Source organism: Butyricicoccus faecihominis (genome assembly GCF_024462775.1).
Lineage (GTDB): Bacteria > Bacillota > Clostridia > Oscillospirales > Butyricicoccaceae > Agathobaculum > Agathobaculum faecihominis_A.
In genome coordinates, this window is the sequence record NZ_JANGCE010000017.1 from 1 (window position 1) to 57,671 (window position 57,671).

General features: G+C 58.6%; 53 protein-coding genes and 1 tRNA gene (1 of these 54 running past the window's edge). 24 read left to right on the forward strand and 30 right to left on the reverse strand.

Annotation, left to right across the window (positions count from 1 at the left end):
* Positions 1-374, forward strand: a 374-nt coding sequence (locus tag NE562_RS09880) for a transposase (RefSeq protein ID WP_280962251.1), incomplete at its 5' end; no start/stop codon positions are given.
* A 148-nt stretch (positions 375-522) separates the two neighbouring features.
* Here the strand turns inward: NE562_RS09880 and NE562_RS09885 are convergent.
* The gene (locus tag NE562_RS09885) at positions 523-2,340 is read right to left on the reverse strand and encodes an InlB B-repeat-containing protein (RefSeq protein ID WP_280962252.1); all 1,818 of its coding nucleotides are present in this window, start codon (positions 2,338-2,340) and stop codon (positions 523-525) included.
* Between the two features lie 130 nt (positions 2,341-2,470).
* Here NE562_RS09885 and NE562_RS09890 point away from each other — a divergent pair, with 130 nt between their 5' ends.
* Positions 2,471-2,725 carry a helix-turn-helix domain-containing protein gene (locus NE562_RS09890; RefSeq protein ID WP_280962253.1) on the forward strand — a complete coding sequence of 85 codons (255 nt, stop codon included), beginning with the start codon at positions 2,471-2,473 and terminating at the stop codon, positions 2,723-2,725.
* 39 nt (positions 2,726-2,764) lie between these two features.
* Here NE562_RS09890 and NE562_RS09895 read toward each other — a convergent pair whose 3' ends face one another.
* The 4 genes from NE562_RS09895 to NE562_RS09910 form a co-directional block, all read right to left on the reverse strand.
* Entirely contained in the window at positions 2,765-3,712 is a 948-nt protein-coding gene (locus NE562_RS09895) for a replication protein (protein ID WP_280962254.1), read from the reverse strand.
* A 123-nt stretch (positions 3,713-3,835) separates the two neighbouring features.
* Positions 3,836-4,588 (reverse strand): helicase HerA domain-containing protein, encoded by a 753-nt coding sequence (locus NE562_RS09900; RefSeq protein WP_280962255.1) that lies wholly within the window; start codon positions 4,586-4,588, stop codon positions 3,836-3,838.
* Positions 4,588-5,229 (reverse strand): hypothetical protein, encoded by a 642-nt coding sequence (locus tag NE562_RS09905; RefSeq protein WP_280962256.1) that lies wholly within the window; start codon positions 5,227-5,229, stop codon positions 4,588-4,590. The genes NE562_RS09900 and NE562_RS09905 overlap by 1 nt, the downstream gene beginning before the upstream one ends.
* Positions 5,226-5,597 (reverse strand): hypothetical protein, encoded by a 372-nt coding sequence (locus tag NE562_RS09910; protein ID WP_280962257.1) that lies wholly within the window; start codon positions 5,595-5,597, stop codon positions 5,226-5,228. The genes NE562_RS09905 and NE562_RS09910 overlap by 4 nt, the downstream gene beginning before the upstream one ends.
* Positions 5,598-6,007: 410 nt before the next feature.
* Here NE562_RS09910 and NE562_RS09915 point away from each other — a divergent pair, with 410 nt between their 5' ends.
* Positions 6,008-6,364, forward strand: coding sequence for a helix-turn-helix domain-containing protein (locus tag NE562_RS09915; RefSeq protein ID WP_280962258.1), 357 nt, complete (start codon positions 6,008-6,010; stop codon positions 6,362-6,364).
* A 24-nt stretch (positions 6,365-6,388) separates the two neighbouring features.
* Complete coding sequence (locus NE562_RS17820) at positions 6,389-7,846, forward strand: recombinase family protein (protein WP_280962259.1); 1,458 nt, start codon at positions 6,389-6,391, stop codon at positions 7,844-7,846.
* Here the strand turns inward: NE562_RS17820 and NE562_RS09925 are convergent.
* The 6 genes from NE562_RS09925 to NE562_RS09950 form a co-directional block, all read right to left on the reverse strand.
* Positions 7,825-7,901: transfer RNA gene (locus tag NE562_RS09925), tRNA-Met, on the reverse strand. The genes NE562_RS17820 and NE562_RS09925 overlap by 22 nt on opposite strands.
* Positions 7,902-7,989: 88 nt before the next feature.
* Entirely contained in the window at positions 7,990-9,540 is a 1,551-nt protein-coding gene (locus NE562_RS09930) for a sensor histidine kinase (protein ID WP_280962260.1), read from the reverse strand.
* 3 nt (positions 9,541-9,543) lie between these two features.
* On the reverse strand, positions 9,544-10,224 hold the full coding sequence (locus NE562_RS09935; RefSeq protein WP_280962261.1) for a response regulator transcription factor: 681 nt from the start codon (positions 10,222-10,224) through the stop codon (positions 9,544-9,546).
* A 74-nt stretch (positions 10,225-10,298) separates the two neighbouring features.
* Positions 10,299-11,165 (reverse strand): 16S rRNA (cytidine(1402)-2'-O)-methyltransferase, encoded by an 867-nt coding sequence (rsmI, locus tag NE562_RS09940; RefSeq protein ID WP_280962262.1) that lies wholly within the window; start codon positions 11,163-11,165, stop codon positions 10,299-10,301.
* Positions 11,166-11,185: 20 nt separating this feature from the next.
* On the reverse strand, positions 11,186-11,875 hold the full coding sequence (locus NE562_RS09945) for a tRNA1(Val) (adenine(37)-N6)-methyltransferase (RefSeq protein WP_280962263.1): 690 nt from the start codon (positions 11,873-11,875) through the stop codon (positions 11,186-11,188).
* A 53-nt stretch (positions 11,876-11,928) separates the two neighbouring features.
* The gene (locus NE562_RS09950; RefSeq protein ID WP_280962264.1) at positions 11,929-12,303 is read right to left on the reverse strand and encodes a metal-dependent transcriptional regulator; all 375 of its coding nucleotides are present in this window, start codon (positions 12,301-12,303) and stop codon (positions 11,929-11,931) included.
* Positions 12,304-12,436: 133 nt separating this feature from the next.
* Between NE562_RS09950 and NE562_RS09955 the strand changes: the two genes are divergently transcribed.
* Positions 12,437-13,171, forward strand: a complete 735-nt coding sequence (locus tag NE562_RS09955) for a YaaA family protein (RefSeq protein ID WP_280962265.1) — start codon at positions 12,437-12,439, stop codon at positions 13,169-13,171.
* A gap of 67 nt (positions 13,172-13,238) precedes the next feature.
* On the opposite strand, the gene NE562_RS09960 is transcribed toward NE562_RS09955, so the two are convergent.
* On the reverse strand, positions 13,239-13,718 hold the full coding sequence (locus tag NE562_RS09960) for a hypothetical protein (protein WP_280962266.1): 480 nt from the start codon (positions 13,716-13,718) through the stop codon (positions 13,239-13,241).
* Positions 13,719-13,844: 126 nt separating this feature from the next.
* On the opposite strand from NE562_RS09960, the gene aguA reads away from it, so the two are divergent.
* The 4 genes from aguA to NE562_RS09980 all read left to right on the forward strand — a co-directional run bounded on the left by aguA (position 13,845) and on the right by NE562_RS09980 (position 18,063).
* The gene (gene aguA / locus NE562_RS09965; protein ID WP_280962267.1) at positions 13,845-14,927 is read left to right on the forward strand and encodes an agmatine deiminase; all 1,083 of its coding nucleotides are present in this window, start codon (positions 13,845-13,847) and stop codon (positions 14,925-14,927) included.
* A 115-nt stretch (positions 14,928-15,042) separates the two neighbouring features.
* On the forward strand, positions 15,043-15,906 hold the full coding sequence (aguB, locus tag NE562_RS09970) for an N-carbamoylputrescine amidase (RefSeq protein WP_280962268.1): 864 nt from the start codon (positions 15,043-15,045) through the stop codon (positions 15,904-15,906).
* A gap of 429 nt (positions 15,907-16,335) precedes the next feature.
* Positions 16,336-17,709: a TrpB-like pyridoxal phosphate-dependent enzyme gene (locus tag NE562_RS09975; protein ID WP_280962269.1), complete on the forward strand. Its 1,374-nt coding sequence runs from the start codon at positions 16,336-16,338 to the stop codon at positions 17,707-17,709.
* A gap of 51 nt (positions 17,710-17,760) precedes the next feature.
* Complete coding sequence (locus NE562_RS09980; protein WP_419196003.1) at positions 17,761-18,063, forward strand: DUF1622 domain-containing protein; 303 nt, start codon at positions 17,761-17,763, stop codon at positions 18,061-18,063.
* 33 nt (positions 18,064-18,096) lie between these two features.
* On the opposite strand, the gene NE562_RS09985 is transcribed toward NE562_RS09980, so the two are convergent.
* The 5 genes from NE562_RS09985 to NE562_RS10005 form a co-directional block, all read right to left on the reverse strand.
* Positions 18,097-18,861 (reverse strand): MurR/RpiR family transcriptional regulator, encoded by a 765-nt coding sequence (locus NE562_RS09985; protein WP_280962271.1) that lies wholly within the window; start codon positions 18,859-18,861, stop codon positions 18,097-18,099.
* A complete protein-coding gene (locus tag NE562_RS09990) occupies positions 18,824-19,621 on the reverse strand; it encodes a MurR/RpiR family transcriptional regulator (protein WP_280962272.1) in 798 nt (265 codons plus the stop codon). The genes NE562_RS09985 and NE562_RS09990 overlap by 38 nt, the downstream gene beginning before the upstream one ends.
* A gap of 389 nt (positions 19,622-20,010) precedes the next feature.
* Positions 20,011-21,345 carry a 6-phospho-alpha-glucosidase gene (locus NE562_RS09995; protein WP_280962273.1) on the reverse strand — a complete coding sequence of 445 codons (1,335 nt, stop codon included), beginning with the start codon at positions 21,343-21,345 and terminating at the stop codon, positions 20,011-20,013.
* A gap of 50 nt (positions 21,346-21,395) precedes the next feature.
* On the reverse strand, positions 21,396-21,902 hold the full coding sequence (locus NE562_RS10000; RefSeq protein ID WP_280962274.1) for a hypothetical protein: 507 nt from the start codon (positions 21,900-21,902) through the stop codon (positions 21,396-21,398).
* Positions 21,903-21,926: 24 nt separating this feature from the next.
* Positions 21,927-23,525 (reverse strand): alpha-glucoside-specific PTS transporter subunit IIBC, encoded by a 1,599-nt coding sequence (locus NE562_RS10005; protein WP_280962275.1) that lies wholly within the window; start codon positions 23,523-23,525, stop codon positions 21,927-21,929.
* 298 nt (positions 23,526-23,823) lie between these two features.
* On the opposite strand from NE562_RS10005, the gene NE562_RS10010 reads away from it, so the two are divergent.
* Together NE562_RS10010 and NE562_RS10015 are read left to right on the forward strand one after the other, a co-directional pair.
* A complete protein-coding gene (locus tag NE562_RS10010; protein ID WP_280962276.1) occupies positions 23,824-24,447 on the forward strand; it encodes a VanZ family protein in 624 nt (207 codons plus the stop codon).
* Positions 24,448-24,527: 80 nt separating this feature from the next.
* Positions 24,528-26,363: an LTA synthase family protein gene (locus tag NE562_RS10015; protein ID WP_280962277.1), complete on the forward strand. Its 1,836-nt coding sequence runs from the start codon at positions 24,528-24,530 to the stop codon at positions 26,361-26,363.
* Between the two features lie 57 nt (positions 26,364-26,420).
* Here NE562_RS10015 and NE562_RS10020 read toward each other — a convergent pair whose 3' ends face one another.
* From NE562_RS10020 to NE562_RS10040, 5 genes are all read right to left on the reverse strand, one after another.
* Positions 26,421-27,371: a GTP-binding protein gene (locus NE562_RS10020; RefSeq protein WP_280962278.1), complete on the reverse strand. Its 951-nt coding sequence runs from the start codon at positions 27,369-27,371 to the stop codon at positions 26,421-26,423.
* 15 nt (positions 27,372-27,386) lie between these two features.
* A complete protein-coding gene (locus NE562_RS10025; RefSeq protein WP_280962279.1) occupies positions 27,387-28,475 on the reverse strand; it encodes a CobW family GTP-binding protein in 1,089 nt (362 codons plus the stop codon).
* Positions 28,476-28,619: 144 nt separating this feature from the next.
* Positions 28,620-29,597 (reverse strand): hypothetical protein, encoded by a 978-nt coding sequence (locus NE562_RS10030; protein ID WP_280962280.1) that lies wholly within the window; start codon positions 29,595-29,597, stop codon positions 28,620-28,622.
* Entirely contained in the window at positions 29,581-30,165 is a 585-nt protein-coding gene (locus NE562_RS10035; RefSeq protein ID WP_280962281.1) for an RNA polymerase sigma factor, read from the reverse strand. Before NE562_RS10035 ends, NE562_RS10030 begins: the two co-directional genes overlap by 17 nt.
* 574 nt (positions 30,166-30,739) lie before the next feature.
* Positions 30,740-32,053, reverse strand: coding sequence for a stalk domain-containing protein (locus tag NE562_RS10040; protein ID WP_280962282.1), 1,314 nt, complete (start codon positions 32,051-32,053; stop codon positions 30,740-30,742).
* Positions 32,054-32,265: 212 nt separating this feature from the next.
* Here NE562_RS10040 and NE562_RS10045 point away from each other — a divergent pair, with 212 nt between their 5' ends.
* Positions 32,266-32,505, forward strand: a complete 240-nt coding sequence (locus tag NE562_RS10045; RefSeq protein WP_280962317.1) for an AbrB/MazE/SpoVT family DNA-binding domain-containing protein — start codon at positions 32,266-32,268, stop codon at positions 32,503-32,505.
* 51 nt (positions 32,506-32,556) lie between these two features.
* Here NE562_RS10045 and iolG read toward each other — a convergent pair whose 3' ends face one another.
* Positions 32,557-33,576 (reverse strand): inositol 2-dehydrogenase, encoded by a 1,020-nt coding sequence (gene iolG / locus NE562_RS10050; protein WP_280962318.1) that lies wholly within the window; start codon positions 33,574-33,576, stop codon positions 32,557-32,559.
* Positions 33,577-34,033: 457 nt separating this feature from the next.
* Here iolG and NE562_RS10055 point away from each other — a divergent pair, with 457 nt between their 5' ends.
* The 5 genes from NE562_RS10055 to NE562_RS10075 all read left to right on the forward strand — a co-directional run bounded on the left by NE562_RS10055 (position 34,034) and on the right by NE562_RS10075 (position 41,772).
* Positions 34,034-35,323: a TolC family protein gene (locus tag NE562_RS10055; RefSeq protein WP_280962283.1), complete on the forward strand. Its 1,290-nt coding sequence runs from the start codon at positions 34,034-34,036 to the stop codon at positions 35,321-35,323.
* A gap of 38 nt (positions 35,324-35,361) precedes the next feature.
* A complete protein-coding gene (locus tag NE562_RS10060) occupies positions 35,362-36,606 on the forward strand; it encodes a TolC family protein (RefSeq protein ID WP_280962284.1) in 1,245 nt (414 codons plus the stop codon).
* A gap of 38 nt (positions 36,607-36,644) precedes the next feature.
* Complete coding sequence (locus tag NE562_RS10065) at positions 36,645-37,859, forward strand: efflux RND transporter periplasmic adaptor subunit (RefSeq protein ID WP_280962285.1); 1,215 nt, start codon at positions 36,645-36,647, stop codon at positions 37,857-37,859.
* A gap of 7 nt (positions 37,860-37,866) precedes the next feature.
* A complete protein-coding gene (locus tag NE562_RS10070; protein WP_280962286.1) occupies positions 37,867-40,980 on the forward strand; it encodes an efflux RND transporter permease subunit in 3,114 nt (1,037 codons plus the stop codon).
* 117 nt (positions 40,981-41,097) lie between these two features.
* Positions 41,098-41,772 carry a hypothetical protein gene (locus tag NE562_RS10075; protein WP_280962287.1) on the forward strand — a complete coding sequence of 225 codons (675 nt, stop codon included), beginning with the start codon at positions 41,098-41,100 and terminating at the stop codon, positions 41,770-41,772.
* An 864-nt stretch (positions 41,773-42,636) separates the two neighbouring features.
* Here NE562_RS10075 and NE562_RS10080 read toward each other — a convergent pair.
* The gene (locus NE562_RS10080; RefSeq protein ID WP_280962288.1) at positions 42,637-43,359 is read right to left on the reverse strand and encodes a M23 family metallopeptidase; all 723 of its coding nucleotides are present in this window, start codon (positions 43,357-43,359) and stop codon (positions 42,637-42,639) included.
* 113 nt (positions 43,360-43,472) lie between these two features.
* A complete protein-coding gene (gene spoIID, locus NE562_RS10085; protein ID WP_280962289.1) occupies positions 43,473-44,504 on the reverse strand; it encodes a stage II sporulation protein D in 1,032 nt (343 codons plus the stop codon).
* A 124-nt stretch (positions 44,505-44,628) separates the two neighbouring features.
* Here spoIID and NE562_RS10090 point away from each other — a divergent pair, with 124 nt between their 5' ends.
* Entirely contained in the window at positions 44,629-46,344 is a 1,716-nt protein-coding gene (locus NE562_RS10090; protein ID WP_280962290.1) for a hypothetical protein, read from the forward strand.
* A gap of 80 nt (positions 46,345-46,424) precedes the next feature.
* Here the strand turns inward: NE562_RS10090 and NE562_RS10095 are convergent, their stop codons facing one another.
* Entirely contained in the window at positions 46,425-47,702 is a 1,278-nt protein-coding gene (locus NE562_RS10095) for a S41 family peptidase (protein WP_280962291.1), read from the reverse strand.
* Positions 47,703-47,934: 232 nt separating this feature from the next.
* On the opposite strand from NE562_RS10095, the gene NE562_RS10100 reads away from it, so the two are divergent.
* On the forward strand, positions 47,935-49,131 hold the full coding sequence (locus tag NE562_RS10100) for a sensor domain-containing diguanylate cyclase (protein WP_280962292.1): 1,197 nt from the start codon (positions 47,935-47,937) through the stop codon (positions 49,129-49,131).
* A 1-nt stretch (position 49,132) separates the two neighbouring features.
* Positions 49,133-50,326 carry a sensor domain-containing diguanylate cyclase gene (locus NE562_RS10105; RefSeq protein WP_280962293.1) on the forward strand — a complete coding sequence of 398 codons (1,194 nt, stop codon included), beginning with the start codon at positions 49,133-49,135 and terminating at the stop codon, positions 50,324-50,326.
* Between the two features lie 3 nt (positions 50,327-50,329).
* On the opposite strand, the gene NE562_RS10110 is transcribed toward NE562_RS10105, so the two are convergent.
* Entirely contained in the window at positions 50,330-51,217 is an 888-nt protein-coding gene (locus NE562_RS10110; RefSeq protein ID WP_280962294.1) for an SPL family radical SAM protein, read from the reverse strand.
* 514 nt (positions 51,218-51,731) lie between these two features.
* Between NE562_RS10110 and rpsO the strand changes: the two genes are divergently transcribed.
* Positions 51,732-51,998 (forward strand): 30S ribosomal protein S15, encoded by a 267-nt coding sequence (rpsO, locus tag NE562_RS10115; RefSeq protein ID WP_280962295.1) that lies wholly within the window; start codon positions 51,732-51,734, stop codon positions 51,996-51,998.
* A gap of 201 nt (positions 51,999-52,199) precedes the next feature.
* The gene (locus tag NE562_RS10120) at positions 52,200-54,323 is read left to right on the forward strand and encodes a polyribonucleotide nucleotidyltransferase (protein ID WP_280962296.1); all 2,124 of its coding nucleotides are present in this window, start codon (positions 52,200-52,202) and stop codon (positions 54,321-54,323) included.
* Between the two features lie 67 nt (positions 54,324-54,390).
* Here the strand turns inward: NE562_RS10120 and ndk are convergent, their stop codons facing one another.
* From ndk to NE562_RS10135, 3 genes are all read right to left on the reverse strand, one after another.
* The gene (ndk, locus tag NE562_RS10125) at positions 54,391-54,795 is read right to left on the reverse strand and encodes a nucleoside-diphosphate kinase (RefSeq protein WP_280962297.1); all 405 of its coding nucleotides are present in this window, start codon (positions 54,793-54,795) and stop codon (positions 54,391-54,393) included.
* A gap of 77 nt (positions 54,796-54,872) precedes the next feature.
* Positions 54,873-56,189, reverse strand: a complete 1,317-nt coding sequence (locus NE562_RS10130; protein ID WP_280962298.1) for a DUF4179 domain-containing protein — start codon at positions 56,187-56,189, stop codon at positions 54,873-54,875.
* The gene (locus tag NE562_RS10135; RefSeq protein ID WP_280962299.1) at positions 56,186-56,689 is read right to left on the reverse strand and encodes an RNA polymerase sigma factor; all 504 of its coding nucleotides are present in this window, start codon (positions 56,687-56,689) and stop codon (positions 56,186-56,188) included. Before NE562_RS10135 ends, NE562_RS10130 begins: the two co-directional genes overlap by 4 nt.
* Positions 56,690-56,842: 153 nt before the next feature.
* Between NE562_RS10135 and NE562_RS10140 the strand changes: the two genes are divergently transcribed.
* Positions 56,843-57,541, forward strand: coding sequence for a response regulator transcription factor (locus NE562_RS10140; RefSeq protein WP_280962300.1), 699 nt, complete (start codon positions 56,843-56,845; stop codon positions 57,539-57,541).
* Positions 57,525-57,671 carry the 5' portion of a sensor histidine kinase gene (locus NE562_RS10145; RefSeq protein ID WP_280962301.1) on the forward strand. The gene runs 1,572 nt beyond the window's last position, so the window shows 147 of its 1,719 coding nt (coding positions 1-147); its start codon is at positions 57,525-57,527; its stop codon lies off the right edge, out of view. Before NE562_RS10140 ends, NE562_RS10145 begins: the two co-directional genes overlap by 17 nt.

The following is a 57,671-nucleotide window of genomic DNA, read 5'->3' on the forward strand; positions in this document are numbered from 1 at the left end:
CGAAAGTCTGTGTAAACTGCCCTAACAAATGCAGATGTGGAGCTAGCGAAAAGGGTCAGAAACTTATGACGCGGCATATCTGGCAGGAATATTTAGATTTGGTTGAGCAGCTGCGAAAGACAGAACGCGGCAAAGAGATCTATGGGAAGCGAAAAGAAACAATAGAGCGTGTGTTTGCCGACTCCAAGGAGAAGCACGCGATGCGTTATACACAACATAGAGGTCTGGCCCGAGTTACGAACTGGGTGAGGCTTAAGTATGCTACAATGAATCTCAAAAAGTTAGCAATATGGGCTTGGAATAGTCCTCGCTTTTTCAATATTATTCAAATTTTTCACGCTTTCATGCCAAAAACCACAGTTTTCGCCTTCTGAAAACTGTGGTTCTTTGACAGTCTGAAAGGCCGGTTTCGTAAGAAACCGGCCTTTCAATATGGTTGCGGGGGAGCGCGGCAGCTTTTCCCTGCGATACTATTTGGGTTTCAGTATCAAAAGGCGGGGTAAGCCCCACCTTTTGGTGTGTTTATCCGGCATACGGTTCGGTGGTGGTGATCACGATGGACTGCGCCGCGTTATCCCATGTGACATTGAAGCCCGCCACCTTGCCGATGTCGCGCAGCTTGAAGTAGTTGTGGCCGCCGCCGTTTTGATCAGTCAGCAGAAAGGCTTCGAGCGGCGCGGTCACGCCGCCGGTCAGCACCGGCGTTTCGCTGGTCTTGGCCGGGGCGGAAACAACGGAGGGTACAGTCATTTCCGCACCGTTTTTTGTAGTATAGGGCTGCTTGGCGTCGAGCCGGATGGCGTTATTGCGCCAATCGACGTTGAACTGCGCCGCCGTGCCGTCCAGCACATAGGCCACGTCGCGCAGCTTGACAAAGTTGACGGCGTTACCCGCTGCGTCGCGCAGAATGTAGGTGTTGAACGTCATTGCCTTACCGTCGATCACGGTCTTCTGGGTGGACGGCTCGGCGATTACGGTCGCGGTGGTCTTTTTCTCCCACTTGGCGTACAGGGTGATGCTGTCCGTCACCTTGTCCGCGTCAAAATTCCACGGCTTGGTGCAGGCGCTGTCCACGTACCAGCCTGCGAAGTAGTAACCTTCACGCGTGGGATTGTTCGGCGGGGTAAGGGGCGCGCCCTTATCGCATTTCACTGAGGTCGCACCTGTGCCGCCCGCTAGGTTTAGGGTGACGGTGCACGGACGGCTGACCTCAGGCAGGGTGAATTTCAATCCGTTGAGCTGAACCGGGACGTTTTGACAGTTGTATTTTTCGTTGCGGGTGCTGTTTCCCGCATTTTTGCCGAGCCCTAATTCCCCTAAATGATTATCACCCCAAACCCATACTGTGCCGTCGGTTTTAATAGCAACATTGTGCTCGATACCTGCGGCAACTATTGAAACATCTTCCATGATCTTGATCGGCGCAGTTGCATCCTTGAGGGTTCCGTTTCCTATTTGGCCATAGGAATTATCTCCCCACGTCCAAAGTGAACCGTCGGTTTTCATGACGGCGGCATGATAGTCGCCAAAGGAAATATCAGCTGCGTTATCCATAAGCTTGGTTGGTGCAACTATGGTACCGCCCCACATCCAAAGCGAACCGTCCGTTTTGATTGCAGCAGAAGTATTATGACTCAAAGAAACTTTTCCCACATTGTCCATGATTTTAACCGGCGTAAGTTGATTCGCGGTGGCACCGTTTCCTACCTGACCAGAGGCATTCCACCCCCACATCCAAAGCGAACCGTCCGTTTTGATGGCGGCAGAGTGACTACTACCCAGAGAAACAGCAGCCACATTATCCATGATTTTGACAGGCGTATCTTGCTTCACATTAGTTCCGTTCCCTATTTGACCACTGGAATTCTGCCCCCACATCCAAAGCGAACCATCCGTTTTGATCGCGCCGGTGTGATTCAGTCCAGCGGAAGCAGCAGCAACATCATCCATGACCTTGCGCGATGGGGCGCGCTCTTTAGGGCCATAAAAAGATTCGCTTTGTTCCCACATCCAAAGGGAACCGTCTGTTTTGATTACCGTAGCAACACCGTTGTTGACACCCACAGCAATAGACGACACATTATCCATAATCTGAAGCGGCGTATATATTGCCCATTCGTCTGTGTGCCACTCGTATTGGCTTAAATTCAAAATGTTCATCCCGCGATAGCCCCACATCCAAAGTGTGTTGTCGGCTGAAATAATACCGGTTGGCAGGCCGCAGCTAACCACGGTAGCCTTGCCAGCTACACCGGTACTATACGCTCCTGCGCTTGGTGCCATTCCCACCGTCAGCGCCGCCGCCAGCAGCCATGCCCCCGCACGTTTCAAAATTTTCAAATTTACCCACTCCTTATTTGTTGAAGTTACCTAAAGTATAGCAGGAGTTTCACGGTTCGACAATAATTTTATTAACATATAGTAAATAAAAATTAAATATAGACAATAACAATTGACTATTCGGTGCGGTATGCTGACAGTGGGTGATATAATGCGCAATGATTACGGCTACCGCAATCTCATATTGGATATGGGGCTGAAGATTAGCTATTACCGCAAAAAGCGCGGGTTGAGCCAAGAAGATTTGGCCGAGCGTGTGGGTGTATCCACATCGTATATCGGCATGATCGAAGCACCGAATATTTGCAAAAGTGCGTCGCTCAAAACTATTTACGCGATTGCGTCTGAACTTGATATACCTATCGCAAAGTTGTTTGAAGAGTAAAAGCGGCTGTCTTCGAAAAGACAGCCGCTTTGCTGTTGTTCAAAATGGACAGAGTGTGTCCGTGTCAGTCAATTCGATAAAATCGTGGTCGGCAGGCGCGGTGAGATATTCCACGCGGTGGATGCGCCGCGTGAACGCTTGCCATGTGGCGGGCTCGTCGTACTGGATGTTGCGGTACTGGCTTTCGAGTGCGACGTTGGAAATCAAGTAGACTTTGGTATAGCATGCCTGTTTGTTGGCATAACGGCATGGAAGCATCAAAGGGTAGCCATCTAAATAATTAAGCATATCTGAAATACGCAGTTGTGAGCGAAATTCATCGAATACCAGCACGTCTTCGCCCGCGTATCGCTCGAAAGGGTGGTCATAGTCGGTGACGCGGCAAACGCGGTCGTAACCGTACTTTTCCATGACGCTTCGCGTTTTGCCGGTGCCGGTAGGCCCCCACAGGTAAGTCACTTCGAGCGGGCGGAATTCGGTTGCATACCGCTCAGCCTTGAGGGTTTGCCGCACGCGCTCGATTTTGTCGAGATACAGCATAGCCTTGGGAAAGGCTTCGAGAAGCTCGATATCCGTTGCGCCGCTCTTTATCATCTCATAGAGGTCGGCCAAGTCGGTGCGCCGCCCCGGCTGTTCCTCTGGGATTTCGCCCCATTCCTCAAAAGTGCCGGGTATGCGTGTGCCGTGCTTGGTGTCGTTTTCCCACTTGCCTGACTTGGCTATGTAGTCGCGGTTTTGGGCGGGTGTGCCGCGCGCCGCTTCGAGATGCGCTTCGGGAAAGCGCGCTTTCAGCGTGGAAAAGCGTACCGAACTGGAAAAGGCCGCGAAAATGTGGGTGTGGTAGGTTTGGCCGATCTCGTCGGCCATGCAGTAATATACGATTGGTTTCAGGGCTTGTAGCTCCGTAGAAATCTTTTCGTGTGTAAACCCTTTTTCTTGAGGATGGTTTATTGTCAGTTGCCACTTGCGGCATTGTGTGTCGCTCATGGAACCCCTCCATTTCAATGTAAATTTTGCATTGCGGCTTGCGACAGAAGTGTGCAAGGGGTAATACTTGCCCTTGCAAAAAGCGGGGAGGGCAAGCCCTCCCCGCAGCCGCCCCGCCGTCGCTTACGCTTCGCCCGCGCCGTCGGGCGGCGGGTGAGGAAAAGCAAGGCGGTTTTGTATCATTCTGTGCAGTCGGTCGGTGTCGGCGACGTGGGGGACTTGTACCCGGTACAGGCCTTGGCCGTCGAGCAGTAGGTAACCCTGACCGCGCGCGTTGACGGCGGTCATCTGGTCGCGGTAGTCGGGCGCAAGCATCAGCTTTTGCTCCTTGGACAAGTTGCCGAGCATCAGCACCGCGCCGAACTGATCGCGTGCGCCAGCACGGAAAAATTCAGCGTCGGCGCGCTGTATGCCGACAATTAGGTGGATACCGAGCGAACGCCCCATGAGCAATATATTGCCGATTTTACGCTTGACCTCGTCGGCGGGTTTCTTGTCCAGCGAGGACACGAGCGCGCCGTACTCGTCTATCAGCAGCGCGATTTTGCGCGAATTGCGCGCGGGGTCGTTTGCTTCCAGCCGTGCGGTGAACTCGTCGTAGACTTCGTCGATGCCGTCAAGCACGTCGGTGTAACCGTAGAAACCGTCATGACCGTCGAGCCAGTCGAAGCCGGACTTTTTGAAGTCGCAGACCACAAGGCGCATACCCGCTTCGTACTTGGCGAGTTTGCCGAGCAGAAGCGCGAGCGCGTAGGTCTTACCTGTGCCGGTCGAACCCACGCAGAGCAGGTGCGGGTGAGCGTCAAGGGCTATCGGCAAATAGGCCCTGACGCCGCGCGCTAGCAGGTCGGCGTCCAGCAGAAACGGGATGCCCACTAAAAATCTTGATCGTCGACGTTGCCGCCGGTTGGCGGCAGGTCGAAACGGTGGACAAAGTCAGCGGCCTTTTTGTCGGCGATCCAGACAAAGTCAAAGACGATATAGGCACCTTCCTCTTTGATCTCCAGCAGGTAGAGCGTCGGCGTCCCGTCGCGGAAAGCGGAACGGTACGCGAGCGGAATTTGTCCCCGCCGTAAATTGTCGGAAAGCAGGTCTTGCAGGACGCGCCGTTCCTGTGTCAGTGTGTCGGGCGCGAGCGCGGTTTGGCTGAGCCGCAGCAGACCGAGCCGCACGACCGGGACGCCGCAGGGGTAGGTGATATGCCACTCCCAGCGCGGGAAGTTTTGTGTACCGCCGCCTTCGACAGGTACGGTGTCAAAGTGCAGGTCACGAAAGACGGCAAGCCGGCCTTTCAGCGCAGTGCACGCACGCTCAAGAAACACGCCCGCCGCGTCAGCCACTTCGGCTGGTGTTGGCGCTGATGCAATCGGCAGAGCACCGATGGCGAGAGCCGCCAGCAGAATTAAAGCAGCCGTTTTGGTGATATAGGCAAAGGCCAGAATAGCCACCACAAGTACAGCGGCGAACGCCAGCGTGATCGAGTTGGCGTTGCCGATTCTATCTTTCAAATTTTTCATGCGTCTGCCCCTTTCTCCTTGCCCTTGGGGACGACGATTACGATATCATCGGCGCGAGCCGTGAAATCGTAGTCGCTGGCGCCGTCCAGCCGGTAAAAGCGGCCGACGAAGCCCGGCAGTGTGACTTCAATAGGTGCCGTCGCCGCTTCGATCTCCTCGGCGGTGATCTTTTGCGGCTCAGGCACTTTCACATAAAAATCCGCATATTTTGCGGCTGGGCATACCAGTTGGTACTTGGTGCCGACGACTTCGTCGGTCACTTTTCCGTCCTTGTATGCCCGATCGGCTATCGCGCCGACCAAAATCACTTTATTATCTCCTGCTACTTGAACAAGAGAAAATCTCTGATTATTTACTTTCAGTTTCATAAATGTTTATACCTCCGTGTATTATTATAAGTTTGTAACCTGCGTGCCCGATGTTGGGGCGGTGGTGACGGCGCTGTGGCCGTGGTCAGTATCAGAATGGAGCGGAACGTCAAGCGTGAACTGCGTCAGCAGCATGCGCGCGATGTCGTCGGCGCTTATCGCTTGTGTCACTCGTCCTGTGAGCACAGGGGCATGTGCCGCCTGCGCGATGATCGTAACGGATGTTACAGCTTCTACAAAATGTACCTCCTATAAAATTTGGCAGTTGCTGCCTTATGAGAATATTATAAGCTATAAACTCATATTAATCAAGGGGTAGAGAAAAAATAGTTAAAAGTACATTATAAAATATTGACAAACTAATATTTTGCTGTTATGATAAGAAAAACAGGCGATTGGAGTTCGGTTTTATGAATAGAATAAAAGAATTGCGCAAAATTTTTGGTTATTCTCAACAAAAGCTTGCTGATCTGCTCGGCGACGAGGTCACGCAAACGGCCGTTTCCCAGTGGGAAAGCGGAAGAACCGCCCCGCGTCCCGCACGTCAGGCGCAGCTTGCCGAGATTTTTGGCGTCAGCGAAGACGAGCTGATGGGCAGAGTAAAGCCGGAGCGACAGTTGTCGGATACGGAAAATTCACGCCTATCGGAGCAAGAACAGCACCTGCTTGACTGCTTCCGTGGTACGGACGATGCCGGGCGGAAAATGATCGCAGCCGTCGCCGATTTGGAGTATGAGCGGCGCCGCAATGAGTTATTAAATAAGTGACATATAAGGTAAGGAGGTGCACCTGTGGAAAAGGCTGTTATATACGCTCGCTATTCGAGCGATAAGCAGACGGAAGCCAGCATCGACGCCCAAATACGTGCTTGCCGTGATTACGCCGCGCGAAAAGGTCTTGCTGTCGGAACGGTCTATGCTGACGAAGCGATCAGTGGTAAGGGTTCAAAGACTGCGAGCCGCGCGGAGTATCAGAAAATGCTTCGCGATGCGAAAAAGGGCGCATTTGCTACGATTTTGATACATAAGTATGACCGTGTCGCTCGCAACGTCGGAGAGCATGTCAATCTCGAACTCAAGTTAAAAGAATGCGGTGTGCGTCTGATCGCCGTCGATCAGGATTTCGGCGACAGCAAGGAAGCTAAGATTATGCGCACCATGATGTGGGCGTTGTCGGAATATTACATAGATAATTTAGCGAGCGAAACCACCAAGGGCCTTGTAGAGACGGCTCACAAGGCGCTTCACACGGGCGGTACGCCGCCATTTGGGTATGACGTAGTCGAACAGCACTATGTTGTAAATGAGCTCGAAGCCGCCTATGTCCGTCGCATGTACCAGTGCGCGCTTGACGGCATCGGCTATACCGATCTGCTCGCCGAAATGGAGGCCGCCGGTATGCGCGGTAAGCGGGGCGCGGTTATGCGCTATACGCAGGTCTATGAAATATTGAAAAATGAACGCTACACGGGCGTATACCTATACACGCCGCATGAGGAAGAAAAACGCGCCGACCGGCGCACCAAGCCCAACGCAATTCGGGTTGAGGGCGGGATGCCCGACATCATCAGCAAGGAGGTTTTCGACAAGGTGCAAGAGATCATGCATAGCCGCAGGCGCACCGGCGCAAAGGGCGAGTATCTGTGCAGCCGCATTGTGTACTGTGGTAACTGCGGGGCAAAGATGCACGCGAGCACACCGCGCAAAAATGGGCACGCTTATTCTATATACACTTGTTCCAGCAAGTGCGGCTTCGGTTCTGTGCGCGCCGAGCTTGTGGACGAAGCCGCGAAAATGTATCTGCGCGAACTACTGACCGACGAGGTACAGCGGGAAATAGAAAAGGCCCTTCGTCAGTACATACGCACTGAGAAGGACCGGGTGAAAGAACATAATGCAGTTGTAAAGCGCCAGACCGCCGAAAAACAAAAGCAGATTGACGCGCTGGTGGATAATCTGGCGTCCGGCAAATTGCCGCCCGAGGTGGTCGGGCAGATCGGCGAGAAAATCGCCGTGCTGAAGCAGGAAATCGAAGCGCTGTCGGACAGCGAGCCGCCGCGCGACTACACGACCGAGCAGATCATTGCATGGCTGAACGGCATCCGCGAAGCGCCGGACGAGACAGCGGTGCGCCTGCTGATCGAGCGCATCGAGGTGAAAAAAGACAAGGAAAAAGCTACGACGGAATTCAGCGTTATTTCAACACTAAACTCCGTCGTAGCGAAAAGTGGTTGCGGGGGAGGGATTTGAACCCACGACCTTCGGGTTATGAGCCCGACGAGCTACCGAACTGCTCCACCCCGCGATATAGGCGCCTCATTTGAGGTGCTTATATACTATACCATTTGTATTGGGCTTTGTCAAGCGTTAACTTGAAATTATGTTCGACAAATTCAAAGGTTTTCCGTGGAGGCAGTTCCGGCGGGTATTTCAAACCAAAATTCAATGCCGCCGGGGGCGTTGCAGGCGCCGCAGCAACCGTGCAGAGTATCCGCGATCGCGCGGACGAGAGACAGGCCGATGCCGGTACCGCCCGCCTCGCGGGTGCGGGCGCGGTCGGTGCGGTAGAATTTCTCCCAGATCTTATCGAGCTCCTCCTCGGGCAGACCGTCGCCTTCGTTGAACACGGAAAGGCGTACGCCGGTTTCCGTTTCCACGGCGGAAAGCTCGATGTGTCCGCCGTCCCGCGTATAGCGGATCGCGTTGGACAGGTAGTTCATCAGCACCTGCTCCAGCAGGCCGCTGTCGGTATGCACGGTAAGCGCGGTGTTTGCATAGCCGACGCTCAGCCCGCGGCTTTCGCAGAGCACGGCGGTTTTGCGTACCGCCTCGTCGCACAGGGCGTGCAGGTCCACGTCCTCCAAATAGGTCTGCTCTGCGCCCAGTTCCAGCTTGGAAAGGCTCAGCAGCTGCATAACCAGCTTGTTCATGTGATCGGCTTCGTCCGCGATGGTGTCGCAGTAAAACTTGCGGTCCTCCGGGTCATCGGCCACGCCGGCGGTCAGGCCCTCGGCATAGCCTTGAATCAGCGCGATCGGCGTTTTTAGCTCATGTGAAACGTTGACGATAAACTCGCGCCGCATGTTGTCGATGCGTTCCTTTTCGCGAATCTCCTGCGCGAGCTGCGTGTTGGATTGCTGCAATTCGCCGATGGCCTGTTCCAGATAAGCGGACAAGCGGTTGAGCGAATCGCCCAGCTGCCCGATCTCGTCCGATTCACCGCCCTCGTACTTTTTGGAAAAATCAAAGCGCGCCATGCTGTTGGCCACGGTACCCATTTGGATCAGCGGTTTGGTGAAGGCGCGGGAGATGACATAGCCGCAAACCAGACAGATGACCAGCGCGCAGCCGCCCGCTATCAGCAGAAAAAGCAGATTGAAGGTGGAGTTTTGCTCGATATAGGCATAGGGCATGTAGGCGATCAGGTAATGATCGTCCAATTCGCCGACCAGACAGAGGTACTGTTCGTTGCCGTGCAGAGATACGGTGAGCAGTTTGTTGGGTGAAACGGCGCTCAAGTCGGTGCTGCTGAGTACGGCGAACACGATCGCCGCGCCGCGCATGCGTTGGTCGCCGAAATCCGGAAGGCCGCCGGTAAAGGGCGGGCCGGAAAAGTCGTCGTTCGGCGGAAAGTTGGGCGTGGTCTTCCGGTCCTGATCAAAAGAAAAAAACGAGGCGTAGAGCAATGAGCCGCTGCGGTCGACCAATGCGAACCGGATGGCGCTTTTGCTTTCCAGCGCGTCAAGCGTGGAGGCGGTCGTTTCCAGATCGCCGTCGTAGCTTTTGGTGATCGTCTGGTAGGTGTCGCGCAGCTCGGTCTTGCGGGTCATGAGGTAGTAATCGTCATAGAAAAACAGGTTTAATAGCAAAAGCACGCCGATAAAGACCAGCGCAACCGCGCTGATCGCAACGAAAAACTTAAATTTGATCGAATGGCGTTTCATCCGTCAGGCCTCAAGCCGGTAGCCGTAGCCGCGCACGGTCTCGATCATGGCGCCGCAGTCGCCCAGCTTGGCGCGCAGCTTTTTCACATGGGTATCCACGGTGCGCAGGTCGCCGAAATAGTCATAGCCCCAAACGGCGTTGAGGATACTTTCCCTAGAAAGCGCGATCGCACGGTTATTTTTAAAATAAATCAGCAGTTCGTACTCCTTGGGCGTAAGCTCGACCGCCGCGCCACTTACGCGCACCTCGCGCCGCAGCTCGTTAATCGACAGCGCGCCCAGCTCGGCCACGGGCGCGGCGCCCCGTCCTTCGCGCTTGAGCAGCGCGCGCACGCGGGCGGCCAGCACGACCGGGGAAAACGGCTTGGTCACGTAATCGTCCGCGCCGTCCTCCAGTCCGCGTACCTGATCTGCGTCCTCGGCGCGCGCGGTCAGCATCATCACGGGCAGGTGGGTGTTTTCCTCCTCTTGCCGCCGCAGTTCGTGCAGCACGGAAAAACCATCCATGCCGGGCATCATAACATCTAAAATGGCCAGATCGATACCGGCGCGGCGGTTTTCCAGCAGGTTGAGCGCTTCGCGCCCGTCGCCCGCCTCCATGATGGTGTGCCCATCCCGTTTGAGAAAATCGCTGACCAGACGGCGGATGCGCGCCTCGTCGTCTGCAATCAATATGGTGGACATGTCCGATACCTCCATCCTAATATGCCTTTAGTATAGACCGGCTTTTTGTCCGTTGTGTGAACAGGGGACGTGTTTTAGGTGTCTAAATCGTCCGCAAGGGCTAAAACATACTGGTACAGCGCGTTTTTCTTGACGCCCGAGGCGGCGGAAACGGTCTTTACCGCGTCCTTCTGGGTTTCGCCCGCCTCGATCAGGCGGCGCACCTCGGTGGCGGCGGCGGAAAGGCGTTCGGTCTCGCTCTGTTCCGTCGGCGTTTGGGGCGGCGCGCCTTCTAAAATGAGGACGAACTCGCCGCGCGGCGGCGTTTGCTCAAAATGAGCGATAGCCTCGCCCAGCGTCATGCGCAGCGTCTCTTCGTGCAGCTTGGTCAGCTCGCGCGAGAACGATAGGCGGCGCTCGGCGCCAAAAGCGGCGGCAAGGTCGTTCAGCGTTTGGCGCAGCTTGTGCGGCGCTTCGTAAAAGATCATGGTGCGCGTTTCGCCCGCGAGCGCGTCCAGATGTTCGCGTCGCGCCTTTTTATTGACGGAAAGAAAGCCCTCGAAGCACCAGCGGCCGGTGGGCAGCCCGCTGGCGGCGAGCGCGCACACCGCGGCGCACGCGCCCGGCACGGGGATAACGGCCACGCCGTGTTCCGCACACAGGGCGACCAGATCTTCGCCCGGATCGGAAACGGCGGGCGTGCCCGCGTCGGTCACAAGGGCGCAGTCTTCGCCCGCGAGCATCCGTTCCAACACCTCTTCGCCGCGCGCGCGGCGGTTGTGCTCGTAATAGGAGATCATCGGCTTGCGCGGCAGGGAGAGGGCGGTGAGCAGCTTGTGTGTGACGCGCGTGTCCTCCGCCGCGAGAAAATCGACCGAGGAGAGCACCTCGCGCGCACGGGGCGAAAGGTCGCCCAAATTGCCGATCGGCGTAGCGACCAGATAAAGCGTTCCATTACTCATTGTAGTATATCCTTTAAATATTATTTTCCGTATATCTGTTGATACTCTTCGCTCGCCACGAGAAGCGGCGGCTCGACGGCGAGCCCTTCCGCGCTGCCGCCCTTGCGGCATTCGACCAACGCGGCGGAGGGCGGCGCGCCGGCGTTTTGGTGGACAAAGCGCAGCCGCTTGGGCGTAAGTCCTGCTTCGTGCAGGGCGGGGAGCAGCACCCAAAGCCGCTCGGGCCGAAAGACGATGCTGAGCCGTCCGCCGGTGTGCAACGCGAAGGAGGCGGCGGACGCTACGTCCCGCGCGGTACAGGCGGCGTCCTGCCGGGCGGCGGCGTGGGCTGGAGAAGCGGCGGACTTGCCCGCGGCAGACGCGAAATAGGGCGGATTGCAGATCACGTGGTCGGCACTGCCGTGGGGGATAAGCTGACGAATATTCCGCATATCACCCTGTAAAGTGGAGATGGGAACATCATTTTCCACGATAGAAGTGCGAAAAAGGGAAAGCGGGCCCTCTTGCAGCTCAAGACCGGTGATTTGAAGACCGGGCCGGTAAACAAGCAGGCTGAGCGCCCCCGTTCCGCAGCCCAGATCGAGCACCCGGTCGCGCGGGCGGACCCGGGCGAAGGCGGCGAGCAGCACGCTGTCCTGCCCCAGTTTAAAATAAGCGTCGTCCTGCCAAAGGACAAGCCCATTCGGCAGGCGCTCCAAGGTGCGCGGCATTTTATGCTCCTTTCGGAAAATCCCGCCCAGCCATGCGGCCGGGCGGGATGGCGTTACGTATTGTGGTGTTCCCGCAGGTGCTCTTTCAGCTTTTCAAAGCTTTCGCGGCTGATCACATGCTCGATACGGCAAGCGTCCTGCGCGGCGGTCTCGCGTTTGACGCCGATGGAGACCAGCCAGTCGGTCAGCACGGTGTGGCGCTCATAAACCGACTGCGCGGTTTTCAGCCCGGCTTCGGTCAGGGCGAGCAGACCGTTCTGGTCGATGGCGACAAAGCCGTTATCACGCAGCAGGCCGACGGCACGGCTGATGCTCGGCTTGGAAAAGCCCATATAGTGGGCCACGTCGATCGATCGAACCGAGCCCTTTTCCTGGCACAGTACATATATTGCTTCAAGATAATTTTCCGCGCTTTCCTGCAGTTTCATCGCACTGCGCCTCCTAGTGATGGATGTAGATATCTTATTTTATCATGCCTTGGCAGATTTGGCAATATACGCGCGCTTGCGATAAGCCGCCGCGCCGTATATAATAGGGGCAGGATAACGGAGGGATAACCATATGATCGCCATGCTATCGCCGGCAAAGAACATGCGGCCCACGGAACGGCCGGATATCAAGACCGCCGCGCCACGTTACATGGAACTTACGCGGCGGCTGTGGGATGAATTGCGCGCGCTCGCGCCGCATGAACTGGAAAGCGTTTTGCGCGTGGGCCCGCGCATCGCGCTGCGCGCCTGCGCGGATTTTGCCGAATGGCGGGACGAGGGAGGCACGGCTGCGGCCTTGACCTTTGACGGCTTGGCTTACCGCTACTTGGACGCGCACAGCCTGTCCAAGTGGGAGCTGGAGTACGCGCAGGAGCATTTGCGCTTGCTTTCCGGGTTTTACGGCCCGCTGCGGCCGCTGGATGCGATTCATCCGTATCGGCTGGAGCTGGCGCATAAGATCGGCGGGCAATCGTTATACGGATTTTGGGACAAAACGTTTTACGAGGACCTGTTTGCGGCGGGCGAGCCGGTGATCGACCTTGCTTCCAAGGAGTACAGCCGCGCGGTACGCGCGTTCTTGCGGCCCGGCGACCGGCTGATCGCCTGTAATTTTCTCGTTTACAGCCGGGGCAAGCTGCGCTGCCTGCCTACCATGGCCAAAATGGCGCGCGGCGCAATGGCGCGGTTCATCCTACAGAACCAGCTGGACGGACCCGAACAGCTCCCGTTTTTCGACTGGAACGGCTTTCATTTTGAAGGCAGCCTGTCGAGTGAAGTGGAGCTGGTGTTTATTTCTCGTGAGTAGGTCGCGCAGTGGCAAAGACAGATAGCAAACCGCCCCCGGAAACAAATGTTTCCGGGGGCGGTTAAGTTTAAAGCGTGGTGCGGTCTTCCGTTTGCGTGGGTTGAACGGGCGGCTGCACGGGCTGAACGGGCGGCTGGGTGGGTTGCGGTTCGGCGGGCAGGGGGCCCATTTTTCGGTTGATCTCCTGCGTGTTGCGGCACAAAATGAGCAGCAGCAGCGCGAACTCAAATACGATGCGCGCCGCGACGTTGCCGATCACAAACAGCAAAACAGCGCCGATGAAGTTGGTGAACAGCATGTCCACACTGCCTAGGATGAGCGCGCAAACGGCGATGCAGTATAAAACGCGCAGCAGCTTTTCCGTAAACAGCGTGCGGAAATTGAGCGCGTCATGCAGCCAAGCGAGCGCGTGGGAAAGCGGCTTTTCCGGCGTTTTGCGAACAAACAGAAAATAAAGCGCCAGCCCGCACGCTAGAACGACAATCAGACCGAGCAGCGGCAGCAATACGGCAAGGGGCGAGTAAAAGAACTGTGGCGTATAAAACATGAAGGAGCCTCCTGTGCAAACCTTGAAGAATTTGTGACTTTAGTGTAACATATGGCCGGGGGCGTTGCAAGTGCCGCGAAAATGTTGTACCCTATGAGAAGAAGAATTGCAAATGGAGAAAGCGACATGGAAATTTTACACACAGTCCCCGCGCGGGACGGATTTCATATGCCTGCCGAGTGGGAAGCGCACGAAGGCTGCCTGATGATCTGGCCCGAGCGGGGCGATTCCTGGCAGTATGGCGCGTACGCGGCCAGACGCGCGTTTGTTCAGATTGCCGCCGCCATTGGGCGCAGCGAGCGCGTGACGGTTTTGTGCTCGCCCCGGCAGTATGATAACGCCCGTTTGGCGCTGCCGGCGAACGTGCGCGTGATCGAAACGGCGACGGACGACGCATGGGCGCGCGACGTAGGCCCCACCTATGTGGTGAATGGCCGCGGCGCGCGGCGCGGGATCGACTGGGGCTTCAATGCATGGGGCGGGCTTTACCCGGACTGCCTGCGGGATGCCGCCGCCGCCCGCAAGGTGTGCGACCTGTACGGCGACGACTGCTATGATAAGCGCGCGTTTATTTTGGAGGGCGGCTCGATCCATGTGGACGGGCAGGGCACCGCGCTGGTCACCGGGGCGTGCCTTTTAAACCCCAACCGCAACCCCGATATGACGAAGGACGAAATCGCGCGCACCCTATGCGATTATTTGAATGTGCAAAAGGTGATTTGGCTGCCGCGCGGTATTTACCGCGACGAAACGGACGAGCACGTGGACAACATCTGCGCGTTCACCGCGCCCGGTGAGGTCGTGCTTGCTTGGACGGACGACGAGAGCGACCCGCAGTTCGCGCTGTCGAACGCCTGCCTGCAAACGCTCGCGGACGAGCGGGACGCGAAGGGGCGGGCCATCCGTGTGCACAAGTTGCCGCTGCCCCGGCCCGTTACCATCACGGAAGAGGAATGCGGCGGCCTTGATTTCTGCGAGGGCGAGCCGACCCGCGTGCCGGGCGAGCGCCTTGCGGCAAGCTACGTCAATTTTTATATTGCGAACGGCGCGGTCGTCATGCCCGCGTTCGACGACCCGGCGGACGCGGAAGCCGCGCGCATTTTGCAGGGCCTTTTTCCCACGCGCGAGATCGTTTCCATCCCCACGCGGGATATCCTGATCGGCGGCGGCAATATCCATTGCATCACGCAGCAAATACCGGCGGTGTGACCGGCTCAAAGCCGTTTGATGCGGCGCGAAAGCGGGAGCCCGTTTTTTGCTATGGTGTTTAAACGATTCGTGCCGCGCATCCGCGGCCAAACCATAAGAAGGAGTTTTAGATCATATGAGCAAGGTAACCGTAGCGGCGATCCAGATCACCCACGGCCTCGAAGAGGCCGCACCGCGCGTGGAGGAAGCCGCCGCGCTGGGCGCGCAGATCATTCTGCTGCCCGAGTTGTTTGAAAATTGGTACTTTTGTCAGGAGCGGAATTACGAAAATTACAAGCTGGCCACGCCGATGGAGGAAAACCTCGCCGTGATGCGCCTGACCGAGGTGGCGCGCGATTTCCACGTCGTGCTGCCGGTGAGCTATTACGAGCGCGTGGGCAACACGTTTTTCAACACCGTCGCCGTGATCGACGCGGACGGCACGATCTTGGGCCAATACCGCAAAACGCATATCCCGGACGACCATTTTTATCAGGAAAAGTTTTATTTCACCCCCGGCGATACCGGCTTCCGCGTGTGGGACACGGCGTATGCCAAGATCGGCGTGGGCATTTGCTGGGATCAGTGGTTCCCGGAGGCCGCGCGCAGCATGGCGCTTATGGGCGCGGAGCTGCTGCTTTATCCGACCGCCATCGGTTCGGAGCCGATTTTGGACTGCGATTCCATGCCGCATTGGCAGCGCTGCATGCAGGGCCACGCGGCGGCCAATCTGACGCCCGTGATCGCGGCCAACCGCATCGGCACGGAAACGGTGACGCCTTCGGTGGATAACCAGCAGCAGTCCTCCTCGCTGACGTTTTACGGCTCTTCCTTCATCGCGGATGAGACCGGCCAGATCGTCGAGCAGGCTCCGCGCGATGATGCGGCCATTCTGACGCACACCTTCGATCTGGATGCGGTGCGCGCGTTCCGCCGCGATTGGGGTATGTTCCGCGACCGGCGGCCCGCGCAGTACGGCGCGATCGGCCGCTTCGGATAAAAGTTTCTCAAAATGAGAAAAACGAGATAAAATATTATCACGAAAATTTCAGGAAATCCGCTTGACAAATCAAAAATCCGCGCTTATACTGTCAACATAACGACAAACCAAGGACGAAGACGAGTAGCAGGGAGATCGAACCTCTCAGAGAGCCGCGGGCGGTGGGATCGCGGCAGGCAAGAACCTTGTGAATGGACTTCAGCAGGGCAACGCGAAAGGCCGAAGCATTTTTGGCCGAGTATCAGCGCCGGGGACTCCACCCGTTATCAGGGGAGCGCACATTGATCGATGTGTGGCCAAAGTGGGCGCTTTTTGCGTCAATTTGGGTGGTACCGCAAGAGTTTACAAACTCCTGTCCCATTTCGGTGGGGCAGGAGTTTTTTTATATTTCATAAGCAAATAATTTATCATAAAGGGAGAGAAACTACTATGGCTAAGATTCCTCACAGACTGTATTTAACGGAAGATCAAATGCCGACGCAGTGGTATAACCTGCGGGCCGATATGAAAGAGCAGCCCGATCCGATGCTGAACCCCGGCACCATGGAGCCGTTGGAGGAGAAGGACCTTTATCCGATCTTCTGCGAAAAACTGGCGCATCAGGAGATGGACGGCGAGACCCGCTATGTCGACATCCCGGACGGCATTATGGAGGAATACCGCATTTATCGTCCCTCGCCGCTGATCCGCGCGTACAATCTGGAAAAGGCGCTCGATACCCCGGCGAAGATCTATTACAAGTTCGAGGGCAACAACACCTCGGGCAGCCACAAGCTCAACTCCGCCATCGCGCAGGCGTATTACGCCAAGGAACAGGGCCTGACCTCGCTGACGACCGAGACCGGCGCGGGCCAGTGGGGCACGGCGCTTTCCGAAGCTTGCTCGTTCTACGGCCTTGACCTGAACGTGTTCATGGTCAAGGTATCCTACGAGCAGAAGCCCTACCGCAAGGCGGTCATGCAGACCTTCGGCGCGAACGTCACCCCTTCGCCCTCCATGACGACCGATACCGGCCGCGCCATCCTTGCAAACGACCCGAACACCTCGGGCTCGCTCGGCTGCGCGATCTCGGAAGCGGTCGAAATGGCGGTAAAGCACGAGGGCTGCCGCTACGTGCTCGGCTCGGTACTCAATCAGGTGCTGCTGCACCAGTCCATCATCGGGCTGGAAAGCAAGACCGCCATGGAGATTCTGGGCGAATACCCGGATATCGTCATCGGCTGCGCGGGCGGCGGCTCCAACCTCGGCGGCCTGATCGCGCCGTTCATGCAGGATAAGCTGACCGGCAAGGCCAATCCCCGCATTATCGCGGTCGAGCCCGCTTCCTGCCCGTCGCTCACACGCGGCAAGTACGCCTATGATTTCTGCGATACCGGCCACGTGACCCCGCTGGCGCGTATGTACACGCTCGGCAACGGCTTCATCCCGGCTTCCAACCACGCGGGCGGCCTGCGCTACCACGGTATGAGCCCCATCCTTTCCAAGCTGTACCACGATGGCTACATGGAAGCGACCGCCGTCAAGCAGACCGATGTGTTTGACGCCGCCGTTCAGTTCGCCAAGCTGGAAACCATTCTACCCGCGCCCGAATCGTCCCACGCGATTCGCTGCGCGATCGATGAAGCGATCAAGTGCCGCGAATCCGGCGAGGCCAAGACCATTCTCTTCGGCCTGACCGGCACCGGCTATTTCGATATGGCCGCTTATGAAGCATACCTGAATCACACCATGGTCAACCACGTACCCTCCGACGAAGAATTAGAGCAGGGCTTTGCTACCCTGCCGAAACAGCCGGAGGCGTAAAAACGGAAGGGGGTAAAGCCGATCGAACAACTGCATAGCCTTTTGGCGTTCGTGACGGACGCCGCCATCCTGCTCTTTGAGCTGGGCGGCGTATCCGTCATTGTAGTCACAGGCGCTATGGGGCTTTACCACTATCTGCGGCGCGATCCGTTTACCCGCTTAAAGCTTGCCAAGGGCATGTCCACGGGATTGGAATTTAAGCTGGGCAGCGAAATCCTACGCACGGTCGTCGTACGCGAGTTCTCCGAGATTATGCTGGTCGGCGCGATCATCATTTTGCGCGCGGCGCTTACCCTGCTGATTCATTGGGAGATCAAAACAGAAGAATCCGCACATGAAAAAGCGGCCCCTTAAGGGGCCGCTTTTTCATGTGCGGTCGCCCGCTTTTCATAATCCATTCCGCTGCCGGTCCACATATTCCAGATACCGGAGCAGCAGAAATTCGTTGACCTGAAAAATCAGGTTGACCGGCCACAGTTCGACCGGCACGCCCGCGTCGATGGCGTGGGTGAAAAAGGGGATGTTGATATCGCTCAGGTAGATCAGCCGGTTGCCCTGCACACGGCAGATGGAGACGATCGTCCGTCCCTTTTGCTTGAGCTGCTCGGCAATGGCGTTGACAAACGCATTATTGCCCGATAGCGAGATAAAGATCATCAAATCGTTCTCGCCCAGCCGTCCGGCGAGCTTGCGCATCTCCTCCTCACCCTCCACCGTGTGGAAAAGCTTGTTGCCGTGGAAAAACTTCTGCTTCAGATCCTGCGCGGCAAGCTGCTGCACGCTGCCCGAGCCGTAAATATAGATCTTGTCCGCCCGGTCGATCAGGGTGAACAGATCCGATAGGTCCACCATGCAGAGGTATTCCATCGTTTGCTGATAATCCTGTATGGTGCGCGTGATTTCGTCGCTGCGAAAGCGGTTTTGCGCGGGCTCCTGCCATTTCAGCAGCACCTTGAGTTCGCTGAAGCCGGTCAGCCCCAGCTTTTTGGCAAAGCGCAAAATCGTCGTGTGCGAAATGCTGCACGCGGCGGCCAGCTCGTCGATCGAGCCGTCGCGGCACTGCGCGGGGTGGGTGCGGATGTAGTCCCAAATGTAAAGATCGTTCTCGCTCAGCTTATGGTAATTCTGCTCGATCAGCGTTTCCAGCGTCACGCCCGGCCGCCTCCTTTCGGTATTCCATGTATTTCAGGAATAAAAGTTCGATCAGGATAAAAAAAGAGGTGGTCGATTGATATTGCGCGCCCAGCTCCTGCTCGGTCATTTCAATGGTGGAAACGTACAGCCGCGTGTCGCACAGCTGCGCGAGCGTGTTTTCCCGCAGCCGTGTGACCGAAACGACCGGGATGCCGCGCACCTTGAGCGCCTGCGCTAAGCTGAGCACATGCGGCGATTCGCCGGACACGGATAGGATCAGCACCAAATCGCGCGCGGTCACGTTTTGCAGCAGTACATCGGCTTCGCTGCCCGCGTGGATGTGGAAGAACCACCGGTCGCCCACCAGAAAGACGCGGCACAGCTCGCGCGCCACCGCATCTTGCAGCATACCGGAACTGAATACATAAAGGTTTTCCGCCTGATCGATCTGCCGGAACAGGTCCGTACAGTCCTTTTGGCAGATGGCGTCCATCATTTGGCGGTAAGCGTCGCACGCTTGGCCGATGTAGTCCGGGGCCTGTCCCTGCTGCTCGTCCAGCTCCATGCGCATGAGCAGCTTGAGCTCGCTGTAGCCCTGTAGGCCCAGCTTTTGCGCAAAGCGCAGAATGGTGGTGCGCGAAACGTTGCAGCGCTTTGCCAGCTCTTCGATCGACAGGCGGGCGCAGGCGCGTTTGCGCGGCGCGATATAGTTCCAAATATACAGGTCGTTATCCCCAAGCTGTGGACGGTGCTCGTTAAACAGTTCATCCAGCTTCACGCGGTCCAGCCCCTTTGCACCCTTTTTTACCAGTATACCGGATGGGGCGGGGAATGTCCAGCAAGACGGCGGGGAGGGGACACCAATGTCGTTTGGTTTGGGTTTGTATTGTCATTCTGAGGAACGTAGTGACGAGACCGTAGTCCTCTATCCTTTGATCGCCGCCGAGCGGCGATCGAATGAGAGCGAATCTCGCGCGAACGCGCGCATTTCGGCAGAGACCGCGCGTTCGCGCGAGATCCTTCGCTCCGCTCAGGATGACAGACATATACAATTTCCTTAACTAAATGACATTGGCGGCGCGAATCACCAAGAATGCACAAAAGACCGACTTTCGTCGGTCTTTTGCTCGCGATGGGAACCTTATGATGAATGAAAAGGAGTGGGCTTTATTTTAATGCGGGCCAGTAACCCTTGTTGGCTTCGATCAGATCATCCAGAATAAGCTTTGCGACACGGGCGGACGGCACGGTGCGCGAAAGCGTCAGCGCCTGCCACAGCTTTTGATAGCTGCCCTCGATCCATGCTTCCACCGCCAGCTTTTCCACGCTGACCTGCTGCTCCATCAGGCCCTTCTGGAACTGCGGGATCGTTCCTTGACAGATACGCTCGTATCCGTTCGAGCCGACGATGCAGGGGATTTCGACCATCGCGGTGCGGTCGAAGTTCTCCACCGCGCCCTCGTTCGGCACGATGAGCAGAAAACGCTCCTGCGTGTTTTCCGCGATGGCGCAGGCCAGATCGACAATGTAGGTCGCGTGCGCGTCGGCTTCAAAGCCGCCGTCCTTCGCCGTGCCCTTTGCAATGATATCGCGGCACGCCCCGAACACGTTCTTTTCACGGCCCGCCATGACCTCGTTTGCGCGGGTATAGTCCGGATTGGAGTGCTCCACCACATAGTCCGGGAACAGGTAGTACTTCAAATAGGTGTTCGGGATGGTGGAAGGATCGACCGCGTACACGTCGCGCGCCTTCTGGAAGGTTTCGATCCAGCTTTGGTCCACATGCTGATTGGTCAGGGAGAGCGCGTCCGCAAAGCCGTTTTGCGCCATGTGCTCCTTGATGGCGGGCATTAGATCGTTGCCTTCCTTGTCATAAATCTTGTGCCACCAGCCGAAGTGGTTCAGGCCGTAGTAGCCCACCTGCATCTCCTTGCGGGATTTCAGGCCGACCATGTTCGCCATTTTTTCTTCCAGATCGATCGGCATGTCGCAGATGTTCAGGATTTTGGAATGGGGGCGCAGGCGGCGGGTCGCTTCCGCGACGATGGCCGCCGGATTGGAATAGTTGAGCATCCACGCGTTCGGGCTGTATTTCTCCATGTAGTCCAGAATTTCCAGCACGCCGCCGATCGAGCGCATGCCGTAGGCAATGCCGCCGGGGCCGCAGGTTTCCTGACCGAGCACGCCGTATTTCAGCGGGATCTTTTCGTCCTTCTCACGCATGGCGTATTTGCCGACGCGGATATGGGCGAGCACAAAGTCGATATCGGTAAACGCGGTCTCCGGGTCGGTCGTGTAGCCGAACTCGATATCGGGCGCGTTTTCACGCAGATAGATCTCGCACGCCTTGGCCACGGTTTCCTGCCGTTCCGCGTCGTTATCGTAAAACATGATCTTGCGGATGGGGAAGCGCTCGCGTTCTTCGAGCAGCATGAGCGCGATGCCGGGGGTGAAGGTGGAGCCGCCGCCCGCGACGGTTACTGCGTATTTTTTGTTAGACATTTTATATCGTCCTCCTTAAAGTGGTTGGTTTAACAAAAGGGTTAAGGCTCTTAAAACGCCAGCCCCAGCCGGCACATGGCGAACAGGCACAGCCCGGCAAGCAGGATCACCAGTACGCTGCCGCCCGCCTCGCGTACAAACTGCCGCTTATCGCACTGGCGGAACGCGGCGGCGGGACGCAGCGCGTAGACTCTGCCGGTCTTCCATACGATCAGACCCAGACCGATCACGCCGACCGTGCTCATCAGCATCAGCTCGGCGACCAGCAGCAGGGTGAGATTCACCAGCGCCCACGCCGTGCGGCCATCCGCGAGGCGGCGCTCGGCGAGAATGACGAGCCACGCCGCGTAGGGCTGTATCATCGCGGAGAGGAAGGAGACCGCCATCGCCGGGTTTCCCGCGAGCACGCCGTCCGCGGTCAGGCTCGCGCCGCCCGCGCCGATCGTCAGGTAGCCGAGGCAGAGGAAGGGCATCAAAACCAGCGCCAGCTTTAAAATGTTAAAGTACCGGTTCAGCTTCGCGTCTTTCAGCGGAGCGGTAAGCTGCAGATCCATCATCAATGGCATCTCCTTTTTTTCTCGTTAGGTTTTGACTAACATCAGGTCTTCCACATTGGCGCGCACCTTGGCGACCGACAGGCCCACGATGACCTGCACGCTCTTGCCCTTTACCATCGCGCCGTGCGTGCCGATGGACTTAAAGTATCCGTCCGGCTGTACCTTGGTCGCGTCCTTTACATTGACGCGCAGCCGGGTCGCGCAGTTGGTCAGCTCTTCGATATTATCCGCGCCGCCAAGTCCTTCGAGAATGCGGGCGGCTAAGCTGTCGCCTCCGGCGGCCTGCTGTGCGGGTTGGTCGTCGGTCTTGCCCTCCGCCTGCCGTTCGCGGTACTCCTTTTTCGAGTAGAACTTGACGTCTCCGGTGTCGATCTCGCGGCCGGGCGTTTTAAAGTCAAATTTTTGTATCAGGAATTTAAAGACGAGGAACCATATCACGGTGAACACCAGACCGATGCCGAGCATCACCAGATACTGCCAGCCATGGTTCGCGCCGAGCGGGATCCAGTTAAGGGAAGCCATCTCGATCGCGCCGCCCGAGTGGATGCCTACAATGCCCGCCAGATACATGACGGTGGACAGGGTCGCGGCCAGCAGCGCGTGCACGACGAATAGCGGCGGCGCGACGAATAGGAACGTGAACTCGATCGGCTCGGTCACGCCGCACAGAATCGCGGTGAGCGTGATCGGAATGAGCAGAGCCATGACCTGCTTTTTCTTTTCAGGCCGCGCGGTGGAGTAGAACGCGAGCGCGATGCCCGGGCAGCCGAAAATCTTGGAAAAGCCGGTCGCCGTGAAGCCCGCTTCGGGCACGAGCGATTTGAGCGGCGCGGTCGAAGCGGCCAGCTCGGGCAGCTTGGTCGCCCAGTAGGAGTACAGGCCGCCGGGTACGACCGCGTTGTCGTAATAGAAGGGAGAGTACAGGATGTGATGCAGGCCGAAGGGGATGAGCATGCGCTCCAGAAAGATGAACACCCAAACGCCCGCCGCGCCGGCGTGTGTGACAAACCCCTGAAAGGCCAGCATGCCAAGTTGAATTTTGGGCCAGATGAGGGCGGAGAGCAGCGCCGCCGGGATCATCACGAAAAAACCTACCATGAAAACAAAGGTCGAACCGTTGAACGAGCCCAGCCAGTCGGGCAGCTCGGTTTCGTAAAACCGGTTGTGCAGCCAAATGACGAGGCCGGATACCGCCAGCGCGCCCAGCATACCCATGTCGAGCGTTTTGATGTTGGCGATCATCGCAAGGCCGCTGGTGCCGCCCACCTCGGCTGAAAAGTCAACGCCGAACGCGCCGCCCCACTGGGAAAGCATCGTGCTCAGGAAGTAATGGAAGGTTAGGTACAAAACGAGCGCTTCCATACAGCAGCGGGCGTTTTGCTTTTTTGCCATGCCGATCGGCAGGGCCACCGCGAACAGCAGCGGCAGTTGGTTGAACACGGTCCAGCCGCCTTGCAAAATAACGTTCCAGCATTGGTAGAACATGCTTTCGGGCCGGGCCAGATCGCCCATGATCGCTTCGGTGGTGAACAGCGTGCCCACGCCGACCACGATGCCCGCAAACGCGAACAGCAGGACGGGTGTGAACATTGCGCCGCCGAACTTTTGAATTTTTTGCATCATAACCTTGAAATCGTCACCCTTTCTCTTACGTCTCTTTACCAGCCGGCTTTCTTGTTGCATTCAGCATATCAGGTTTTGGAAGGGGCCGCAATGGGTTTGCGGCCTTTGGGGACGGGGCGGGCGGTTTGATCGTATTTCACTTTTTCTGTGATTTTTCACAGTGTATCAATGAACCAAATGATGCGCTCGCGGCTCTTATCAGTAAGACAAAATGCGTCCTTTATCATTTCTTAAGAATTTCCCGCCGGTTTTGGCAAGAAAACCGTGGTATCCTAAGTATCTATGGAGGAAGTGAAAAATGGAAACTTATATCATATTGGCCTATCAATTCGCGGCGGTGCTGCTGCCGTGCGTTGTGGTTTACGCGCTGCTGCGCGGACGCGGTAAGCATGAGAGCGGCGCTGCCGCAGGGCGGCTGCCGCTGGTGTTGTTGCTCGCCGCGTATTTTTGCGCCGTCTTTTATTTGACCGGTTCGGGCACGCTGTACGATCTGCTGCGGCACGGGCTGGAGCTGGAGCGCGCGAACATCAACTGGCTGCCCTTTTCGCACGATATCAGCCTTGTCGGCTATGTGCTGAACGTGGTGCTGTTTCTGCCGCTGGGGTTTTTGCTGCCCGTGATCTGGCCGTGTATGCGAAGCCTTAGCCGCGTGGCGCTGTCCGGGCTTTCGGTATCGCTGCTGATCGAGCTGAGCCAGCTTTTGAACCCGCGCAGCTCGGATGTGGACGACCTGCTCATGAATACACTCGGCGCGGTGCTGGGCTATCTGGCGTTCCGGGTGCTCGCGGGCCTGCTGCGCCGCGACGTCAAGCGCACGCCGGCGGGCAAGGGCGCGCCCGCTCTTTATATCGCCGCGCTGTTTTTGGGCAATTTTCTTTTGTACAATGAAATGGGCATCGCCGGGCTGCTGTACGGCTTTTAAGGGCGCGGCTGTGTAAAATTTTCGTTGCGTCCCCGTAAAATCTGCTTTATACTGTCTGTTGGAAGACAGGGGGCGGTCGTATGGACAAAACCGAACAGAAACGGGCGTGGCTCGGCGTTTTCACGGCGGTTTTGCCGTTTTGGCTGCTCGACCTGACGCTGCGCGCCATGGCGGGCAGCGCGGGCTATTACGCGCTTTATGCCGCAGCGCCGAATCTGTTTTCGCTCGGCTTCGGCGCGCTGTTTGCCGCGCTGTGCCTTGCGCTGCCAAGGCGGGCGGGGCGTATCGCATACGGCGTTTGTTACGCGCTGTGGGCGGTGTATGCGGTCGTGCAGTACGGCGTGTGGCGCATTTTCGACCGGTTTTTATTTTTGAGCGATTTTCTGTTCGCGGGCGAGGGGCTTGGTTTTCTGGGCTACGTGCGCCAGTTGCTCGATCTGCGGTTTGCGCTTTTCGTGCTGCTGCTTATAGTATGGGGCGCGTTTGGCGTTTGGCGGCTGCCGGCGGGCCGCGCGCTGCCGCGCCGCCGCGTATGCGGCGGGTTGACGTTGTTTTTTGCGCTGACACAGCTTGCGGCTCCGCGCTGCTACGCGCCCGTGCCCGAAACGTTGGATTGGGACGCTTGGCAGTCGAGCGGATACGAATACCGAAAGTTTGCTTCGTCCAGCTACGATATGGCGCTGACCGGGCCGTATCAGTTCGTCGCGCGGGACGCGTTTTTATCCCTTGCGCCGGACGCGGACGAGGAAGCGGCGCTGGCGGAGATTGAAGCGTTTTTGGCGGAGCGGCCCGCCCGTCAGGATAACGAGATGACCGGTCTGCTGCGCGGTAAGAATCTGATCATGGTGCAGCTCGAAAGCATCGATGATTTTGTGCTGAACGAAGAAAACACGCCCACAATGGCGCGTTTGATGCGCGAGGGCGTGAATTTTACGAATTTTTATACCCCGCAGTATGCCAACGGTTATACCTTCAACACGGAGTTTGCCGCGCAGACCGGGCTGTACCCCTATGCCAACGGCAACGTGGCCTATTCGCTCAGCCGCAGCGCGTTTCCGGATACGCTGGCGCATCTGCTGCGGGAGGCGGGCTATGCGGCAAATTCGTTTCATAAGAGCGAAGCCAAGTTTTACAACCGGGGCGCGATGCACCGCGCCTTTGGGTATGAGAGCTACCACTCCGCCCTTGATTACGCGGCGAACGAGACCGAGGCGGGCACCGACCGTTTCCTCGCGGACTGCGACGAGCTATACGAGAAAATGATCGAAAGCCAGCCGTTTTTTGATTTTATCATCACCTATAGCGGACATCTTGGCTATGACGAGCGCGACGCGCTGACTACCTACGCGCTGGAACGCTATCCCGAGTATCTGGACCCCGCGCGCCCCTATGAGATAAGCGGTCTATTTGCCAAGGCGCGTCTGACCGACGAGCTGTTCGAGCGCCTGCTTGAACGGCTGACCGAGGATGGTTTGCTTGAAAACACGGTGTTTTTCGTCTATGACGATCATTACGCTTATGGCCTGACCGACCGGGCCGTGCTGGAAACCTACTCCGCGCAGGCGGGCGGCGCGCTTTTAGAGCGCACGCCGTGCTTTTTCTGGTATCCCGGCTGTACGCCCACGACGGTTTCCAAAACGCTGCAAACCATCGATATTTTGCCGACCCTCGCGAACCTGTACGGCCTGCCGGAGCCGCGCACGCCGGGGCGCGACGCTTTTGATCCCGCGTACCCGGGTTGGGCCGTCTTTCCGGACGGCACGTGGCTGACGGACAAGGCTTATGTAAAAAACGGCGCAGTGGAGTGGAACCATGGCATGGCGGAGGAAGAAATCGCGCAAATGAACGCTTATGCCCGCCGCCTTGCCCATGTGGGCGACGCGATATTGGATACGGATTATTACCGGGGCAGGTAAGCCGCCCCCCAAAAAAAGAGCGCCGCAGATTTGGTCTGCGGCGCTCTTTTTTTGGGTTCAATTAAAATAAACGAGCTCTTCTTCGGGCTTTTCGGCGGGCGTTACGCGGGTTGCGTGCAGCACTGGGCCTTCGCCGCGGTACTGGGGCAGGGCTTCGACCGTGATCGACGCGGTGACCGTGACCCACGAACGCGTGGTCAGCTTGTCGGAGCCGTCATACCGGCAAAGGAAGCCCAAAAAGCTGATATCGTCCGCGCAGCAGACCATGCCAAACCGGCCCGGGATAAACGAGCCGGGCGGCACCTCGCCGCCGACATAGACCATGCCGGTAAAGCGAACGGTTTTACCGTCGTACTTTCCGGGGGAGCCCATCGCGTCCACATACCACAGGCCGTAATCGGTATCGGCAATGTCGATCACATCGGCTTCGATATCAAAGGGCAGGGGCAGGTTTTGGTTGTAATCCTCGGTCGTGCCGTCCGCCCCGTCCAAAAAGATGGTGGCGCGGGGGTTCATGGCGCGGATGTTCTTTTGGTAGAGCATGTCCTTCAATTCGTCCGTGCAGCGGTTGAAGACGACCAGATCCGCCGTCGTAATATGCTCGAACATCATGGGACCCAAATTGTTTGAGTATAGTTCAAAGGTGGTCGCGTCCACCACGGTGACGATCTGGTACAGCTCCCACCGGGCGGGGAAGTGATCGACCACGGAGTCGATGTTCCAAAGGCCGTTCAGTTCGACCAGCACGCGTTCGGGCTGGTGCAGGCGGTCGAGCTGCTTGAGCGGCGCGGGTTCTAATTCCTTTTGGGAATCGACCGGCACGGCGATGGTGTTGTAATCCATCAGTTCGTCTTCTGAAAGCTCTTCTACGCCCTCTTCACACTGTAAATAAAGCGTTTTTTCACCGGCGGTAAAGTCCGGGTCGGACAGGATATCGCGGATAAAGCGGGTCTTGCCGCTTTCCAAAAAACCGGTGAACACATACACCGGGATGCGCTGTGGCATCATGCTGTATCCTCCTTCTTACAGGCCGAACAGGGCCGAAATACGCTCCTGATCGAGTTCCGCGCCGATCACGCAAAGGCGGCCGGTATAGTCCGCCGGACCGCGGCGGATGTCGGGCGCGCCGGGCACATAGTCAAAGTGGATCCACTCGCCGCCGTCCGATGCGGGTACGATGCCCTTGGCGCGCAGCACCGTGCCGAGCGAGGGATCGCCCAGACCGATCAGCGCGTGGTTCAGGTCGCCCTCGGTGTAGGCGTGCGGCGTTTCCGTGCCCCAAGAGGTGAACACCTCGTCCGCGTCGTGGTCATGGTGGTGGCCACAGCCGCACGCCGCGCCATGCTCGTGGTGGTCGTGCTCGTGATCGTGCGCATGTTCGTGGTCATGGTCATGGCAGCCGCAGGTGCAGTCCGGACCGTGCTCGTGGTGGTGTTCATGATGATGCTCGTGCTCATGGTCGTGTTCATGGTCGTGATGGTGTTCATGCGCTAGCTCGGCGAGCACCTCGCTCGTCAGGTCGCGGCTGCCCTCCATCACTTCGAGCAGCTGCGCGCCCGAAAGCTCCTTCCACGGGGTGGTGACGATGCGCGCGTTCGCGTTCAGGCCGCGCAGCAGGGCCACGGTCTCTTCCAGCCGCTTCGCCGGGCATTCCGCCGTGCGGGAAAGCAGGATCGCGCCCGCGTGCGCCACCTGATTTTCAAAGAACTCGCCAAAGTTTTTCAGGTACATCTTGGCCTTTAGCGCGTCCACCACGGTGACGAAGGAATTGAGGGTCACATCGATGTGGGCGTTTTGCACGGCATGGATCACGTCCGACAGCTTGCCGACGCCCGAAGGCTCGATCAAAATGCGGTCCGGGTGGTAGGTGGCTTGCACATCGGCAAGCGCCTTGCTGAAATCGCCCACGAGCGAGCAGCAGATGCAGCCCGCGTTCATTTCATTTACCACAATGCCGGATTCCTTGAGGAAGCCGCCGTCTATGCCGATCTCGCCGAACTCGTTTTCAATCAGCACGACCTGCTCGCCCGATAGCGCCTCCGGCAGCAGCCGCTTGATCAGCGTCGTCTTACCGGCGCCCAGAAAGCCAGAAATAATGTCGATTTTGGTCATGGATAGTCGCCTCTTTAATGTATTTTTCTCTAGTATACCACGTTTTTGCAAAAATGAAAAGAAAAATGGTTAGCGAAAGCTAATTATAGAAAAATGAAAAGGAACGGCCCGTGGAAGCTGCTCCACGGGCCGCTGGCAATGGGCTCAATCATCGTCGTCATCTTCATCATCGCTATCATCGTCATGCTCGTCGTCGCCGTCATCGTCGCGATCATCATCATCGTCCCCGTCGTCTTCGCGGTCGAAGTCTTCTTCGTCACGCTCATCGTTTTGGGAATCGTCGGGCTGTCCGGCGGGAGGCGCGGGTGTCGGCTGCAAAGCGGGCACGTCGTTCTGGTCCCGCTCGTCGCTGAGATCCTCGTCTTCGCGGTCATCATCCTCGTCGTCCTCGTCGTCATCGTCGTGGTCGTCATCGTCGAAATGATCGCCGCGCGGCGGGGCGGGGCTTGCGCCGGCGCCCGAGGGCTTGGGGGACGGCGCTGTGGACGGCGCGGCGCTGGGCGCGGTCGCCGCTTGGTTTGGCGCGGCCGGCGCGGGCGCGCTTTCGGGGGGCGCCTCGGGCTTTTCTTCGGCCTTTTCTTCCGGCTTAGCCTGTGGCTGAAGGGCGCGAATATCCTGCGTTACGCGTTGCGCAAGCTGCTCCGCCCGCGCTTCGCTCGGCCCGGTCACGGTGACGCGCACGGTAGAAGTCGGGGTCAGGTAATCGTGCCGGAGCAGCGAATCCGACAGGGCGGCAAGCGCGTCGTCCAGCTTGACGTAGCGGAGCGTAAGTCCATCCAGTACAGCTTCCGCCTCTTCGTTTTGCGGTGCAATGGAGAGCACGCGGCCGAAGCGGTTCGCGGTCAGCAAAAAGCTGGGATTGATTTCGATGGTGATGGAAGCCGCCGTGCCAAACCAGCTCCACAGCCCCACCCCGCACAAAATGAAAAGGCAGGCGCAAGCCGCCAAAGCGCGAACGGGGGCGCGGCGGCGTGGGACGGGGGCGCTGTCCGGGATCAGGGCGAGGGCTTGCGACTGCCGCGCGGCGGGCGCATTCGCCAACCGGTCGTATACGTCGGGCTTGCCGCTCAAGGCCGCGCGGGATAGGCTTTGTTCAATCTCGCGGTTATTCCACTTCCGCATGGTTGCCCACCTCCTCGTCGAGCGCGGTCAGATGCCGGCGCAGCTTGCGCATCGCGCGGCTGTATTTGGATAAAACCGTGGAAAGCGGCAGGGCCAACGCGTCCGCGATCTCGCGGTGGCGCAGTCCGGATACCGCGTGCAGCAGAACGATCTCGCGCTCGTCCTCGGCTAAGATCGTAAGCGCTTCGCGCAGGGCGAGGCTGTCCGTTTCATCGGCAGCGCAGGGCGGGCCGGTCTCGGGCAGTTCGTCCTGCGGCGTTTCGCGGCTTAGCTTGCGTTGCTGCATCCGCACCGCGTTTTTGGTAATGGTAAAAATCCATGCGAGCGGCTTGCCCATGGGCAGATACCGTCCGGCGCCGGTGCGCACGGCAAGGTAGGTCTCCATCATGGCGTCCTGCGCATCGGGCGCGTTGCGGGTAAGCGAAAGGGCAAAGGTGTATACCGTGCGCTCGGTCGCCCGGTAAAACGCTTCAAAGGCCGACCCGTCCCCAAGCGCGATAGCCGCCAGCATCCGTTCCAACGCGACGGCGTCTATGTCCGCTTTTGGCTCTGCGATGGTAAACAGCATGGCCCGTTCCCCCTTTTGGCCCCGTTTTTTACAGTGTAGCAGAGCGGACGGGGAAATTCAAGTGAGCGGCGCGGCGTTCGCCACAGGCGAAAGGAGGAGGGAAACGCCCTCCTCCTTCCCAGACTGTCAAAAAACTATTTTTGACAGTCTGTCGATCGAAACAAAGCCCCATTTCGATCGAGTATTCCGGCTTCGGCGCGCGCCCTCTGGGCACACTTCTCCGCCGGTTTGTTAAAAAAGTGAGATACATGCTCAATGTCATTAAGTTAATGAATTTTTGTAAGTTTGTCATCCTGAGCGAAGCGAAGGATCTCGCGCGAACGCGCGGAATTTACCGAAAATCGCGCGAACGCGCGAGATTCTTCGTCACTCTGTTCCTCAGAATGACAATCGGGTAAAGCTTATCTTAATGACATTTGGATACATTCTCCCACTTTTTGGAAACTTGAAGCTTTGCTTCAAGTTTCCATTTTATATGCGCTGCGGCGCGAGGGGCTCTTTGACAAGCTGGAAAGGAGGAGGGAAATGCCCTCCTCCTTGCGCCTGTTCGGCGCGGCGCGCTGGGGGCAAGGGATCAATCGTCCCAGTCGTCGTGATCGTCATCATCGTGGTCGTCGTCATAGCGGTCTTCCGCCTTGTCAAGAAAATTGTCTGCCTGATCGAGTTTGTTTTCCACCTTGTCAAGGCGGCTGAGCAGCTCGTGCGCCTGCTGGCGGCTCAGCTTGCGGCTGTCCTCCACCGCGTCTTCCAGCCGGTCGGCGCGGTCATCCAGCGTATCCAGCCGCTTTTCGAGCGCGCGGTAAGCGTCCCGGTCCTGCGTTTTGCTGGTGAAAAATTCGCGCGCATCGGTGAGCAGGGCTTCCGAATCTGTTTCCAGAGCGGCAAGGTCATCCAAGTAGCCTTCATAATCCTTGCCCGACGGCTCGGCGCCGGGCTGTGTGGCCGTGCCGTCCCAGCGGGCCTGCGCCCGATCCAGCCGGTCGCCTAGTTCCTTGCTTGCGGTGTCCAGCGCGTCGGCGTCCGCGCGGATCTCGTCGTACGCGGTGTAGCCGATGACGTCACGCCGCAGGCTGTCGTTCAGCGCAAGCTGCAACGCGCGCACGTCGGTGCGGAAGGAACGCCAGTCGGCGCGCGCTTCGTCGTCACGCGTTTTCCAGACGGACTTGCTGTCCGCCGCTTCCACATTGGCTACCTGCCGCCGCAATGCGGTCAGCTCGGCGTCCAGCCGGTCGGCTTCGCCGCGGAGCGCCTGCTCGGTTTTCGCCCCGTCCTCATAGACGCCGAATTTGGTGCGTATGCTATCCTTTAGTGTGTCCAGTTGATCCTCCAAGGTGGCAAGCCGGTCTTGCAGCGCTTGATACTCGCTCGCGGTCAGGGTTCCGCCGTACCGCGCTTCGCGGCAGTCGATCAGTAAAAACGTGGCCGCGTCCTCGATCGCTTCGCGGCGTTCCTCCAGCTTGCCGTAGCGGTTTTGGTTTTCCGCGTAGGAGGAAGCCTTGTCGGTATTGCGGAGATCGGCGGCGAGCGAAGCGTAGCGGTTTTCGAGCGCCGTCATGCGCGAACGCAGGGCCGCGGGACTCAGCGATTCTGCCGGGGTGCCGGTGCGCGCGGAAAGCGCAACGGTCAGGGTATCCGGGTTCCACACCACCTGCTGGCCCAGCATTTCGCCGAGCGCGCGGATCGGCAGGTAGGTCGAGCCGTTATACTCCACAGGGTAAACGGTGTTGCCGTTCCGGTCCGTCATGACCTGCCGGTAGCCGTCGAGTTCCACGGTCACGTCGGGCCGGAGGTATGCGGTGATCTGCTGAACGCCGCCCGCGGCAGCCGCGCCGAGGGCGAACGCGCCCGCCAGCGGCAGGGCGAGAAGTGCTAACCTTTTCTTTTTCATGTCGATCCATCCTTTCGTCGCGGCGCTTCCGCCTTTGTAAGGATAATGCGCCGGCCGCGGGCTTTATCGCACGCCCCTTAAATTTTTTTAAGAAACCGCGATCAGATTGCGAAAAGCCCTTTCGGAAGGCCTTGACATGAAAGGAGAGAAGTTGTATACTTATCGCACAATTCATATTTTTCATACTTTTATCAACTGGGGGAACTGATTTGGTGAAGCAGCATGGCAAACATATTTTCGGCACGGTAAAGGTCGGGGAAAAGGGGCAGATCGTTATCCCGAAGAAAGCGCGGGATCTATTTGGCATCCACCCGGGCGACCTACTGCTCGTCTTAGGCGATGAAGCGCAGGGCGGCGGCTTGGCGATGATAAAAAGCGAGGCGATCATGGGCTTTGCGCAGGCTATTATGGAAGCGGCCAGCGATCCCAAGGAAGCGGAGCAAGAGGAATAAGGGCGCAAAAAAAGCGCCCGCCGAAGCGGACGCTCTTTGATGCATATGTGCTTATGCCTCTACCTTTACGTAAACGCCACCGTTGCGGCAGGATTCGGTAGCAGCCTTTGCCATCAGAACCGGACGCAGGCCGTCGATAGCGCCAACGGCGGTCGGCTTGTCGTTTTGGATCGCATCGACAAAGGAGATGACCTGCTCGATGAACGCCTGATTGTAGCGCTCGAGGAAGAACCAAACCGGCTTCTCGCTCTTGGCGCCGTCCACGGTGACAACGGTCGTGGTGTTGACCAGATCGTTCGCATCGGAAGCCATGCCCTTGGAGCCGAACGCTTCGACGCGCTGGTCGTAGCCATAAACAGCCTGACGGGAGTTGTTGATCACGGCGATGCAGCCGTTGGCCATCTTCAGGGTTACAACAGCGGTGTCAACGTCCGGAATGCCGGACTCTTCCTGCAGCTTCGGGTTGACGAGGCAGGAGCCGACAGCCGAGATCTCTACCGCTTCCGAACCGGTCACGTAGCGGACCATGTCGAAGTCGTGGATCATCATATCGTAGAAAATACCGCCGGAAACAGCAACATAGGAAGCCGGGGGCGGCTCCGGGTCGCGGGAGGAAACAACAACGATGTGCGGATCGCCGATGGAGCCGTCCTTCACAGCGTCAGCCACGGCCTTGTGGTTGTGGTCGAAGCGGCGGTTGAAGCCGACCTGGAACTTCACGCCCTTTTCCTCTACCATGGCGAGCAGCGCCTTGATCTTGTCGATATCGTAATCGATCGGCTTCTCGCAGAAGACGTGCTTGCCGGCCTTGACAGCGGCCATGGAAACGTCGCAGTGCGTATCGGTGGAGGAGCAAACGAAAACAACGTCCACTTCAGGATTGTTGATCACGTCCATAAAATCGGTGGAGGCATTGGTAACGCCGCGCTCTGCCAGCCACTCGCGCGCACCGGATTTGTCAAGCATCGGATCGGCAGCGGCGACGACTTGCACGCCCGGCACCGAGTTGATCAGGTTGTTGATGTGCAGCTTGCCGATACGGCCGCAGCCCACTACGCCAATTTTTAAGATTCCCATTATTCTTCTCTCCTTTAGAATATTAAGGTTGTCCTCATACAAGGGCACCTTTATTATAGCCTGTTGCCGGGGCGCTTGCAAGCGGTCTTGCAAATTTTTGGCGCACCGCTGTAATTTCTTGGCTTGCCATTGGTCATTATGCGAAGGAAAACGGGGGAAAGAATAGGGGAATCATGCGCGCGGTGTCAAATTCAGGGCGGAATAAATGCAACACTTCCCTTAAAGATGTCTAAAATACACGCGAACGCTTGTTTTGAAGGGCAAAGTTGTGGTAATATAACTACGTCTTGCGATTATGGAACGAACCTTAAATTTGAGGTAGCAAACCCCGCATATCGCCCGCCGTGCGCCGCGCTTGGGGGAGCGCCCCGCGTTTGGCGAGCGAAACGTATTCTACAGGCATGGTCGCGGCCGCTTGGCAGCGACGGTAGAGAAAGGAACAGAGAACCGAATGAAGCAAAATAGCAACAAGGGACGGCGGCTTGTCAGCACGCTGCTCTCGGCGGCGCTGCTTGCTGCTTTGGCCGCGCCGGCGGGCGCGGCGGAGGACGGCGGACAGGCGGCCGCGCAGGCACCACAGGGTACGGAGGCCCCCGCCGTTAGTGGAATGCCGGTCACAGTGAAAGAAATGGGCCTGACGGCGGTGGAACGCGCGGTGCGGGAAAACAACTCGACCGTGCGATCGCTAAAAAACATAGCGTCCAGCATTGACACGGTATCAGACATCTCCGATCAATACGCGGCACAGGGCGGCCTGATCCAAGTGCAGATCGAGAATTACAAAAACCTGATCGCCGGTCTGGACGCGGCGATGGAGGGGCTGGAACCCTCGGATAACCTGTACAAAACCTACGCGGCGCAGAAAAAGCTGCTGGAGGACAATTTAAAGAGCTTGCAGCTTAACGAATTGACCATGCCGGTGCAGCAGCAGGCCTACGCCTCCGCGATCGACGACGCGGTGTACGACCTGCGAAAGCAAGCGGCGAACGTGGCCGACCAGCTTGCGATGGGCGCGCAGGATATGCTGATCGGCATCAAGACCCTGCAAAGCACGGAGGTGGGGCTGAACCGTCAGCTCGCGCAGCTCGACCGCACGCTTTCGATGATGGAGACCACCCGCAAGCTCGGCATGATCAGCCAGTACCAGATCGACACCGCCCGGCACGCGCGGCAGAGCCTTGCGGTCAACATGACCACGCTGGCGACGCAGCGCGAAAATCTGGCCAGCAGCCTTGCGCTGATGTGCGGCTTCGACGCGAGCACGCTGGTGCTGCCGTCGGTACTGCCCGTTCCCGGCGCGGCCGATCTGGGTAAGATGAAGTATGAAGCCGATCTGGCTTCCGCTAAGGATAACAGCTTTTCCATCTGGCAGAAGCAGTGCGACCTGCGCGACGCGCAAAACCGTTACGATACGGCGATCGCGGGCACGGCCGAAGCGGTGGCCGGCGCGAAGGACGCGCTGGCGGCCGAAAAGATAGCGGTAGAAAGCGCGTTTCTTACCACCTACCAAACCGTTCGCAACTGCCAGACCACGCTGACCGCCACCGAGGCCGCGCTGCGGCAGGCCGAACTGGATTTCTCAACAGCCGAGCTGCAATATAAGCACGGCATGATATCCGAAATGGACTATTTGGCGGCTAAGGATACGCTGGACAGCGCGAAGGACGCGGTGGACAGCGCGGGGCTACAGCTCACCAGCGCGTACAACAAGTACCAGTGGGCCAAGCAAGGGTTGGTATAAAGCGGCGCAGCTTAGGCGAAACAGGAGGAAACGAAGGAATGAAACGATATATAGCCGCGGGCTTAACCGCGCTGATGCTGACGGGCTTTTGCGTGCCCGCGTACGCAGCGGACGCCGCGGAGACCGACAAGACCGAAACGCAAAAGGGGCCGGTAACGCTCTCCTTTGAAACGCTGGAGCAAACCGTGCGCGAGAACAACGTCTCCATCAAGGCGGGACAGTCGACGCTCACCGGCGTGGAAAAAACCGATCCCGGGGACAGCTACATAACAAACTACTGGAACACGGACAACGAGATTGCCCAGTACACCAAGCAGATCAAGGAGCTGGACGAAGCGATCGCCGCCTTGCCCGAAGGCGAGACCGCGCTGCGCGATACGCTCAAGGCCCAGCGCTACGCGCTGCAACAAAGTCTGGAAGCGGCGCAGGCGTCCTACGACGATCTGGAGGATAAAGAAGACGACGACGAGGAACAGCACGAGTTTACGGTGAACAGCACCAGAAGGCAGACTGAAAACGCGGCCGACCTGATCTGCATGGGCGCGGAAAGCACCTATATCTCGCTCCAGTCGCTGGCTTTCTCGCACAGCGAGCGGGAGCGCAGCCTCAAGCAGCTGGAACGCAACATCGAAGCGACCCGCGTGCGCGTATCCCTCGGCGCGGCGGGGCAGAACACCCTGAAAAGCCTGCAAAGCCAGCGCGAGACCGTGCTGGCCGCGCTCGACACCATCGAAACGCAGGCGGAAAACCTGAAAAACACGCTGGCCGTGCAGTGCGGCTACGCCATCGGCACCGAGATCATTACCACCGCGCTGCCCGAGGTCGCACCCGAGCAGGCGGGCGGGGTGGACTATGCCGCCGATCTGGCCGAAGCGCTGAAAAACAGCTACTCCATCTGGTCCAAGGAGGACGCGGTGCGTCAGGCTTCGGATGATTACGAAAATAACAAGACCAACAACCTGTACGCCTATAAGGCCGCGCAGATCGAACTGGACGCGGAAAAGGAAAAGGCGACCGTCGCCTTTCGCAAGCTGTACAAAGCGCTGGAGGAAGCCAGAACGATGCTCGGCGCGGCCCAGTCCGACTGGGAGCAGGCGCAGAAGACCTTCCATGTGCAGGAAACACAGTATAAGCGCGGCATGATCTCCAAACTCGACTATTTAAACGCGCAGGATGAGCTGGAGACCGCGCGGGAAGCGATCGACAGTGCAAAGATCGATCTGCTCACCGCGTACAACAACTACCAGTGGGCCAAGCGTGGCGTCATCAGTTCTGCATCCTGACGGGATCAGGCAGTAATCACATATAACGGAGGAACCGCATGAAAACCAAACGTATCATAGCAGCCGCGCTCGCGGGAGCGCTGATTCTCTGCGCGGGCTGTGGCAAAGAGGAAGAGCTGGAAGAAGAAGCGCCGGTCGGCACGGCGGTAGAGGTAACCCCGGCGCTCGCGGGGCCGATGTCGGCGCAGTCGGTGCTGACCGGCAAGGTCGCCGCGGTAAACGAGGTGCAGGTGTTCCCGATGCTCGCGGGACAGGTGCTCACGCTTCCGGTCAAGGAAGGCGGCAAGGTAAACAAGGGGCAGGTCCTGTTTACGGTTGATACTTCTAACGTGACCTCCTCGCTTTCCGCGCTGCAGCAGTCTTACGCTGCAACCCAGCAGGCGACCAATCTAGCCATCCAGTCGGCGCGCATCAGCATCGATCAGGCGCAGACCGCGGTGGATAACACGCAGGCGCTGTACGAAGCCGGCGCGGCGGCCGAGCAGGACCTGACCAAGGCAAAGCAGGCTTTGGAACAGGCCACCGCCGGTCTGAATCAGGCGCAGGCGCAGCAGAAGGCTTCGTTGGCGCAGATCCAAGCGCAGATCGACCAGATCAATAAGCAGGCGCAAAACGGCACGGTCGTTTCGCCCTGCGCGGGCCTGATTACCTCGGTGAACGTTGTGCGCGGCGGCATGGCTTCGTCCGCGCAGCCCGCCGTGGTCATCGCGGAGGACAGCAAGGTAGAGGTAAAGGTCTCCGTTGCCGAGGATGTGTTTACCAATATCAAGGCGGGGGACGAGGTCGATCTGGCCATCGCCTCCACCGAGCAAAAGACGGCAAAGGGCAAGATCGCTTCCGTACCGGCGGCCGCCAACGTGCAGACCAGCCTTTACGATGTGTCGATCTCGCTGCCGAGCGGCGTGACGCCGCCCATCGGCGCGTTCGCCACGGTGACCTTCTATACCAATAGGCGCGACAACACCATCCAAATCCCGACCGAAGCGATCCTGACCGGCACCGACGGACAGTTCGTCTATATCGTGCAGGACGATGGGGAAGGCGGTAAAAGCGCCATGCGCCTGCCGGTGGAGACCGGTCTGGTCGGCGAAAGCCTGACCGAGATCGTTTCCGGATTGGAGCCGGATGATCTGGTCGTGACCAAGGGGCAATCCTACCTGTCGGATGGCGCGGCCGTCCGTGTCGTATCGGATGACGATACCGCGGGCGAGGAAAGCCCGGCCGCGTCTCAGGACGACGGCGGGGAGGGCTGAGCGGCATATGAAAATCGCACAGCTTTGCATCAAACGCAGGGTCATGACCATCCTGACGTTTATCCTAATCGCCATTTTCGGCTTTGTCGGCTTTAAAGCCCTGCCGCTTTCGCTGATGCCGTCCATGGAAGTGCCCATCGCCATCGTGTTCACCACGTACGCGGGCGCGAGCCCGGACGATATCGAGCAGCAGGTGACCGATCCGCTCGAGAGCGTCTGCGCCAGTATGTCCGGCCTCGATACGCTCACCTCGTCCTCTTCGGAGAACATGAGCGTGATCGTCATTCAGTTTACGGAGGATACCAAGATCGATACCGCGATGGCCGACCTGCGCGATAAGATCGGCATGGCGAAGTCGTCCCTGCCGGACGACGCGGGCGAACCCACGGTCATGTCGCTCGACATCGATTCGATGCCGGTCATCATGGTCGCGCTGCGCGGCAACGATCTGGCCTCCTTGCAGTCCATCGCGGACGATGAGCTTTCTCCCGCGCTCTCCCGTCTGGACGGCGTCGCTTCGGTCGACGTATCGGGCGGCTACGACAGCGAGATCGCGGTCAAGACCGACGCTGTCAAGCTCAAGGGCTATAACCTGACCGTTTCGAGCGTGGCCCAGCAGATCGGCGCGGACAACATGGCCGTGCCGGGCGGCGATCTGGACAGCGGCTCGCAGACGCTGTCGGTCCGCACGAACGGCCAGTACGAATCGGTCAACGATGTGAAAAACGCGCTGATCTCGCTGCCCACCGGCGGCACCGTCCGCCTGAGCCAGATCGCGGACGTTTCCATGGCGCATAAGGATCAGAACTCGCTCGCCAAGGTAAACGGCGAGGAATGTATCCTTCTTTCCGTCAACAAGCAGTCCGGCTCCAACACGGTGGATATCGCGGAACGCGCCAAGGCCAAGCTCGACGAGCTGGTCAGCCAGAACGCGGCGCTTTCTTGGGATATGCTCATGGATCAATCCGAATTTATCAACTTGTCGGTTGACAACGCGATCTCCAACATCGTGTTCGGCGTTATTTTCGCCGCGCTCGTTTTGTTCCTGTTCCTGCGTGATTTCGGCGCGACCACGGCGATCTCGATCGCGATGCCGCTTTGTATCCTGTTCACGTTCCTTATCATGAAGGGCCTGAACATCACGCTGAACATGATGTCGCTCGGCGGCGTTGCGCTCGGCGTCGGTATGATTGTGGATAACTCAATCGTTGTGCTGGATAACATTTTCCGATACCGGGCGGACGGCTACGACCGCTGGGATTCCTGTACCAAGGGCGCGGCCGAGGTTTCGCTCTCCATCACCGCGTCCACGCTGACGACCGTGGCGGTATTCCTGCCCATAGGCCTTTCCGGCGGTATGACCGGTATGATGTTCCGCGAGTTCTGTATCACGATCTGCGCGCTGCTCGGCTCGTCGCTGATCATCGCGCTTACCCTTGTGCCGCTGCTGTGCTATATCCTGCTCGATCGCGGCGGCCGCCACCGGATGGTTACCATTCCGGATGTAAAGGATAAATTTATCGCCGACAAGCCGCTGATGCGCAAGTATAAAGCGGTGCTGAAGCTGTTCATCACGCGCCGCGCGGTGGGCATGCTGCTCACGGTAGTGATCTGTGTCGGTTCCATCATCAGCATCGGACTTGCCGGCATGGAGCTGATCCCGGAAATGGATCAGGGCGAGCTGAGCGTCTCGGTCGGCATGCCGACCGGCTCCTCGATGGAGGAAACGGCGGCCATTCAGGAACGTATCGCGACCATTGCGACCGATACGATCCCGGAAATGGATCTGCTGTATTACACCACGGGCAACTCCTCCTCCATGATGTCGAGCTCGTCCAGCGCGAGCGTGGGCATTACGCTTGTCGAGCGCAAGCACCGCGACCGCTCGGCAAAGCAGGTGGCCAACCAGCTGCGCCGCGACCTGCAGGATATCGCGGGCTGCGAGATCACGGTCTCGTCGTCCAGCTCGATGTCGAGCGTGAGCGGCAGCGCGATCAGCCTGAAAATGACCGGCAAGGACTATGACGAGCTCAGTCAGGTGTCAAACGATCTGGCGGAGGAACTGTCCCGCTTGCCGGACGCGGTCAACGTCAAGAGCTCCGCCGCCGAGCAGGTGCCGCGTATCGCGGTCAAGGTGAACCGCGAGAACGCTTCGCGTTTCGGCCTGTCGGCCGCCTCCATCGGCGGTCTGGTGCGCGGCGAGCTGACCGGCTCGGTCGCTACCAAGCTGCGCATGAAGGGCGAGGAGTACGACATCACCGTTTCCGGCGACGACAGCGCCTCTAAAAATATCGACGCGCTCAAGTCCATGCAGCTTCCGGTGCCGACCGGCGGCACCGTGCCGCTGAGCATGGTGGCCGATGTATACACCGAGCTGGCCCCGCAGTCGATCGAGCGCGAAAACCAGAACGAAACCGTTACGATATCGGGCGATTCCGAATCGGGCGATTCGGCGGGCATGGCCACGCGCGTCAACGAATTCCTTGCGACCTATGATCTGCCGGACGGCGTCGAGATAGACGACGGGTCGAGCGCCGCCGCCGATATGGCCGAGACCACCGGCACGCTGATGCTGGCGCTGGGCGCCGCGATCCTGCTGGTGTACTTCATTCTGGCCAGCCAGTTCAACTCGTTCGTGCTGCCGGTGGCGATCATGCTGATCCTGCCGATCGGTCTGCTCGGCTCCATGTCGCTTCTGTTCTTTACCGGCAACAAGGTTTCCATGGTCGCGCTGCTCGGCGTTATCATTCTGGCCGGTACGGTGGTCAACTCCTCGATCGTGCTGATCGACTATATCCAGCAGCGCCGCGACGCGGGCGAGGAGAAAAACGAAGCGATCCTGAACGCCTGTCCGCGCCGTGTGCGTCCGGTGCTCATGACCGCGCTCACCACCATTTTGGGCTTGCTGCCCATGGTGTTCTCGGGCGGCGAGGGCTCCGAAATGATGAAGCCCATGGCGATCGTTATGGTCACCGGTATGATTATTTCCACCATTGCCACGCTGTTCATTACCCCGGTTTATTACTCGCTGATCGACAGCCTTGCTTCGCGTTTCACAAATCGGAAAAAGAAGCCGAAGAAGGGGCAGAAGTTGCTGAAAGCGGAGGAAACTGCGGAATAAGGTCGTTTCTTCTCGGAAAAATCCCATTGCTTTTTTGCATAAAATACGGTATGATGTAACGGTATACTTCGACTCGACGCACTTTACAACCGTGCGCAAAAGGAGGCAGGGGGAGAAATGAAACGAATTTTGGCGCTTATCGCGCTGCTTACGCTCGTTCTGGCCGGCTGCGGAAAGGATGATTTGCCCGTGACCGATCCGCAGGCCGGAACCGAGCCGCCCGCGACGGAACAGGGCGCGACCGACCCGACCGACGAACCGCCGGAAACGCCGGAAGACCCCGCGCCCGGCACCGGATTGACCGGCGAGGAAGCCAAGGCTCGCGTTGTGGAATCGCTAAACGATGACCACTATACCGCCGAACTGACCGACGAAACGCTCACCGTCGGCAAGGATGAAGAGAGCCAGCACGATTACTTTGTGATCGATGTAAAGGACCTCGAAGGCGCTTCCGTCGGCCGTGTCGCGGTCGACCAGCAGACGGGCGACAAGTACAATTATCTGGGCGACGGCGTTTTGGATGATTATGCTACCTTTCCGCTGTACGATCCCACCGTGGACGCGGTCTGCGATTGGGAAGGCAGCTACACCGGCCCGGCCAAGGTAACGCTCGATGTGCTGCAGGGGGATGGCAGCTCGTTTGAGTTCGCATTCTCAGACGGCACCACCGGCAACGCGCAGATTGCGGGCAACACCGCCAAGAGCGTGGACGGCAAGATCAATTTCCTGTTTTCGGATGATGTCATCACCGTCGCGGGCGGCGGGGTAACAGGAAACTACACAGCATCGTAAAATGTGATTAGAAATGAAGAAGAAGAGGCACCGGCTTCCCGCACTTGGCGGGGCCGGTGCCTTCGTTTTGTAGGAGGTTCGCTTCGCTCACAATATATTGCGCGGCGGTAGCCGCGAGGACGGTGCGGCGCCCGCCGCAGGGGCATAAAGGGGAGGAAAAACCAGACGGTTTTTCCTCCCCTTTATGGATTCCTCTCCTTTTCCCATCTCCCGACTGGAGGACTATTCGTGCCGCCCTTTTGCTATATAATCAATTTGTCATGGAGCTGTATCGGGTGCCAAGTGATTCAGTGGACGGGTTGCTTCGCTCGGCCGGACCGGCCTGATTAGCGCGCCCGCATGTCTGGGCGCTTCGCTTGCGGCGGGCTGGGGGCAGCCCGCCCTACAGGTGCAAAGTGTTTGGAAATCGCTGCGCTTTTGTAAAAAAACATGTCCTTATTGCGTATGGGAAGCCTGCGGATACTTGCTTTGCTTGCAATAAAATACGCCACAGTAGGGCGGGCTGACCCCAGCCCGCCGAAAGCGAAGCGACAACAAAGATGGGCGCGCGGAGCAGGCCGGTTCGGCCGAGCGAAGCAACCCGTCCACTGAATCACTTGGCACCCGGTACGGCTCCATGGCAAATTATATGTATCACAAAAGGGCGGCAAACACCGCCCACGGACAGTAATAAAGGAAATGAATGGAGGTCAAGGGGGAAGGAAAAACCGTATGGTTGTTCCTTCCCCTTTGCCCCTGCGGCGGGAGCCGCACCGTCCTCGCGGCTACTGCCGCGGATGATATCGCGAGCACAGCGAGCCTTCAAAAATAACGGAGGCTGCGACGAAACGTAAATCGTCGCAGCCCCAGCCCCGTCTTACTTCATTATTCAGTTTCCGCTTCCCCGAGCAGCTCCAGAACGTCGATGTTGGTGCCGGCGCGCTGGGCGACCACGTGGATGTGGGTGCCAAGGTCGGCTTCCGCGTCGATGGTCTCCGCGCAGGTGCCGATGGTCTCGCCCGCTTCCACGGCCTGACCGGCGGAAACGCGCACCGCGTCAAGGCCGGAATAGGTGGTGGTCAGCTCCGCGTCGTGCGATACGGTGACGCTCGTGCCGTACAGCGCGTCGTCATAGACCGAAATAACCGTGCCATCCGTCAGGGCAAGCACCGGCTCGCCCGGCTCGGCGCCGATATCGGTGCCCGTGTGCGTGCGCCAATCGCCAAGCGTCGGCTGGTAAAGCAGCTCGTCACCCGAAAACGGGGTGATAATCGCGCCCGACGTCGGACGGACGTAGACCGGCGCGTGCACGGTTTCGACCACGGCGGGAGCTTGCTCCTTCTCTTCCGTTTCCGCCGTGGCGGACGCGGGCTCCGCCGGTTCGGGTTCGTCGGCGGATACCGGCTCGTCGCCCGACAGGTCGGGGATGGCTTCGGTCGGCGCGATGATCGGTGTGGAGATCGTCGCCGGGCCTTCCTCCTGACCGCGCGAAGCGGTGCTCGTCAGCACATAGACCGATACCGCGATGATCAGCGCGCATATGGTCAAAATCGTGTAAAAGCCGCGTGTGGATAGTGTGGATACGTGTTTGGATTGATAATTTTTCATGTCCCTTTACCTCCGTTGCCAATAGTATCGACAGGAGGAATTTCATTTATACTTCGTTTCGGGCCTGATGAAAAATGATTTGTAACAGCATAAAAAAAGCGGATTTTTTTGAATTAAATTTGCGTGAGCGACGTGCCGGGATAATAATGCGTTAAAATTTTTTCAAAATCTTCGCCCTGCTCGGCAAGGTATTTGGCGCCGTATTGCGACAGGCCCACGCCGTGGCCGTAGCCGATGGTGTGGAAGGTGATCGCGTCCTCGTCCGTGGTGACGGTGAAGTTGGTGGAGTTCAGGCCGAACAGCTCGCGCACCGCCGTGCCCTCAACCGTTACGCCGCCCAGCTTGATGGTCTCTATGCCGCCCGCTTCCGACCGCACGGAGGCTTTAAACCACGACTTTGGTTTGCCGGATACATCGGCGGTCGGAAAGGCGGCTTTTACCTTTTCCCGAAATTCATCCGCCGTTACCTTTACCGTGCCTTCATATTTCTCGCAGGCCGAACCGCCGGGGCTGACCACGCTTTGCAAATAGGGGATATCGTCCCCGCCCCAAACATCGGTCGCGGTCTCGGTACGCGGGCCGCTCGCGCAGTGGAACACCGCCGCGATCGGTTCATCGTTGTAGGTCAGAATTTGGCCCGCCGTGTCCTTTACCGCCTGCTGCACGCGTGTCAGCCCGCCGCCGGTCGAAGCCTCTGCCGCATCCGCGCGGTAGGCTGCGCAGTGGTGGAAATCGTCGCATACGTCGGCGTCCGGGTGCGCGTCCGGCCGGCCGCGAAAGATTTTATAGACCGCATAGGTGCGCGCCGCTACCGCCTGCGCGCGGATAGCCTCTTCGGGGAACTCATCGCCGATCTCCGCCGCCGTCACGCCCGCTACATAGCTTTCCAACGATAGGGTTTCCGGCTTGCCGTCGATCGAAACGGTAATGGAAGAATAGTCGAGCGGCGCGTCAGCGTCGCCGGTCTCATCCTGCGCCGCGCCGGGCGACGCTTCCGGCGTTTGGCTCGCGGGTACCGCGCCCGGCAGGTCGAGCGTTTCAAAGTCGATCGCGAGTTTGTCCCCGCGCCCCATGATTTGATAAACAGCGGGCAGCAGATACAAAATAAGCACCAGCCCCAATCCCGCGTAAAACAGCTTGCGCATGTCTGTCCCCGCCTCCTTTACCCAGCCATTGTATGCGCCCTTGGGTATTTGATAGAACCACTTGACAGGGCGTTATGGACATGATATTATTGTGTTAATTTAATAATACAAGGAGTGAAGCAGGATGAAGATCAAACGCTGGTTGGCGGCGCTGCTTGCGGCGGCGCTCTTGCCTGTCTCCGCTTTTGCGGCGGGCGGCACGGAAGCGGACAAAAGGCAGGAGGATTTGGATTTCCTCGTACAGACGCTGACGGAGAAACACCCGGATTTTTACCGGAACACGACAAAGCAGGCGGTGGCGGATAAAAAGGCCGCGATCGAGAGCACGATCGCAACGGCGAGCGATATTGATTTTGCGATCTCCCTGCAGGAGCTGGCCGCCCTTGCGGGCGACGCGCACACCATGCTTGCCATCGGCAGCGCGGGCGCACAGGTACATATGCTGCCCTTTGCGCCCGAATGGTTCGACGGCCGCTGGACGATGACCGGCGGATTGCGCGAATATAAGCAGTACGTCGGCAGCGAGATCACGGCGATCGGCGGCGTGTCCATGGACGAGCTGCTGGAGCGCCTGAAGCCCATGCTTAGCTACGACAACGACACGCGACTGCGCGTTCAGCTCGGCGGCAACATGTATGTGTTCGAGGTGCTCGCGCACTACGGCGTGGTAAAGGGCGATGAAAAGACGGTGCCCGTCACCCTGCGCGGCACGGACGGCAAGGAGACCGTGCTGGATATGCCGATCCTGACCGCGGAAGAGGAAACGGCGCTAGGCGACGACGGCTTTATCAACAAAAAGCTTTTGCGTTCCGCCGTTCCCGCGACCGAGCCGGACAGCGCCGTGATCTACAAGCTGCTCGATCTGGGCGACGGCACGCTCTATATGCAGTATAACAAGTGCCGGGAGGACGAAAACCTGCCCATGGCTGCCTTTGCCGCCGAGATTAAGGAAAAGCTGGACTCCGGCGCGTATTCCAAATTTATCATCGATCTGCGGAACAATGGCGGCGGGTCGGACGGCGTGCTGTACCCGGTCGTCTATCAGGCGCAGCAGTTTCTGGCAAAGGGCGGCGCGGTTTACGCTCTGGCCGGCGACCGCACCTTTTCCTCGGCGCTGATCAACACCGTGCAACTCAAGGACGTCGACGCGGCGGTGGTCGGCACGCCGACGGGCGGCAGCGTGGATCATTTCGGTTCCATCAGCACGTTCGAGCTGCCAAATTCCAAAATGCGCGGCCAATATTCCAATAAATTTATCGATATGGCGGACTATTTGGACGCGGCAAAGCCCTATGATGTGGAAAGCTTCCCGCCCGATATCACGGTGCAGCCCTCTTTCGCGGATTATTTAAAGGGCGTGGACACGGCGGTGCAGTATATTCTGGACCACGCGCCCGTCACGCCGGTGCTGACGGAGACGGCCAAGGTATCCTCGGCCCGCGTTACGGTGAACGGCAAGCCGGTTGCCGCCGCGGCGTACGAGATCGCGGACAGCAACTATTTTAAGCTGCGCGATCTGGCCATGGCGTTCGCGGGCACAAAAAGCGCCTTCAACGTCACGTGGGACGGCGCGGCAAAGCACATCCAGCTGACGGAGGGGACGTATACGCCGGTCGGCGGCGAGTTGCAGCCCCTTACGGGCGGCGACCAGACCGCGGTGCGCGCGACGAGCGACGTGGCCATCGGGGATATGCCCCTTGTAGGCAAGGCGTATGAGATCGCGGGCAACCACTATTTCAAGCTGCGCGACCTGTGCCGCATGGCGGGCGTGAGCGTCGCGTGGGACGGCAAAACGCAAACCATCGCGCTCACCACGGAGGATGCGTCCGCCGCCGCATGATAGCGATCATCAGTCCTTCGGCTTACAGCCGCGGGATCACAACAAGAGGACGTTGCGAATGATAGCAACGTCCTCTTGTTCTATTTTTCGATGATGGCGCGCAGCGCGGTGATCAGCGGCGTTTCTCCGGCCGGCGAAACGATATCGGGCGTGGTGCCCGCTTCCTCGCTGCTTGAACCGTCCGGGTTCAGGCCGAACATCATGGAGTACTGGATCATCAGGCCGCTGTTGGGCAGCGTCATATAAACCGGGTCGAGCGCGCCGATGCCGTTGCCGCCGGTCTGCGTGCCAACCAGTGTGGCAAAGCCGGTCTGTTTGGCAAACACGCACAGGCTCTCGCTGGCCGAGTACACGCTTTCATTCACCAAAAACCATAAGCGTCCACGGAACGGGCTGCGGTAGGCGGAGGGCGAGACCGCAAGCTTGCTGACTATAAAATGGGTGGCGGCTTGGGTGCCACTTTGCTGAAAGGCGGGCAGCTTTGGCAGTTCGGCGATCGGGTGCAGCTCCTCCGGCCGGAAAGCGGATTCGATATAGGGCGTGTTATTCTCGCTTTTGGCCAGCAGCGCGTAGTTTTCGCAGGCGAGCGGCTGGTCGATATGCGGCGCGACGATCAGATTCTGCCAGTAAAGCTCGCTGCCGCCGCTGTTCTCGGTCAGGTCGATTATCAGGTCGGTGCAATTTGCGGCCTGCTCGTAAAAGGCGAAAAGCGCGTTCTGTTCCTCCTCGTACTCATACGGCGCGAGAAAGCTGTCGATCTTGATGTAGCCGATCTCACCGCCGGGCAGCAGCATCGTGCGCAGGTTTTGGTAATCCTCGTCCACCGTGGGGCTCTGGCCGTCATATGGATCGTCCTTGTCCCGCTCCGCTAAATAGGCGGATAGCTTGGCGTAGCCCTCTCGGGCCTTTGGGCTGCCGATCACCTCGGCCCAATAGGGCTTATCGCTGTAAGCGCCTAGTTGGGCCGCTTCCACCGTAGCTTGATAACCCTCCGGTTCGATCAGCCACAGGTGGCCAAATCCGTTCAAACGGTATAGGCAGCTGTAAAGCGCGGTATAAAAGGCCTCGTCCGTATCGTTTGCGGCGATCAACTCGCGGTACTCGTCAAAAATGCCGCTTGACGGGTCGTCCGGTACTTCCCGGTCGTGCACGCCAAGGTACAGGTAGCTGTTTTGCAGCGTGTCCCGGAAATAGTCGTAATCCTCCAAGCGCTGCTCGGCTGTCAGGCCGAGTATATTATTCAGCGCGGGGTTCCACCGCGCGCTATCCGCCGAACCCGGCCCGGCAGGCTGTGGGCCGCACCCTGTCAGCAGCAGAACAAGCGACAGCGCGGCCGGCGCCAGCTTTGCTCGTTTCACTTCTCATCACCTCTACCTAGCAGTATGCCGGTAAGAAATTAAGGAATGTAAAAGGAAAATATTAAGATTTCCGAAAGAAGCGCCCTTTTGTGGTAATTTACGCGCGTGAGATACTTTAGCGCGCCCAAACCGGCGAAATGCACCAGCCTTCGCGCTTGAAAAGCAAAGAGCGATGTGGTAGCATATTTAAATAGGAAAAAAATTCAACAAATGAGGAAGGGGTAGATCAGCTGTGCTGGTCGCGGTAGTTTTGGTCGTGGTGCTGTCCGTGCTGCACAGCCGTGTTTGCCTACGTTTGGATGATGCACTGTGCGGGCCATGCGGGGATGGGCTCGGTTGGCGTATCGCCGGGTATGTTCCGGCGGCGCTGCTGTTTACCGCGCTGACGGTATGGCGCATCCCGCTTTTGGCGTTCTATTCGCTCGTTTATCTGGTAAAGCTTGTGCGCCTGCTGCCGCGCCGCGGCGCGTGGCTGACGAGGCAGGCCCTGCTCCATACACGGTTTGTCACCTTTGCGGCGCTGCACCTGATGGCGATCGGCGCGGTCGCGCTCGCGGGACGGCTCAGTTTGGCCGACGCCATGAACGACCCGATGCGGCGGCTGTTCACCCTGATTCTGGCGATGACGGCCGATCTGGCGTGCGGCATGATCATGCTGCGGCATAGCCGGGTGATCGCCTTGTTCGCGCGGGACGAGGGCCGGGGCGATTTTCGGCCCTTCAACCGCTGCCTGTGGTGGTGCGTGCTTTCCATTTTGGTGGATGGGATGCTGGGCCGGTTTGATACGCTTACCCTGCACACGCCGCTGTTTTTGATCGGCAGCAACGCGCTATTGCTGTTTCTTATCGCCTGTTTCTTGCGCGATATCAGCGCCATTGTGGAAAACATCGGCGAGGAGGGGGAAAACGCGGAGCTGCGCGAGGAGATCGAAACCAACGCGCGCACCGCCGCCATGCTGCGCCGCAGCGCCTCGTCCGACGCGCTCACCGGCGCTTATTCCCGCAGCTATGCCGTGGCGCGTATGCAGACCATGCTGGAGCAAGGCGAGCCCTTTGCCGCCGTATTTATCGATCTGGACCGGCTCAAGCAGGTCAACGACCGGCATGGCCACAAGGCGGGGGACGACCACCTGCGCGATTTTGCCGGGCGGTTCAGCCGCTTGCAGCAGCCGCAGGATATTTTTGCGCGCTACGGAGGGGACGAGTTCCTTGTATTGCTGCCGTCCGCCGATGAGGAGCAAGCCGAAAAACGCATGCGCGCGGTCCGCGACCGGCTCGCCGGTGGTCAGGATAAGTGCCCGTTCAGCTTTGGCGTGGCCTGCTACGCGGGCGGTACGCCGCCCGAGGCGCAGGCGCTGATCGATCAGGCCGACGCCGCCATGTATCAGGATAAGCAACGGGGCCGTCGGTCCGTGCAGGGAGGTGCGTGACGTGCTGAGACTGCTTTTAGCCGCTGCCGCCGCCTATTGCTACTGCGACCGGTATTTTACTTACGCCGCCAAAGCGCTGGCGCGCCCCACCGCCCCAGTGCGGTACACGCTGGGCCTGTTCCTTGTCAATTACACGGTGTTTTTCCTGTGCAGCGTGATGCAGTTCCACCTGATCGTGAACTGGACGCTGCTGTTCGCGCTTTTGTTTGCCGAAACGCTGCCGCTGTTTCGCGGCGGCCTGCTGCCTTCCGGCTTGCTTGCGCTGCAAGGCGCGCTGATTGGGCTCACCTTCAATATGCTCAGCCGCTGCATTGTCACGCTCGTGCTCGATGTGCCGCTGAACGCGGTGAATAACAATACCAGTCAGGCGGACAATATCAAGTTGTATCCGGTCATGGCCGGTTTCCTTTTGGCCGCGCTGGTGTTTCAGCTGTATTTGAAGCCCGGCCGTATCCGGGCGCTCCGCTTGGTCATGCGCAGCAGGGAGCATTTGCGCGTGTTTTTATGGATGGCGGCGATTCTTTACGGTTATCTGTCGTTGGGCCTGCTTTTGTACAGCACCGGGGAAAATCTGCTGGTGCTCAAGCTGTGGGGCATCAAATCGGCGGTGTTTACGGCGGTGGGCTATCAATACGGTCTGTGGTATACCATCCGCATGTGCCGTCTGTCCCTATACCGGAAGCAAAATGAAAAAATGCGCGCCGAGGTGCGCTTACAGCGCAGGGAAACGGAAAGCCTGCGCTCGCTGGCGTTTCGCGATGCGCTGACCGGCCTGTTCAACCGGCAGTGCGCGCAGCAGCGCATTGAAGGAATGTATGACCGGCGCGAGCCGTTTTGCCTGTGCTTTATCGATCTGAACGGGCTCAAGCACGTCAACGACCGGATCGGGCACTCGGCGGGCGACGCGTACTTGCTGGCGGCCGCGCAGGAGATCGGGCGCGTGCTCCGGCCGGGGGCGGATCATCTGTTCCGCTACGGCGGGGATGAGTTTATCGCGCTTTTCTCCGGCTACACCGAAGAAGAGGCCGGGCGCAAGTTGCGCGAAGCCGACCGCATGCTGCGCGCGTGCAGCAACACCTCGGCCTACCCGTTTTCGCTATCGCTATGCTTTGGCGCGGTGCGTTCGGACGCCGCCGCCGGGCCGGACGAGCTGATCCAAGCGGCGGACCGGAAAATGTATCAGCAAAAGGCGTAAGCGTTATAGAAAAAGCGATAGCTGCCCATCCCCGTAGCCGCGCTGGTAGCGGCGGATGATATCGCGCATGCGGTAGAAAAGGCCCGCCTGATCGCACGCGGTGGAGAATAGGTGCCACAGCGCTTTCGCGCGCGGCACGCCGCAGGAATAGCGCGTGCCGTAACGCGCCGCGTATTTTTCGCGCAATCCGGGGAACTCCCGGTCCAGCGCTTCGTACAGGTGGGCGCGCTGGCGGTCGCGCATGGTCACGCCGAAGGCGGGGTATATGCCCATCACGCCCGCTTCCTTGGCGCTTCTTACAATGGCGCGTATATTTTCCTCGCTGTCGGTCAGCCACGGCAAAACGGGCATCAATAAGATGCAGGTGGGCAGACCGGCCTGCGCCAGCCGCGCGAGCGCGTCAAAGCGCTGGGTGGGCGAGGGGGCGCGCGGCTCTATCTTTTTCGCGAGCGCGTCGTCCGTGGTGGTCACGGTCATTTTGCATAGTACGGGGGCGTTTGCGTGTATTTCACGCAGCACGTCGATATCGCGGCAGATCAGATCGCTCTTGGTGGCGATGGCCGCGCCGAAACCATAGGCGGAAATAAGTTCAAGCGCGTGGCGCGTCAGTTCGGTCTCGCGCTCAAACGGGTTATAGGGGTCGCTCATCGCGCCGGTCGCCACCACGCCGGAACGCGTTTTGCGGTTCAGATCGCTTCGGATAATGGCAAGCGCGTTTTCCTTTGCGTGCACGGTGTCGAAATCCTCCACCCGGTAGCATTCGGAGCGGCTGTCGCAATAAATGCAGCCGTGACAGCAGCCGCGGTAGATGTTCATCATATAACGCGCCCCAAACCATGCGCTGGGCGCCTTGGCGTTCGTTACTATGGTTTTGGCCGGAACGGTCTCCATGGCGGGAACACCCCTTTCAGCTGTTTTCTCTATTATAACAAAAATTCCGGACAAAGCTTGTCCGGAATCGCATAAAATATATGAAATGATCCAACCGGTCGGTTGAGATCGAATGATTAAAAAAAGAACGCGACATCAGGCCGCACGATTGCACAGCCCCGCCGCGTTTCTTCCGAAAAATAAAGAGGGTGGATGTCTCTGGTTGTCCACCGAATAAAAGAATTATATCACTTATTGTCTTTTCTAGGCAAGATTCATATTTTACAAATCGCTTCTTTACAATTTGTTTACATCTGTGCAATTCGACAAAAAGCGGCGGAAAATCCATGCAAAAAGCCCTTGCATGTGCAAAATCAAGAAAAAGCTTTACAAAATCCCGGCACTGTGTTATCATAATTGTAACTTTGGCCCCGTGCTTAGCCGCCGGATATACAGGGCACGTTCCTACCGTGTCAAGTTTCCCTCCTCCGCGGCCCGGCGCAGTGGGTAATATTATAATGAGGTGAAAGATACCATGATCCGTAAGGAAGACAAAACCGCTGTAATTGAAGCAAACCGCACCCATGCGACCGACACCGGCTCGCCGGAAGTCCAGATCGCCATCCTGACCGCGCGCATTCAGGAGCTCACCGAGCACCTGAAGATCCACAAGAAGGATAACCATTCCCGCCGCGGCCTGCTCAAGATGGTCGGTCAGCGCCGTTCGCTGCTGGCTTACCTGCAGAAGAAGGACATCAACCGTTACCGCGCACTGATCGCCAAGCTCGGCATCCGTAAGTAAGAGAAAAATAGGGGAGCAGTCTGCTCCCCTGTTTCTGTATTTCAATGGAAGGCGGCCCGCCCGTTTTTTAGCAGTTGAAGGAGAGACAAACCGCAAATTTGCCGTTCACAGCACACCCGTGAACCGGCAAAACGTTGCCCCTGCTTCAAGTGCTAAAAGCCGCTCGCCGCCCTCCGGGATCAAAAATAAGGAGGACAAACTATGTCAAACATCAACCACTTTGATTTCAAGGATCACCGCGTTTTTGAAACCACCTACGCCGGCCGCAAGCTGACGGTCGAGACCGGCAAGCTGGCACAGCTCGCCAACGGCTCGTGTCTGGTGCGCTACGGCGACACCGCCGTGCTCGTCACCGCCACCGCTTCCGCCAAGCCGCGCGACGGCATCGACTTTTTCCCGCTTTCGGTCGATTTTGAGGAGCGCCTCTACTCCGTTGGCCGCATCCCCGGCTCGTTCATGCGCCGCGAAGGCCGCCCGAGCGAAAAGGCCATTCTGGCTTCCCGCCAGATCGACCGCCCGATGCGTCCCCTGTTCCCCAAGGACCTGAGAAACGACGTTTCCATCGTCTGCACCGTGCTGGAGAACGATTTTGACAATTCGCCCGAGGTCGTGTCCCTGCTGGGCGCGTCCATCGCGGTCTCTATTTCCGATATCCCGTTCGACTATGTCGTGGCGGGCGCTTCCGTCGGCCTGATCGACGGTAAGATGGTTATGAACCCCACCTCCGAGCAGCGCAAGGTCTCCGATATGGAAGTGACCCTGTGCGCCACGAAGGACAAGATCGTCATGATCGAAGCCGGCGCGAACGAAGTGCCGGAGGATACGATGTTTGACGCTCTGATGGAAGCGCACGAGGAAATCAAGAAGATGTGCGCCTTCATTTCCGATATCAAGGATCAGATCGGCAAGCCCAAGTTCGATTACGAGCACCACGACATCGACCATGAGCTGTTCGACAAGCTGGAAGCCGACTGTGTTTCCGAGTTTGAGCGCGTCATGGATACGGACGACAAGACCGTGCGCGACGCGGGCATCCGCGAAGTCGTCGATGCGTTCAAGGCCACCCTTTCCGAGGAATACCTCGCCGAGCACGGCGCGTTCCTTGACGAGTGCGTGGACAAGCTCGAAAAGAAGATCGTTCGCCGCTGGCTGGCCTCCGGCAAGCGCGTGGACGGCCGCGGCATGGAGGAAGTCCGTCCGCTGGCCGCCGAAGTCGGCGTGCTGCCCCGCGTACACGGCACCGGCCTATTCACCCGCGGCCAGACGCAGGTGCTCACCCTTTGCACGCTCGGCACGCTGGGCGACGCGCAGGAGCTGGACACCATCTTTGAAGAAAAAGAAAAGCGCTATATGCACCACTACAACTTCCCGTCCTACTCGGTCGGTGAGACCCGCCCGTCGCGCGGCCCCGGCCGCCGCGAGATCGGCCACGGCGCGCTTGCTGAGCGCGCGCTGCTGCCCGTGATCCCGCCGGTGAGCGAATTCCCGTACGCGCTACGTCTGGTATCCGAGGTCGTTTCCTCCAACGGTTCCACCTCGCAGGGCTCGGTCTGCGGCTCCACGCTGGCTCTGATGGACGCCGGCGTGCCGATCAAGGCGCCGGTAGCCGGTATCTCCTGCGGTCTGATCACGGATGGCGGTCAGGAGACCACCTTTACCGATATTCAGGGCGTTGAGGACTTCTACGGCGATATGGACTTTAAGGTGGCCGGTACCAAGAAGGGTATCACCGCGATTCAGGTCGATATCAAGGTCGACGGTCTGACCCCGAACATCATCAAGCAGGCGTTTGAAAAGTGCCGCGTTGCCCGCTATGGCATCCTCGACGAAGTTATGCTGAAGGCGATCGACGCGCCGCGCGCCGATGTTTCCGATTGGGCGCCCAAGATGACCACCATGCATATTCACCCGGATAAGATCCGCGAGGTTATCGGCAAGGGCGGCAGCGTGATCCAGAATATCGTTGCCGAATCCGGCGCAAAGGTCGACATCGAGGACGACGGCACCATCACCATCGCCGCCATCAAGGCGACCGATGCGGAGAAGGCCAAGAAGATGATCGAAGCCATTGTTAAGGAGCCGGAAGCCGGCGAGATTTACTACGGCAAGGTCGTCCGCCTGATGGCGTTCGGCGCGTTTGTCAACCTGCTGCCCGGCAAGGACGGCATGGTTCACATTTCCAAGATGGCCGACCACCGCATTGAAAAGGTGGAGGACGCTGTTAAGGAAGGCGATATGGTCTGGGTCAAGGTCATGGAGATCGACGACAAGGGCCGCGTCAACCTGTCCATGAAGGACGTCAAGGAAGAAGAAAAGATCAAGTAAAGCAAAATATAAGCCGCCGCAAGTTCGCTTGCGGCGGCTTTTTGTTTTTGCGGAGCCGTATCGGCGCTTAGAGGTCGCCGAAAAAGCGGCGGATCTCTATCTCGGCGTTTTCGGGGCTGTCCGAACCGTGGATGATGTTGTAGGTGGTCGAATGCGCGAAGTCGCCGCGGATCGTGCCGGGCTGCGCGTCCTCGAACTTGGTCGGGCCCATCAGCATGCGCAGGCCGCGCACCGCGTTTTCCCCCTCTACAACCATGGCGAGCACGGGGCCGCTAACCATATACGTAACCGTTTCCGGGAAAAAGGGCTTGTCCGCGATGTGGGCGTAATGCTCGCGCAGGATCGCCTCGTCAAGCTGCATGGTCTTCATGTGCGTGATGCGGTAGCCCTTGCGCTCGATGCGGGCCAGAATTTCGCCGCTCAGTCCGCGCTGCAAAGCGTCCGGCTTGAGCATGATATACGTTCTTTCCATGAAAAGCTCCTTCCTTATTGCGTGTATCTCCACTGTAAACGAACGGCGGCTGCTTGTCAAGCGGCGGCGGCTGGTTTTCATAGGGCAATCGATACGGCGGCGTCTTCCGAAAGCGAGAAAACGCGGGTTTGCAGGCGCACATGCGTGAGCCGCCGCAGCTGGTCCGGTGTGAGCGGTTCACGGAAGGATAGGGTGATGTGCACCGAGCCGTCCTGATGGCTCACCGCGGTATCCACATACGAATCAAAAAGCTCCTCTCCGGTTTGATCCGCGGCAACAGGATAAAGGGCGGGGGGAATGGTCATGCCGTCGGGCCGGAAGGTCATCGAAAGGCGGCGGCTGTCCAGCGTAAGCGTTGTAAGCGCGTAGCCGTAAGCATGCAACTCTTTCGGAACGCGGTCGACCGGGATCAGCATACGGTGGAAGTTGCCGTTCTTTTCAGGGCGCAGCGGCACGATGGTCAATTCGGTGAGCGAGGTGAGATCGCCGAGCAGCTCATAGGTAAATCGGTCGGAGACCACATTCGACGCGCGGCGGTATGGGATGCCGTTTCCGTTCTGGTCGCGCAGAGAAAATTCCGGATCCAGATGGCCTGTTCCGCCCAGCGAATCGTGCAGCGTGAGAAAGCAGCCAAGCGGTGAGCGGTCGACCGCTTCCACTGTAATGGTGTGCGAGTAGAAACCGTCGTTCCACTCAAATACAGTGCCGGGGGTGTAATGCTCGCTCGGTACGGTCTGGGCGGCGATATCGAACAACCAGCGCGCGCCGTTGCGGGCGGGATCGGACAGGTCTGTCAGTTCCGTATGTATTTGCAGTTTCGTGCCGGAGGGGATGGGGGTGTCAAGGCTCAGCCGCTCGAGGGCAATCATTTTGTGACTGCCGTCAAGATAGGAAATACAGTCGAGCAGGGAAGTGCCGATGTTTTCACCATTTGCAGTCAGGCGAAAGGACATGCCGACGGCTTGCGCCTGCCAAGTGTCGGGCGCGTTTTTATCGTCCGCAACTATTTCCTGAACAGTCGGCAGCGCCTTGCGGCTTTGAACCGTGTAAAACAGGGTGCAGGTGTTATCGTCCAGCGCGATCTTTTCAATCGTTAGGGTGTAGCCGTTTGCTTTGCCGGTCAGGTCCACATCCTGCGCATACTGTTCATACAGGGCGCCCATCTCCATTTGGCGAAACGGGTCGCGGGCGCTTAGATAGTCGAAGGCGCTCAATACGGCGCAGGCGGTCAGCAAAAGAAGGGCGGCGGCCAGCAGAGCGGCCATATGCGGACGAAACCGGCGGCGCTGCGGCAGGATCGCCAACAAAGAATCGGAGCGCGCGGCAAAGCCGGGCGGCAGCGGGCAGTCTTCATACGCGGCGCGGGCGCGCAGGCGCTCATCAAAATCGTTCATGGCGCATCCTCCTCTAACATGTTTTTGAGTTTGCCGCGCGCGCGGGCGAGACGGGACTTGGCCGTGCCCGTGCGGATGCCCAGCACATGCGCGACTTCGTCAATGGAAAGGCCGTTATAATAATAGAGCGTGACAAGCGCGCGGCTATCCTCCGGCAGGCGGCATACCGCCTCCCACAAATCGGATATCAGCGGCGCTTCCGCTTCGCCCGCATAGGGCGCGAGGTCCTCCACATAGGTGACGCGCGCACCCTTGCGGAACTGATCGCGCGCGCAGTTTACCGTGATTTTGAGCAGCCACGAGGTGGCGGCGCGGTCGTCCCGCAAGCGGCCGAACGCTTGCCATGCGTTCAGCGTCGCTTGGCTGACCGCGTCCTCCGCGTCCGCGTCGCAGGACAAAATAGCGCGGGCGACGCGGAACATGGAACGGCGGTTTTGCTCGATCAACGCGACAAACCGCGCTTGGTGCTCGGCGCGAACGGCCATGCTATTTTGTGCCATGGTGTCACCTCGTTTCTTCATTCCCTGATAACCGTAAGATGCGCACGGCACGCGATTGGTTCCCGTAAGATAGAAGTTTTTTGCAAAGAGTCATCAAAAGGACAGATGGCCGTGTTATACTGGGGGCAGGAAAAAAGAAAGGGGGCCTGCCGAATGGCGTATACGATTTTGCTTGCCGAGGACGAGACCGCGATGCGCGAGGTTATAACCGATTATTTTACCGAGAAAAGCGGCGGCGCGCTGCGGATCGTTCCGGCGGCGGACGGCGGCGAGGCGCTGCGGCAAATCGAGGAAACGACGTTTGACCTGTTGCTGCTCGACATCATGCTGCCGGGAGCGGATGGGTTTACGCTTTGCCGCGCGGCGCGCGAAAAGGGCGACGCGCCCATCCTGTTTGTCACCGCGCGCGAGGACGAGGCGGACAAGCTGCATGGCTACGGGCTGGGCGCGGACGATTATGTGGTAAAGCCATTTTCGCTCGCCGTGCTGTATGCCAAGGTGCAGGCGCTGCTGCGCCGCGCCAAGGGGCTGACCCGGGAAGGCAGGCTGACCGTGGGCGCGCTTACGCTCGACCCGGACAGCGGCACGGTTTTCGCGAACGGCGCGCGGCTCGACCTGCCGCCCAAGGAGTTCGCGCTGCTGCGGCTGCTGATGGAGCAGCGGGGCCAGCTTCTGTCGCGCGAAGCGCTGCTCGTCCGCGTTTGGGGCTGGGATTTTGACGGCACCGACCGCGTGATCGACAGCCATATCAAAAAGCTGAGAAGGGCGCTCGGCCCGTGTGCGGGATATATCAAAACCGTCGTCAAGGCGGGCTACCGGTTGGAGGTGGATGAGGATGAAGGGAAAACATAAGACGTTTTGGGGCTTCTTTTGGCGCGTGTTTGCGGGATTTCTGGCCTTTTGCGTCGCCGCGATGGCGGGATTTACGTATTTGGCGGCGCAGAGACAACGCGAAATGGATATTTCATCCATGTTGATCGGC

Coding starts and splice junctions, on each gene's coding strand:
- NE562_RS10005 (WP_280962275.1), bottom strand. CDS start 23,525: ATGATGCAAAAAATTCAAAAGTTCGGCGGCGCAATGTTCACACCCGTC.
- aguA (WP_280962267.1), top strand. CDS start 13,845: ATGGAAATTTTACACACAGTCCCCGCGCGGGACGGATTTCATATGCCT.
- rpsO (WP_280962295.1), top strand. CDS start 51,732: ATGATCCGTAAGGAAGACAAAACCGCTGTAATTGAAGCAAACCGCACC.
- NE562_RS10000 (WP_280962274.1), bottom strand. CDS start 21,902: ATGATGGATCTGCAGCTTACCGCTCCGCTGAAAGACGCGAAGCTGAAC.
- NE562_RS09950 (WP_280962264.1), bottom strand. CDS start 12,303: ATGAAACTGCAGGAAAGCGCGGAAAATTATCTTGAAGCAATATATGTA.
- spoIID (WP_280962289.1), bottom strand. CDS start 44,504: ATGCGCAAGCTGTTTTACGCGGGATTGGGGCTGGTGCTTATTTTGTAT.
- NE562_RS09935 (WP_280962261.1), bottom strand. CDS start 10,224: ATGTCCACCATATTGATTGCAGACGACGAGGCGCGCATCCGCCGTCTG.
- NE562_RS09975 (WP_280962269.1), top strand. CDS start 16,336: ATGGCTAAGATTCCTCACAGACTGTATTTAACGGAAGATCAAATGCCG.
- NE562_RS10010 (WP_280962276.1), top strand. CDS start 23,824: ATGGAAACTTATATCATATTGGCCTATCAATTCGCGGCGGTGCTGCTG.
- NE562_RS09895 (WP_280962254.1), bottom strand. CDS start 3,712: ATGAGCGACACACAATGCCGCAAGTGGCAACTGACAATAAACCATCCT.
- NE562_RS10025 (WP_280962279.1), bottom strand. CDS start 28,475: ATGACCAAAATCGACATTATTTCTGGCTTTCTGGGCGCCGGTAAGACG.
- ndk (WP_280962297.1), bottom strand. CDS start 54,795: ATGGAAAGAACGTATATCATGCTCAAGCCGGACGCTTTGCAGCGCGGA.
- NE562_RS10040 (WP_280962282.1), bottom strand. CDS start 32,053: ATGAAAAAGAAAAGGTTAGCACTTCTCGCCCTGCCGCTGGCGGGCGCG.
- NE562_RS09960 (WP_280962266.1), bottom strand. CDS start 13,718: ATGTTTTATACGCCACAGTTCTTTTACTCGCCCCTTGCCGTATTGCTG.
- NE562_RS10070 (WP_280962286.1), top strand. CDS start 37,867: ATGAAAATCGCACAGCTTTGCATCAAACGCAGGGTCATGACCATCCTG.
- NE562_RS10060 (WP_280962284.1), top strand. CDS start 35,362: ATGAAACGATATATAGCCGCGGGCTTAACCGCGCTGATGCTGACGGGC.
- NE562_RS09995 (WP_280962273.1), bottom strand. CDS start 21,345: ATGTCTAACAAAAAATACGCAGTAACCGTCGCGGGCGGCGGCTCCACC.
- NE562_RS09905 (WP_280962256.1), bottom strand. CDS start 5,229: ATGAAAAATTTGAAAGATAGAATCGGCAACGCCAACTCGATCACGCTG.
- NE562_RS09890 (WP_280962253.1), top strand. CDS start 2,471: ATGCTGACAGTGGGTGATATAATGCGCAATGATTACGGCTACCGCAAT.
- NE562_RS10020 (WP_280962278.1), bottom strand. CDS start 27,371: ATGATGCCACAGCGCATCCCGGTGTATGTGTTCACCGGTTTTTTGGAA.
- NE562_RS09910 (WP_280962257.1), bottom strand. CDS start 5,597: ATGAAACTGAAAGTAAATAATCAGAGATTTTCTCTTGTTCAAGTAGCA.
- NE562_RS10110 (WP_280962294.1), bottom strand. CDS start 51,217: ATGGAGACCGTTCCGGCCAAAACCATAGTAACGAACGCCAAGGCGCCC.
- NE562_RS09955 (WP_280962265.1), top strand. CDS start 12,437: ATGATCGCCATGCTATCGCCGGCAAAGAACATGCGGCCCACGGAACGG.
- NE562_RS10080 (WP_280962288.1), bottom strand. CDS start 43,359: ATGAAAAATTATCAATCCAAACACGTATCCACACTATCCACACGCGGC.
- NE562_RS10065 (WP_280962285.1), top strand. CDS start 36,645: ATGAAAACCAAACGTATCATAGCAGCCGCGCTCGCGGGAGCGCTGATT.
- NE562_RS10130 (WP_280962298.1), bottom strand. CDS start 56,189: ATGAACGATTTTGATGAGCGCCTGCGCGCCCGCGCCGCGTATGAAGAC.
- NE562_RS09930 (WP_280962260.1), bottom strand. CDS start 9,540: ATGAAACGCCATTCGATCAAATTTAAGTTTTTCGTTGCGATCAGCGCG.
- NE562_RS10030 (WP_280962280.1), bottom strand. CDS start 29,597: ATGCGGAAGTGGAATAACCGCGAGATTGAACAAAGCCTATCCCGCGCG.
- NE562_RS10055 (WP_280962283.1), top strand. CDS start 34,034: ATGAAGCAAAATAGCAACAAGGGACGGCGGCTTGTCAGCACGCTGCTC.
- NE562_RS09945 (WP_280962263.1), bottom strand. CDS start 11,875: ATGCCGCGCACCTTGGAGCGCCTGCCGAATGGGCTTGTCCTTTGGCAG.
- NE562_RS10015 (WP_280962277.1), top strand. CDS start 24,528: ATGGACAAAACCGAACAGAAACGGGCGTGGCTCGGCGTTTTCACGGCG.
- NE562_RS09915 (WP_280962258.1), top strand. CDS start 6,008: ATGAATAGAATAAAAGAATTGCGCAAAATTTTTGGTTATTCTCAACAA.
- rsmI (WP_280962262.1), bottom strand. CDS start 11,165: ATGAGTAATGGAACGCTTTATCTGGTCGCTACGCCGATCGGCAATTTG.
- aguB (WP_280962268.1), top strand. CDS start 15,043: ATGAGCAAGGTAACCGTAGCGGCGATCCAGATCACCCACGGCCTCGAA.
- NE562_RS10120 (WP_280962296.1), top strand. CDS start 52,200: ATGTCAAACATCAACCACTTTGATTTCAAGGATCACCGCGTTTTTGAA.
- NE562_RS10090 (WP_280962290.1), top strand. CDS start 44,629: ATGAAGATCAAACGCTGGTTGGCGGCGCTGCTTGCGGCGGCGCTCTTG.
- NE562_RS10140 (WP_280962300.1), top strand. CDS start 56,843: ATGGCGTATACGATTTTGCTTGCCGAGGACGAGACCGCGATGCGCGAG.
- NE562_RS10035 (WP_280962281.1), bottom strand. CDS start 30,165: ATGCTGTTTACCATCGCAGAGCCAAAAGCGGACATAGACGCCGTCGCG.
- NE562_RS10075 (WP_280962287.1), top strand. CDS start 41,098: ATGAAACGAATTTTGGCGCTTATCGCGCTGCTTACGCTCGTTCTGGCC.
- NE562_RS10135 (WP_280962299.1), bottom strand. CDS start 56,689: ATGGCACAAAATAGCATGGCCGTTCGCGCCGAGCACCAAGCGCGGTTT.